This window comes from Paracandidimonas soli (genome assembly GCF_004342005.1).
Taxonomy (GTDB): Bacteria; Pseudomonadota; Gammaproteobacteria; order Burkholderiales; family Burkholderiaceae_B; genus Paracandidimonas; species Paracandidimonas soli.
Genome location: NZ_SMBX01000001.1, coordinates 1 through 57,085, shown reverse-complemented (window position 1 = coordinate 57,085; position 57,085 = coordinate 1). Strand labels below are relative to the sequence as shown.

At 61.2% G+C, this 57,085-nt stretch carries 53 protein-coding genes and 3 tRNA genes (1 of these 56 cut by a window edge); 31 read left to right on the top strand and 25 right to left on the bottom strand.

What is annotated here, in order from left to right:
- On the bottom strand, positions 1-763 hold the 5' portion of the coding sequence (locus EV686_RS00275; RefSeq protein ID WP_132472299.1) for a hypothetical protein. 383 nt of this gene lie to the left of the window's left edge; the window shows 763 of its 1,146 coding nt (coding positions 1-763); it begins with the start codon at positions 761-763; its stop codon lies off the left edge, out of view.
- 42 nt (positions 764-805) lie between these two features.
- Complete coding sequence (locus EV686_RS00270; RefSeq protein WP_132472297.1) at positions 806-1,855, bottom strand: Fic family protein; 1,050 nt, start codon at positions 1,853-1,855, stop codon at positions 806-808.
- 311 nt (positions 1,856-2,166) lie between these two features.
- Between EV686_RS00270 and metC the strand changes: the two genes are divergently transcribed.
- The 5 genes from metC (at position 2,167) to EV686_RS00245 (ending at position 7,651) form a co-directional block, all read left to right on the top strand.
- On the top strand, positions 2,167-3,375 hold the full coding sequence (metC, locus tag EV686_RS00265; RefSeq protein WP_132472295.1) for a cystathionine beta-lyase: 1,209 nt from the start codon (positions 2,167-2,169) through the stop codon (positions 3,373-3,375).
- Between the two features lie 149 nt (positions 3,376-3,524).
- A complete protein-coding gene (locus EV686_RS00260; protein ID WP_132472293.1) occupies positions 3,525-4,307 on the top strand; it encodes an SDR family NAD(P)-dependent oxidoreductase in 783 nt (260 codons plus the stop codon).
- A gap of 80 nt (positions 4,308-4,387) precedes the next feature.
- A complete protein-coding gene (locus EV686_RS00255) occupies positions 4,388-5,350 on the top strand; it encodes a Bug family tripartite tricarboxylate transporter substrate binding protein (RefSeq protein ID WP_165972448.1) in 963 nt (320 codons plus the stop codon).
- A 22-nt stretch (positions 5,351-5,372) separates the two neighbouring features.
- A complete protein-coding gene (locus EV686_RS00250) occupies positions 5,373-6,638 on the top strand; it encodes a D-amino acid dehydrogenase (RefSeq protein ID WP_132472289.1) in 1,266 nt (421 codons plus the stop codon).
- Positions 6,639-6,658: 20 nt separating this feature from the next.
- Positions 6,659-7,651 carry a uroporphyrinogen decarboxylase family protein gene (locus tag EV686_RS00245; protein WP_165972447.1) on the top strand — a complete coding sequence of 331 codons (993 nt, stop codon included), beginning with the start codon at positions 6,659-6,661 and terminating at the stop codon, positions 7,649-7,651.
- A gap of 122 nt (positions 7,652-7,773) precedes the next feature.
- Here the strand turns inward: EV686_RS00245 and EV686_RS00240 are convergent, their stop codons facing one another.
- Both EV686_RS00240 and EV686_RS00235 read right to left on the bottom strand, forming a co-directional pair.
- A complete protein-coding gene (locus EV686_RS00240; RefSeq protein WP_132472285.1) occupies positions 7,774-8,778 on the bottom strand; it encodes a Bug family tripartite tricarboxylate transporter substrate binding protein in 1,005 nt (334 codons plus the stop codon).
- Between the two features lie 71 nt (positions 8,779-8,849).
- Entirely contained in the window at positions 8,850-10,025 is a 1,176-nt protein-coding gene (locus EV686_RS00235; RefSeq protein WP_132472283.1) for a M20 aminoacylase family protein, read from the bottom strand.
- 281 nt (positions 10,026-10,306) lie between these two features.
- Between EV686_RS00235 and EV686_RS00230 the strand changes: the two genes are divergently transcribed.
- The gene (locus tag EV686_RS00230; protein ID WP_132473588.1) at positions 10,307-10,765 is read left to right on the top strand and encodes an Lrp/AsnC family transcriptional regulator; all 459 of its coding nucleotides are present in this window, start codon (positions 10,307-10,309) and stop codon (positions 10,763-10,765) included.
- 70 nt (positions 10,766-10,835) lie between these two features.
- On the top strand, positions 10,836-11,555 hold the full coding sequence (locus EV686_RS00225) for an aspartate/glutamate racemase family protein (RefSeq protein ID WP_132472281.1): 720 nt from the start codon (positions 10,836-10,838) through the stop codon (positions 11,553-11,555).
- A 19-nt stretch (positions 11,556-11,574) separates the two neighbouring features.
- Here the strand turns inward: EV686_RS00225 and EV686_RS00220 are convergent, their stop codons facing one another.
- Both EV686_RS00220 and EV686_RS18495 read right to left on the bottom strand, forming a co-directional pair.
- On the bottom strand, positions 11,575-12,837 hold the full coding sequence (locus EV686_RS00220) for a D-amino acid dehydrogenase (protein ID WP_132472279.1): 1,263 nt from the start codon (positions 12,835-12,837) through the stop codon (positions 11,575-11,577).
- On the bottom strand, positions 12,834-12,971 hold the full coding sequence (locus EV686_RS18495; RefSeq protein ID WP_165972445.1) for a hypothetical protein: 138 nt from the start codon (positions 12,969-12,971) through the stop codon (positions 12,834-12,836). Before EV686_RS18495 ends, EV686_RS00220 begins: the two co-directional genes overlap by 4 nt.
- Before the next feature lie 228 nt (positions 12,972-13,199).
- Here EV686_RS18495 and lldR point away from each other — a divergent pair, with 228 nt between their 5' ends.
- The 4 genes from lldR (at position 13,200) to EV686_RS00200 (ending at position 16,620) form a co-directional block, all read left to right on the top strand.
- Complete coding sequence (gene lldR, locus EV686_RS00215) at positions 13,200-13,973, top strand: transcriptional regulator LldR (RefSeq protein WP_132472277.1); 774 nt, start codon at positions 13,200-13,202, stop codon at positions 13,971-13,973.
- The gene (gene lldD, locus EV686_RS00210; RefSeq protein ID WP_132472275.1) at positions 13,970-15,115 is read left to right on the top strand and encodes an FMN-dependent L-lactate dehydrogenase LldD; all 1,146 of its coding nucleotides are present in this window, start codon (positions 13,970-13,972) and stop codon (positions 15,113-15,115) included. The genes lldR and lldD overlap by 4 nt, the downstream gene beginning before the upstream one ends.
- Positions 15,116-15,153: 38 nt before the next feature.
- Positions 15,154-15,447 (top strand): hypothetical protein, encoded by a 294-nt coding sequence (locus tag EV686_RS00205; protein WP_132472273.1) that lies wholly within the window; start codon positions 15,154-15,156, stop codon positions 15,445-15,447.
- Between the two features lie 156 nt (positions 15,448-15,603).
- Entirely contained in the window at positions 15,604-16,620 is a 1,017-nt protein-coding gene (locus tag EV686_RS00200; protein ID WP_165972444.1) for a Bug family tripartite tricarboxylate transporter substrate binding protein, read from the top strand.
- Positions 16,621-16,785: 165 nt separating this feature from the next.
- Here the strand turns inward: EV686_RS00200 and EV686_RS00195 are convergent, their stop codons facing one another.
- The 10 genes from EV686_RS00195 to EV686_RS00150 all read right to left on the bottom strand — a co-directional run bounded on the left by EV686_RS00195 (position 16,786) and on the right by EV686_RS00150 (position 27,496).
- Positions 16,786-17,778, bottom strand: a complete 993-nt coding sequence (locus EV686_RS00195) for a tripartite tricarboxylate transporter substrate-binding protein (RefSeq protein ID WP_132472269.1) — start codon at positions 17,776-17,778, stop codon at positions 16,786-16,788.
- Between the two features lie 174 nt (positions 17,779-17,952).
- Positions 17,953-18,660, bottom strand: a complete 708-nt coding sequence (locus EV686_RS00190) for a class II aldolase/adducin family protein (protein ID WP_132472267.1) — start codon at positions 18,658-18,660, stop codon at positions 17,953-17,955.
- Between the two features lie 32 nt (positions 18,661-18,692).
- Positions 18,693-19,640, bottom strand: a complete 948-nt coding sequence (locus EV686_RS00185; protein ID WP_132472265.1) for a helix-turn-helix domain-containing protein — start codon at positions 19,638-19,640, stop codon at positions 18,693-18,695.
- Positions 19,641-19,732: 92 nt separating this feature from the next.
- A complete protein-coding gene (locus tag EV686_RS00180; RefSeq protein WP_132472263.1) occupies positions 19,733-20,731 on the bottom strand; it encodes an NADPH:quinone oxidoreductase family protein in 999 nt (332 codons plus the stop codon).
- Complete coding sequence (locus tag EV686_RS00175; protein ID WP_132472261.1) at positions 20,728-21,186, bottom strand: PaaI family thioesterase; 459 nt, start codon at positions 21,184-21,186, stop codon at positions 20,728-20,730. The genes EV686_RS00180 and EV686_RS00175 overlap by 4 nt, the downstream gene beginning before the upstream one ends.
- A complete protein-coding gene (locus EV686_RS00170) occupies positions 21,186-22,868 on the bottom strand; it encodes a class I adenylate-forming enzyme family protein (RefSeq protein WP_243650683.1) in 1,683 nt (560 codons plus the stop codon). The genes EV686_RS00175 and EV686_RS00170 overlap by 1 nt, the downstream gene beginning before the upstream one ends.
- Positions 22,869-22,924: 56 nt before the next feature.
- Positions 22,925-23,713, bottom strand: coding sequence for an SRPBCC family protein (locus EV686_RS00165; protein ID WP_132472259.1), 789 nt, complete (start codon positions 23,711-23,713; stop codon positions 22,925-22,927).
- Positions 23,710-26,124 (bottom strand): xanthine dehydrogenase family protein molybdopterin-binding subunit, encoded by a 2,415-nt coding sequence (locus tag EV686_RS00160; RefSeq protein WP_132472257.1) that lies wholly within the window; start codon positions 26,122-26,124, stop codon positions 23,710-23,712. Before EV686_RS00160 ends, EV686_RS00165 begins: the two co-directional genes overlap by 4 nt.
- A 2-nt stretch (positions 26,125-26,126) precedes the next feature.
- The gene (locus EV686_RS00155; protein ID WP_132472255.1) at positions 26,127-26,606 is read right to left on the bottom strand and encodes a (2Fe-2S)-binding protein; all 480 of its coding nucleotides are present in this window, start codon (positions 26,604-26,606) and stop codon (positions 26,127-26,129) included.
- Positions 26,603-27,496: an FAD binding domain-containing protein gene (locus EV686_RS00150; RefSeq protein WP_132472253.1), complete on the bottom strand. Its 894-nt coding sequence runs from the start codon at positions 27,494-27,496 to the stop codon at positions 26,603-26,605. Before EV686_RS00150 ends, EV686_RS00155 begins: the two co-directional genes overlap by 4 nt.
- 166 nt (positions 27,497-27,662) lie before the next feature.
- On the opposite strand from EV686_RS00150, the gene EV686_RS00145 reads away from it, so the two are divergent.
- Positions 27,663-28,577: a polysaccharide deacetylase family protein gene (locus EV686_RS00145; RefSeq protein WP_132472251.1), complete on the top strand. Its 915-nt coding sequence runs from the start codon at positions 27,663-27,665 to the stop codon at positions 28,575-28,577.
- 75 nt (positions 28,578-28,652) lie between these two features.
- On the opposite strand, the gene EV686_RS00140 is transcribed toward EV686_RS00145, so the two are convergent.
- From EV686_RS00140 to EV686_RS00120, 5 genes are all read right to left on the bottom strand, one after another.
- Positions 28,653-29,402 carry an isochorismatase family protein gene (locus EV686_RS00140; RefSeq protein WP_132472249.1) on the bottom strand — a complete coding sequence of 250 codons (750 nt, stop codon included), beginning with the start codon at positions 29,400-29,402 and terminating at the stop codon, positions 28,653-28,655.
- A 79-nt stretch (positions 29,403-29,481) separates the two neighbouring features.
- Positions 29,482-30,801, bottom strand: a complete 1,320-nt coding sequence (locus tag EV686_RS00135; protein WP_132472247.1) for a TRAP transporter large permease — start codon at positions 30,799-30,801, stop codon at positions 29,482-29,484.
- Positions 30,798-31,331, bottom strand: coding sequence for a TRAP transporter small permease (locus EV686_RS00130; protein WP_132472245.1), 534 nt, complete (start codon positions 31,329-31,331; stop codon positions 30,798-30,800). Before EV686_RS00130 ends, EV686_RS00135 begins: the two co-directional genes overlap by 4 nt.
- Positions 31,328-32,305 (bottom strand): TRAP transporter substrate-binding protein DctP, encoded by a 978-nt coding sequence (dctP, locus tag EV686_RS00125; RefSeq protein ID WP_132472243.1) that lies wholly within the window; start codon positions 32,303-32,305, stop codon positions 31,328-31,330. The genes EV686_RS00130 and dctP overlap by 4 nt, the downstream gene beginning before the upstream one ends.
- A 36-nt stretch (positions 32,306-32,341) precedes the next feature.
- Positions 32,342-33,352, bottom strand: coding sequence for an XdhC family protein (locus EV686_RS00120; RefSeq protein ID WP_243650682.1), 1,011 nt, complete (start codon positions 33,350-33,352; stop codon positions 32,342-32,344).
- A gap of 510 nt (positions 33,353-33,862) precedes the next feature.
- Here EV686_RS00120 and EV686_RS00115 point away from each other — a divergent pair.
- From EV686_RS00115 to EV686_RS00100, 4 genes are read left to right on the top strand one after another with little or no spacing between them, the layout of a single operon-like run.
- Positions 33,863-34,801 carry an FAD binding domain-containing protein gene (locus EV686_RS00115; RefSeq protein ID WP_132472239.1) on the top strand — a complete coding sequence of 313 codons (939 nt, stop codon included), beginning with the start codon at positions 33,863-33,865 and terminating at the stop codon, positions 34,799-34,801.
- On the top strand, positions 34,798-35,307 hold the full coding sequence (locus tag EV686_RS00110) for a (2Fe-2S)-binding protein (RefSeq protein WP_207901652.1): 510 nt from the start codon (positions 34,798-34,800) through the stop codon (positions 35,305-35,307). The genes EV686_RS00115 and EV686_RS00110 overlap by 4 nt, the downstream gene beginning before the upstream one ends.
- On the top strand, positions 35,304-37,700 hold the full coding sequence (locus EV686_RS00105) for a xanthine dehydrogenase family protein molybdopterin-binding subunit (protein WP_132472237.1): 2,397 nt from the start codon (positions 35,304-35,306) through the stop codon (positions 37,698-37,700). The genes EV686_RS00110 and EV686_RS00105 overlap by 4 nt, the downstream gene beginning before the upstream one ends.
- Positions 37,701-37,755: 55 nt before the next feature.
- Positions 37,756-38,382 carry a YitT family protein gene (locus tag EV686_RS00100; RefSeq protein ID WP_132472235.1) on the top strand — a complete coding sequence of 209 codons (627 nt, stop codon included), beginning with the start codon at positions 37,756-37,758 and terminating at the stop codon, positions 38,380-38,382.
- Positions 38,383-38,793: 411 nt separating this feature from the next.
- Here EV686_RS00100 and EV686_RS00095 read toward each other — a convergent pair whose 3' ends face one another.
- Positions 38,794-39,963: a methionine aminotransferase gene (locus EV686_RS00095; RefSeq protein ID WP_132472233.1), complete on the bottom strand. Its 1,170-nt coding sequence runs from the start codon at positions 39,961-39,963 to the stop codon at positions 38,794-38,796.
- Between the two features lie 767 nt (positions 39,964-40,730).
- Here EV686_RS00095 and mnmG point away from each other — a divergent pair.
- From mnmG to EV686_RS00075, 4 genes are read left to right on the top strand one after another with little or no spacing between them, the layout of a single operon-like run.
- On the top strand, positions 40,731-42,665 hold the full coding sequence (gene mnmG, locus EV686_RS00090; protein ID WP_132472231.1) for a tRNA uridine-5-carboxymethylaminomethyl(34) synthesis enzyme MnmG: 1,935 nt from the start codon (positions 40,731-40,733) through the stop codon (positions 42,663-42,665).
- Positions 42,662-43,336, top strand: a complete 675-nt coding sequence (rsmG, locus tag EV686_RS00085; protein ID WP_132472229.1) for a 16S rRNA (guanine(527)-N(7))-methyltransferase RsmG — start codon at positions 42,662-42,664, stop codon at positions 43,334-43,336. Before mnmG ends, rsmG begins: the two co-directional genes overlap by 4 nt.
- A complete protein-coding gene (locus EV686_RS00080; RefSeq protein ID WP_132472227.1) occupies positions 43,333-44,148 on the top strand; it encodes a ParA family protein in 816 nt (271 codons plus the stop codon). The genes rsmG and EV686_RS00080 overlap by 4 nt, the downstream gene beginning before the upstream one ends.
- Before the next feature lie 26 nt (positions 44,149-44,174).
- Complete coding sequence (locus EV686_RS00075; RefSeq protein WP_132472225.1) at positions 44,175-45,089, top strand: ParB/RepB/Spo0J family partition protein; 915 nt, start codon at positions 44,175-44,177, stop codon at positions 45,087-45,089.
- A 224-nt stretch (positions 45,090-45,313) separates the two neighbouring features.
- Here the strand turns inward: EV686_RS00075 and alr are convergent, their stop codons facing one another.
- Positions 45,314-46,435, bottom strand: coding sequence for an alanine racemase (gene alr, locus EV686_RS00070; RefSeq protein WP_132472223.1), 1,122 nt, complete (start codon positions 46,433-46,435; stop codon positions 45,314-45,316).
- Positions 46,436-46,624: 189 nt separating this feature from the next.
- On the bottom strand, positions 46,625-47,569 hold the full coding sequence (locus EV686_RS00065; protein ID WP_132472221.1) for a LysR family transcriptional regulator: 945 nt from the start codon (positions 47,567-47,569) through the stop codon (positions 46,625-46,627).
- Positions 47,570-47,712: 143 nt separating this feature from the next.
- On the opposite strand from EV686_RS00065, the gene EV686_RS00060 reads away from it, so the two are divergent.
- The 7 genes from EV686_RS00060 (at position 47,713) to EV686_RS00030 (ending at position 54,636) form a co-directional block, all read left to right on the top strand.
- On the top strand, positions 47,713-48,168 hold the full coding sequence (locus EV686_RS00060; protein WP_132472219.1) for a MaoC family dehydratase: 456 nt from the start codon (positions 47,713-47,715) through the stop codon (positions 48,166-48,168).
- The gene (locus EV686_RS00055) at positions 48,168-48,560 is read left to right on the top strand and encodes a MaoC family dehydratase (RefSeq protein ID WP_132472217.1); all 393 of its coding nucleotides are present in this window, start codon (positions 48,168-48,170) and stop codon (positions 48,558-48,560) included. The genes EV686_RS00060 and EV686_RS00055 overlap by 1 nt, the downstream gene beginning before the upstream one ends.
- Positions 48,561-48,577: 17 nt before the next feature.
- On the top strand, positions 48,578-48,985 hold the full coding sequence (locus EV686_RS00050; RefSeq protein ID WP_132472215.1) for a Zn-ribbon domain-containing OB-fold protein: 408 nt from the start codon (positions 48,578-48,580) through the stop codon (positions 48,983-48,985).
- Positions 48,986-49,020: 35 nt separating this feature from the next.
- A complete protein-coding gene (locus EV686_RS00045) occupies positions 49,021-50,172 on the top strand; it encodes an acetyl-CoA acetyltransferase (protein ID WP_132473582.1) in 1,152 nt (383 codons plus the stop codon).
- A gap of 24 nt (positions 50,173-50,196) precedes the next feature.
- Complete coding sequence (locus tag EV686_RS00040; protein WP_132472213.1) at positions 50,197-52,293, top strand: 3-hydroxyacyl-CoA dehydrogenase NAD-binding domain-containing protein; 2,097 nt, start codon at positions 50,197-50,199, stop codon at positions 52,291-52,293.
- Positions 52,294-52,357: 64 nt separating this feature from the next.
- Positions 52,358-53,602, top strand: coding sequence for a CaiB/BaiF CoA transferase family protein (locus EV686_RS00035; protein WP_132472211.1), 1,245 nt, complete (start codon positions 52,358-52,360; stop codon positions 53,600-53,602).
- Positions 53,603-53,634: 32 nt separating this feature from the next.
- Positions 53,635-54,636: a Bug family tripartite tricarboxylate transporter substrate binding protein gene (locus EV686_RS00030; RefSeq protein WP_132472209.1), complete on the top strand. Its 1,002-nt coding sequence runs from the start codon at positions 53,635-53,637 to the stop codon at positions 54,634-54,636.
- Between the two features lie 69 nt (positions 54,637-54,705).
- Here EV686_RS00030 and EV686_RS00025 read toward each other — a convergent pair whose 3' ends face one another.
- The gene (locus EV686_RS00025) at positions 54,706-55,656 is read right to left on the bottom strand and encodes an HpcH/HpaI aldolase/citrate lyase family protein (protein WP_132472207.1); all 951 of its coding nucleotides are present in this window, start codon (positions 55,654-55,656) and stop codon (positions 54,706-54,708) included.
- Positions 55,657-55,854: 198 nt separating this feature from the next.
- Between EV686_RS00025 and EV686_RS00020 the strand changes: the two genes are divergently transcribed.
- The 4 genes from EV686_RS00020 to EV686_RS00005 all read left to right on the top strand — a co-directional run.
- Positions 55,855-55,941, top strand: a tRNA-Tyr gene (locus EV686_RS00020).
- Between the two features lie 79 nt (positions 55,942-56,020).
- Positions 56,021-56,094: transfer RNA gene (locus EV686_RS00015), tRNA-Gly, on the top strand.
- A gap of 45 nt (positions 56,095-56,139) precedes the next feature.
- Positions 56,140-56,214, top strand: a tRNA-Thr gene (locus EV686_RS00010).
- 77 nt (positions 56,215-56,291) lie between these two features.
- Positions 56,292-57,085 (top strand): elongation factor Tu (locus tag EV686_RS00005; RefSeq protein WP_132472205.1); only part of this gene is annotated, 794 nt, incomplete at its 3' end.

The following is a 57,085-nucleotide window of genomic DNA, read 5'->3' as shown; positions in this document are numbered from 1 at the left end:
GTTGTGCCTTGAGCCAGGCCGCGTAGCGCGACTTTATCTGGCGTTCCGCCTCCTGGCCCCGGCCCAATGCAATTGTCTTGAGCACGTCCTGCATATCCGCCGTCTGCCAGGTATCCAGCCAGGTGGATATTGACAGCGTTTCGTCGTGCGACGAAGTGGCCGCGGCACTGTTCATGCTGGCGGCTTCAAGCAGATCCGGGTCGATTTCCAGAAACTCGACCAAGGCCTGCTGCGCTGGCGAGAGGTCGGCTAACCCACAAGGCACTTCCGGCTCCAGCACGTCATCGTGCAAGGCATTGCCAGCAGCCAACCAGCCCAGGTACAGAGGCCGCAAATCGCCGCGCATCAACTCATCTCGCAAGGGAATCAACCTGCGCATCCAACCACTGCCGTCGTCTTCGGCAAAGCGGTCATAATCCTCGCTTTCCTCCAGCATCCAACTGACGATCCAGTGCGAATCGCTGAATTCAACTGACAGCGCAGCCGAACGGGTGAAAGCATCCAGCTCGGCGTTACGGAAAACGGCCTTCGGCAGTCGCAGCGACACATGACAACTGCACCAATTGGCCGAATAGACAAAGGCATCGAAATAGCGCCGCATCCATTCGGCAGGATCGGCCTTGAGATCGCCCCATTCATAGTGATTAGTAAAACCGCTGGGGCTAATGACCGCCCGGGTAGAAACAGCGCGCAGCTCGGCCATCTCGGTACGGGTCAACGGTCTGTCGATGGCCGCGAATTCGTAGTATTGGTATTCACTCATGATACTGATGTCCGATGGGCCTTTCTGGATTTGGCAGGCAACTCAGCGCAACTCGTACCACGTCCCACGCCCGCCCCCCTGTTGGACCAAATGCCCCTGTTCCACCAGTGTACGGAAGTGCTGTTTGAGCGTATTGCGGTTGCCGCCGGTCAGGCGAATGGCTTCGGCCATGGTGATCCTGCCGTGCTCGCGCGTGAATTCGACGATCTGCAATGCCAGGTCGGGCAGCTTGGCCAGCACCAGTTTCTCGCGCTCGACCTTGCGTTCCAGGCGACGTGCCTGCTGGGATAGTGCACGCAGGAAAAACACCAGCCAAGGCTGCCAATTCGGCGCGTCGGAGCGGATGCTGCCTTGTGTCTGGCGAAGCGCTAGGTAGTAGGCTTCCTTGTTCTGCTCGATCACGCTTTCCAGTGAGCTGTAGGGCACGTAGGCATAGCCGGCCTGCAGCAGCAGCAACGTGGTCAGCACCCGGCTCAGGCGGCCGTTGCCGTCCTGGAACGGGTGAATCTCCAGAAACACCACGACCCAGATGCCAATCAGCAGCAGCGGGTGCAGGCGACCCGTTTCTCGTTCCTCGCTGAACCAGGCCACCAATTCGGCCATCAGACGTGGCGTATCGAAAGGCGTGGCAGTCTCGAAGACAACGCCCAACTGTTTGCCGTGTTCATCGAAAGCAGCCACGCTGTTACTGGTGGTCTTGTAATTGCCGCGATGCCAGTCATCCTTATCGCTGTAGGTCAGCAGGTCGCGGTGCAATTGCCGGATGTGGTTTTCTGTCAGCGAGATGTCTTGCCAAGACATAAACACCAGTTCCATGACTTGGGCATAACCAGCGACTTCCTGCTCATCGCGCGTCTCGAATGACTTGATCTGCAGATTGGACAACAAATGCTCGACTTCGCGATCCGACAGCTTGCTGCCCTCGATACGAGTCGAGGAGCCGATACTCTCGATGGTAGCCACCCTCCGCAGTGCCGACAGCCGATCCGGTGCCAGCGTGCCCAGCGCACGCCACGCGCCCTTGAATTCGTCTATCCCAGCGATCAGGCTCAGGATGTCGGTGGTGATCTGGAGTGAGTCTGTGCGGATCATGCAACCAATAGTACACCCATTTACACCCAAAAATCCTCGATCTCCATTTAGCAACCCATTTACGCCCATTTCAGTAAACCAGTGGCAAGGAACGATCCACTATGCATCCTAGAGGGCCCCTGTCGGGGAAACGACAGGTCGCATGTGCGCCGCACAAAAAAATATAATCCTTATCCAAGAAAATATATGGAAAAATTTTCCACTAATATCCATAAACCTTGGAAAATTTAGACCATATTTCCCAAGCTTGAAACGTAGAATATTTTCAGCCTTTTTTCTTTTGTCCCGCTGAATTTCCTTCTACGACTGTCATGCTCAAGAAACTACAAACCTGCACGGAACTGCTTCATGGCGGACGCGATCCCGCTCTCCACGGCGGAATGGTCAATGTGCCTATCTATCGCGGTTCCACCGTACTGTCCCACTCCCTGGAGCAGTGGGAGTCGCGCAAACAGCCGGACAATCCCTACGCCTCGTACGGCCGTTTCGGTACGCCCACCACCCGTGCGTTGGAGGAGTTGGTAGCCGACATGGAAGGCGGCTATCGATCATTGGTATTCCCGTCGGGGCTGGCCGCCTGCACGCATGCCATTATGTCCGTGCTGTCCAGCGGCGACCATATTCTGTTGCCCGACAGCGTCTACGGCCCGACACGCGCATTCGCGCAGAATACCCTCGCGCGCTTCAATATCGCCGCGGAGTTCTACGCCCCGGATATCGGGGCGGGCATCGGCGCCTTGCTGCGCCCCAACACTCGCCTGGTCTATGTCGAAGCGCCCGGCTCGGGAACATTCGAAATGCAGGATATCCCCGCAATCGCCGAGCAGGCGCACAAGGCTGGGGCCTATGTGGCGATGGACAACACCTGGGCCACGCCGCTGTACTTCAAGCCGTTCGAGCATGGCGTCGACATCTCGATACAGGCCGCCACCAAGTATCTCATCGGGCATTCGGATGCGCTGCTGGGCGTTGCAACGGCCAACGAGCACGCCTGGCCCCTGCTGCGCAAAGGCGCGCACGACTTCGGGCAGACGATCGGGCCCGACGACATATTCCTGGCGCTGCGCGGCATCCGCACATTGCCGCTGCGACTGCGGCAGCACTGGGATACCGGCGTCAAGCTGGCGCAGATGCTGGCGCAGCATCCCCTGGTAGCGCGCGTGATGCATCCCGCACTGCCCGGCGACCCGGGCCATGCGCTCTGGAAGCGCGACTTCCTGGGAGCCAGCGGATTGTTCGCCATCGAAACGATCCCCATGCCCGCGCCGGCATTCGCCCGCTTCATCGATCAACTGCGCCTGTTCGGCATCGGATTGTCCTGGGGTGGCTATGAAAGCCTGGTGCTGCCGATGGATGCGCCGAAACGCAGCGCCTCGCCCTTTGAAGTCAAAGGAAGGATCGTACGCATTCATGCCGGCCTGGAAGACAGTCAGGATCTGATAGCCGATTTGCAGCAGGCGCTGCAATGCGCTTCGGACTCTCTCGCCGTGTCTGGGCAGGCCGTGGAGGCAGGTATTTAAGATCCGGACACCGCAAATCGCCGACTTAAGCAGTCTGCCAAATAACCAGTGCCAATGAGCACAAGCTTGACGAATTTTGCGAAACAATCGATGCTGCTTGCATCAATCAGAGAATAATCGACTTATCAATACCTTTGGAGGAGGATGCCATGGATCTACAAATTGCCGGCAAGCACGCTCTTGTCTGCGGCGCAAGCCAGGGAATGGGCAAAAGCTGCGCCCAGCTTCTAGCCAAGGAGGGTGTCAACCTGACCTTGGTCGCACGCAATGAAAGCGCGCTCGAGAAAATAGCGCAGAGCCTGCGCAACGACTACGGCATAAAGGTAGACGTCCTGAGCAGCGACCTTTCCAAGCCTGAAGGGCGCAGCAAGGTACTGGCGCACTGCGGCAATCCGGACATCCTCATCCATAACGGCGGATGGCCCGATACCGACGGCGACTACAGTGCATGGACCCGCGAAGACTGGCTGAATGCGATCGATGCCATGTTCCTGTCCCCGGTCGAACTCATTACAGGCGTGGTGGGAGGCATGGTCGAACGAAAGTTCGGCCGCATCGTTGCAATCACCTCGCGCTTCGTCAAAGAACCCAAGCTCGGCCTCTCCCTGTCCGTCAGCCCTCGTCTGGGCCTGTCCGGATTCATGACCGCCCTTGCGCACGAAGTGGCGCCGCACAACGTCACGCTCAATACGGCACTGCCCGGCATCATCGCCACCGAAACGCAATATCAGCATGGCCGCGATCTGGCGGCGCAATCCGGCAAGACTTTCGAGGAAATCTGGAAGGAACGCTCTTCGACCAACTCCGCGGGGCGTTTTGGAGAACCCGACGAGTTTGCTTCGCTGTGCGTGTATCTGTGCTCGGCGCCTGCCGGATTCCTGACGGGTCAGCACATCTTGTGCGACGGGGCTGGCTATCCCGGTATTTTTTGATTCGGTTGTCACCAGGCGCCTGTTGCACGCGGTAGGGCGCCTTTCATCCATGGATGCATCTTAGACACGCAGAGGAAATCATGAAAAAGACAACGTTGCTGAAAATGGCCGCGGTATTTCTGAGCACCACCGCCATTGCCCATGCCCAGTATCCCGACCAGCCCATCAGGATCATCGCTCCCTTCGCCGCGGGCGGCTCCGTCGACATCGTCGCCCGCATGGTGGGAGATCCGCTGGGCAAGGCCCTGGGCACGCCTGTCGTCGTCGAGAACAAGTCCGGCGCATCAGGCATGATCGGCACCCAGCAGGTTGCCAGCGCGAAACCCGACGGCTATACCCTGCTGGCCAACTCATCGATTCATGTGATCGTCCCTAGCCTGTATCCCAAGATCACCTACGATGCGCTCAACGATCTGCAGCCCGTCAGCCAGATCACGCTTGTACCGCTGGTGCTGGTTGCATCTCCATCCGCACCGTTCAAGGATGTGAAGGAAATGATCGCCTGGGGAAAGCAGCAGGCCAGCGGCATGAGCTACGCGTCCGCGGGTAACGGCTCGACGCCGCACCTGGCCGGCGAAATGCTGGGCGAGGCTACCGGCGTCTCGGTGGTGCATGTCCCTTACAAGGGCAGCGGCGCGGCAATGCTGGATGTCATGGGCAATCAGGTGCCGGTCATGTTCGACGCCCTGACCGCGGTCATGAGCCATATCCAGGGCGGCAAGCTGAAAGCCCTGGCCGTCGCTTCGCCGCAGCGCGTCCCCACCCTGCCCGATGTCCCCACATTCGCGGAGCTGGGCTACCCTCAGTTCGACCTGAGCACCTGGCATGGCATCTGGGCTCCCAAGAATACGCCCAAGGAGATCGTCGACAAACTGTCCGGCGAGCTTGCCCGCATCAGCCACGAGCCCGACATGCGCAAGCGCATCGAGGACCTGGGCGGCCAGCCGGTCGGCAACTCGCCGGAAGAGTTCGACGCATTCGCGCGTTCCGAACACAAAAAGTGGGGCGACATGATCAAGCGCTTCAACGTCGTGCTCGAATAATCACCCGGAGGTTTCCACCGCAATGGACGTCATCGTTCTCGGCGCCGGCATCATCGGCGTCACCACCGCCTGGTATCTGAGGCAGAACGGGCACAATGTCCGTGTTCTGGAGCGGCGCGAACAGGCCGGCCTGGAAACCAGCTTTGCCAATGCGGGCCAGGTGTCTGCCCATCTTGCAGACCCCTGGGCCAACCCAAGCACGCTGAGCTCGGTCTTCACATGGCTTTTCCGCGACGATACGCCGCTGGTATTCCGTCCGAAAGCGGACATCCATCAATGGTCGTGGCTGTTCAAGTTCCTGCGCGAATGCCCCGCCAGCCGGTACAACCGCAATCTCGTCCACCTGGCCAACCTGGGCGTCTACAGCCGCACGTCGCTGCAGGAGCTGCGCGCGCGGACCGGCATCGAATACGACGGGCGGCAGCGAGGCATCCTGCTTTTCTTCACCGAAGACGACAAGCTGCAGGGCGCTGCGGCCGCCGCCAGGCGCCTGGCGGCTTCGGGATTGCGCCGCGAAGTACTGAGCGCGGAACAATGTCTGGAGATCGAGCCCTCCCTTCAGTCGATACGCAGCGAATTGAAGGGAGGCATCTACTCCCGTTATGACGAAACGGGCGACGCGTTCAAGTTCACGCAACGCCTGGCGGAGCTTGCCCGCGACGCGGGCGTGCAGTTCGATTACGGCTGCGCCATAAAACGCATCGATGCGGCCGGAAACGGCATACAGGCCATCGAGGTGCAGCAAGCCGATGGCCGTACGGAGCGCTGTACGGCGGACCAGTACGTACTGTGCCTGGGGCCGGCATCCGCGCCCATGGCGCGCAAGATCGGCGTCAACCTGGACATCTATCCGGTCAAGGGATACAGCGTCACCCTGCCGGTGCGCGAGGGCGCCCTGGCCGTCGGCATGGGCCTGACGGACGCCGCCCAGAAGATGGCATTCTCCCGCCTGGGCGATCGGGTGCGCGCCACGGCCATTGCCGAAATCGCCGGCTATGAGCGCTCGATCGACCAGAAGCGCTGCCTGCAGATCGTTGCCAATGCCCAGCGTCTGTTTCCCGATGCGCTCGACGTCGATCAGGCGCAATATTGGGCTGGCCTGCGTCCCATGACTCCCAGCAACCTGCCGATCATCGGGCGCAACGACCGGTACCGCAATCTGCTGATCAACGCCGGGCACGGCACCATCGGCTGGACGCAATCCTGCGGATCGGCGCGTGCCATTTCCGACATCATCGAGGGCCGCCGGCCCGATTGCGACTACCCATTCATCGGCGCGATACGCTGATACCATCCATGGAGAGCAGTATGAACAAACGTGAACGCGTCATGGCGGCGATCAAGGGACAGCCTGTCGATCGCGTCCCTTTCAGCATGTGGCTGCATGACTTTACGCGCGAATATTCGGCGCAGGCCCTGAGCCAGGAAACCCTGCGCCTGTACCGGGCCTACGACTGGGACTTCCTCAAGCCGCAATCACGACCCTATTGCTTCAACGAGCTCTGGGGACAAGAGTTCGTCTCCAATGAGCGCGCGCAGTTTCCCATTGTCACCCGCTACGGCGTGCAGCGCGCGGAAGACATTGCCGATCTTCCCGCGGTCGACGCCAGCGTCGGCGCCCTGGCCGAGCAGCTCGAAGCCTACCAGCAAGTCCGCTCGGCTGTCGGGCCGGACGTTCCCATCGTGGCGACGATTTTCGCGCCCTTGATGGTTGCGGGCTTCATGGCCGAGAACGGTCCCGCCGAAATGCGCCGCCTGATGAGCGAGGCCCCCGAGAAACTCGAACGCGGCCTGCAGACGATCGCCGATGCCCTGGCCCAGCACACGCGCCGCTGTATCGAAGGCGGAATGGACGGGATCTTCTATGCGACCACCGCGGCAACGTGTGCGCAAATGACCCCGGAGCAATTCGAGCGTTTCCAGACACCGTTCGACCTGCAGGTCCTGGAAGCCGCACAAGGCGCACCATTCAATATCGTACATATGTGCGGCGACGGCATTCTGGCGGACCAGTTCGTGAAATACCCGGTCGACGTATTCAGCTGGGCGACGTCTCCCGGCAATCCTTCATTGATGGAAATGCACAACAAGACCGGACGCGCCGTGCTGGGCGGCCTGCCCGGAAAACCCGCCTTCGGCAATATGACCCCGTCCGAAATCCAGGCGCATGCGCGCCGCTCCCTGGACGAAATGGGCGGGCGCTACCATCTGCTGGGGCCCGACTGCTCGGTCAATCCGGGCGTGGATCCCGCCCTGCTTGCGGCAGTCAATGAAGTCGATCTGACGGTGCGCCGGAGCTGACCGCGCTCCGGTTGGCAAAACGCCGGTAGAAAGCAAAGGCGGCACAGGTTGGAACCTGTGCCGCCTTTGGTCTTTCATGCAGCAAGCGGATCACCGCATGCTGCGGAAAGAGTGAGTCCTCTTCAGCGCAGCGGCGTGCGGCCGACGTTGATCAGCAGCTTGCGATGAGTCTCGACGAGTTGAGCGAAATAGGCGGCCACCTGCTCGCGATCGACCATAGGCTCCAGCACCAGACGGCCTTCGGCTTCCAGGCGGTCGCGGATGTTCTGATCGTTCACGGTTGCGGCAATCGCGTCGCGCAGCACCTTCACCACCTCTTCGGGCGTATCGGCGCGCATGTAGTATCCGCCCGGAATGGTATAGACGAAGTCGGACAGCAAGGCGTTCTGGTCGATGGTGGGCAGATTCTTCACAGGGGGCGGAAGACGCTTCGAGAACGTCGTCATGATCTTGAAGCGGCCCTGTTGCACCAATTCCTCCATGCTGCGCTGGTAGGGAAGAATCGCAAAATCCACCTGGCCTCCGGCCAGCGCCTGCAATGCCGGGGCCCCGCCCGGATAAGGCACATGCAGGAACTCGGCCCCGATGCGCTTGCCCATCGCGTCGCCCATCATGTGGTAAAGCGAATCGATGCCGACCGTGGCGAACGACAGGCTTTCCTTCGATGCGCGCGCATATTCGATGAACTCATCCAGATTGCCGACGGGAAGGTCTGTCTTGGTCAGCAGGACCAGATTGGTCTCGTGCACAGGCCCGATCAGTTGGAAGTCTGTCGGCTCAAAGGTGGCTGCAGGATTGAGCAGCGATCCAATGATGATCTCCTGCGAGGTGCCGGTCAGGAATGTGTAGCCGTCGGCCGGGGCCCTGAGCACGCGGGCGGCGCCGATGAGGCCGGTGGCTCCGGCAACGTTCTCGACGATGATCCGCTGGTTCAGGTGCTTGCTCATGGTTTCGGTGAAAAACCGGGTCGCCACGTCCGCCGGCCCACCGGCGGGATATGGAACAACCACCGTCACCGGCCTCGAGGGATAGGATTCGGCAGCCATGGCGGGCATGCCGCCAAGCGTAGCGTACCCGATGGCGGACAGAGCAGCGGCGAGAAGGGTTCGTCGGTTTTGATTCATCATGGCAGGTTTGTCTCCTGGAAATACGGGATGGTTGGTTTTGATTGTCGATAAAGGTTCGTCGGCTGACAGCCTCAGTCTGACAGTACCGTCAGCGCCAGGCTGGACCAGAACGCCGCTCCGATAGGAAGCGCTTCATCGTTGAATTGATAGTTCGGAGTATGCGCGACGCAACCGCCGTTATCGCCCAGGCCGTTGCCCAGTCGCAGGTAAGCGCCTGGAACATGCTGCATCATGTAGGCAAAATCCTCGCTGCCCATCATGGGATTGCGTTCGTGCACGTTTTCCGCACCGAGCAGCGAGACAGCCACCTGGCGCGCCAGCGCGATCTGTTCCGGATCATTGACGAGGACGGGATAGCATTGCCTGTATTCGATCTCGCATCCGAGCCGATAGCTCTTTGCCTGCATCTGGATGAACTCCTGCAGGCGCGAGCCGACGGATTCGCGCACCGCCGGATCTAGCGTCCTGATGCCGATCTTCAGTACGGCGGTTTCGGGTATCGTGTTGAATACGGTGCCGCTGTTCAAGGCGCCGACGGTTATCACCGCCGACTTCAGCGCATCGACTTCGCGCGAGACCAGTGTCTGCAATCCCAGGATGATGCTGGCCGCGCACTGCATCGGGTCGATGCCGAAATGCGGCATGGCTCCGTGCGCCGACTTGCCCGTCAGCGTAACTACCGCCGTATCGAATGCGGCCATGGCGGGACCTGCGCTGAACGCCATTTGCCCCACGGGCAGGCCGGGAGTGTTATGCAGCGCAAAAATACGGTCGCATGGATATTTTTCGAACAGACCGTCCTCGATCATGCGCAGGGCGCCGCCCTGGTTTTCTTCGGCGGGCTGGAAGATAAGATTCAACGTACCGTTGAAGTCTACGCTTTCCGCAAGATAGCGGGCGGCGCAAAGCAGCATGGAAGTATGGCCGTCATGACCGCAGGCATGCATTTTCCCGGGCACCGTGCTGGCATAGGGCAAGCCGGTGCGCTCTTGAATCGGCAAAGCATCCATGTCGGCGCGGATGCCCAGGCGCTTCGATCCATTTCCCTTGCGCAATTGGCCTACCAGGCCGGTGATGCCCAATCCGCGCTCTACAGAGTAGCCCCATCGTTGCAGGCACTCCGCCACCAGATCGCTGGTGCGCTCCTCTTCGTAGGCCAGCTCCGGATAAGCATGGATCTGGCGGCGAATGGCTACCATTTCCGGTGCGATTTTCTCGATTTGCTGAATGATGTCCGGCTTTGACATGCTTTTTTTCAATCCTTGACCTTGACTGCAGGTTGGCGTGATCGGACACCTGGCACCGTTTTTCCGAAAACAGCTGCACTACGGCCTTTCCACGTAAACGGAGATTATAATTTTTAATATCTGAAATAAACTATCAAATAAAATTCAAGGTATCGATAAAAATAGCAAATAAATCCATTTTTAGAGATATCATTAAAAATAATTTTTCTCTCAATTCATCCGAAAGACCAAATGCAGGATGCCGCGGCATGCACCGCGGCGCCAACGGAGACTGATCCATGCTGGATAAGATCGACAAATTGATTCTGCTGCACTTGCAGCGAGATGCATCACTGTCCCTGCAGCAGCTCAGCGAGCTGGTCCACCTGTCGCCCACGCCTTGCTGGCGGCGCGTGCAGAAACTGGAGCAAGATGGCTACATCCGGGCGCGCGTCGCGCTGCTGGAACCCCGCAAGCTGAATGTCGGCGTCACTGTCTTCGTCGCCATCCGCACGACGGAACACAACGATCAGTGGATGCAAAAGCTGTGCGATGTGGTCAAGGATATTCCCGAGATCGTCGAGTTCTACCGCATGAGCGGAGATACCGATTACCTGATGCGTGTCGTGGTGCCCAACGTCGAAGGCTACGACAATATCTACAAACGTCTCGTCAGCAGGCTGGACTTCGCCGGCATATCCTCCAGTTTCGCCATGGAACAGATCAAATATACGACCGCCCTGCCCCTGGACTATGTCTAGCTCCATACGAACAAGCCGCCATCAGCCTGCTGATATACCGCACGAAACACACTCCCCCAGAAACCCGCATATGAACGTTACCGCCCATTTCCGCGCCAGGCCCGTGGCCGGCGCTTCCCTTGGCATTCTCGTCCTAGATACCCGCTTCCCCCGCCTGCCGGGCGATATCGCCCATGCGCGCACCTGGCCGTTTCCCGTCCAGTACAAGGTAGTACGCGGGGCAAGCATCGAGAAGGTCGTGCATCGCGGAGCCGAAGGGCTGCTGCCGCTGTTTCTCGATGCAGCGCGGGAACTGGTGGACATGGGCGTGGACGGCATCGCGACTTCCTGCGGCTTTCTGTCCATTTTCCAGAAGGAACTGGCGGAGCAATGCCCGGTGCCTGTCGCAGCATCGTCGCTGCTGCAGGTGCCGCTGGTCCAGCGCCTGCTGCCGTCGAGCCGGCGCGTGGGCGTCCTGACCTTTGCGGCCGAACGCCTGAGCGCGGCCCATCTGCAGGCCTCCGGCGCACCTCCGGATACGCCCCTGGGCGACGTTCCGGCAGACTCCGAGTTCCGCCGTTCACTGCAGGAAGGGCGGGCTGCCGACCCCTCGGTGCTGCGCGCGGAAGTGATTGCCGCCGCGCAAGACCTCGTGCAGCGGCATCCGGATATTGGCGCTCTGGTCGTGGAATGCACGAACATGCCGGCCTACTCCGCCGATCTGCGCGAACACCTGGGCATGCCGGTCTACGATATCGTCAGCCTGGTCGAATGGTTTCACGCAGGCCTGCAGCCGCGCAGATTCGGCTGAGAAACGCCACGAAAGCACATCAGCCGTAGCGATTCTCCAGCGTCAGGCCCCGCATATCGATCCCGGGCGTGCGACCCGCCACGATATCCGCGACGATCCTGCCTACGCCCGCGGCCTGCGTCCAGCCATTCGAGCCCTGTCCGCACGCCAGGAAGATCCCCTTGTGCGGGGTGGCGCCAAGATATCCGGGGCCGTCCGGCGTCATGGGCCGCAGCCCGCACCAGCCCTCCGCCGTCGAATAATCGCCCGCCCCCGGGAACAGCCGCTGCACCGTATCCCGCACGAACCCCGTCTTTGCGGGATCCGCCCAGGCCTTGTGATCGGAGATCTCGGCAATTCCTGCCGCGCGCAGGCGCGTTCCCAGGCGCGTCACCATGATCTTGCTGTGCTCGTCCATCACGCAGGAGCGCGGCGCCGCCTCATCGTCGGCAATCTCCATCGTGATGGCATAGCCTTTTACCGGATACACCGGCAGACGGATCCCCAAAGGCCGCAGCAGCTGCGGCGCGTCGCTGCCCGTAGCCACCACCACGGCATCCGCCGCCAGGCTGCGGCCATCGGCCAGGCGCACGGCGCAGTCCTGCCCGGGCTTGCCCGGCGCCAGCGCGTCGACACGGGTCCCGAAATGGAATTCGACGCCGCGCTCGCGCAGCCACTGCTCCAGCCCCTGGGCCAGCAAGTGGCTGTCCCCTGTCGCATCCTCCATCAGATGCAGCCCGCCCGTGAACGTGGCCGAAGCCGACCGCAGCGCGGGCTCCAGTTCGAGAACTCGCTGCGCATCCACCAGCGCATGCGCGACGCCGAAGCGCGACAGTACCTGTGAAGATTGCCGCGCCAGAGCCAGTTCCTCTTCCGTCTGGAACACCTGCAGCACTCCGCCCTGATTGAAGTCGTGCACAATGCCCGTATTCTCGCGCAGATCCTTCAGGCAGACGCTGCTGTACTGCGCAATGCGCTGCATGGTGCTTTTGTTTCTGGCGAAGCGCGCTTTCGTGCAATTGCGGGCAAAGCTTGCCAGCCACGTCAGTTGGTCCATGCTGGCGCGAGGCTTCCATTTCAGCGGCGCATGCTCTTCGAACAGCCAGCGCAGCGCCTTGCCCATCATGCCGGGAGCCGCCCACGGCCCTGCGAAGCCGGGACACAGGCCGCCCGCATTGCCGCGGCTGGTTTCGCGCGCAGGCCCATCCTGGCGGTCCACGACGACGACGTCCATTCCCGCCTGCTGCAGCGCATAAGCGGAACACATGCCGACGATGCCGGCTCCCAGGACGATGACCTTCATGCCATGTCTCCGATAGGAGCTGCGCGGCGGTTGGCGGACTTGGGCTGGCTGGCCTTGCCTGCGGCAAGCGGCGAATGAATGGCGACTCCTGCAACGTGCATTGCGTGCGGTGCGATCAAGGAAGGTTCTGACACGGTCAATCCTGAAATGCCTGGTAGGGGAAAGAAAGAAGCAACTTCGCGCCAGTAAACCACCGGACATGGAAAGAATCAACGCGATATCGGACAGGAAGGTGCGCCCGAATGTCGCTCCAAAACGCCTTATTGGTAATACCAGTATTTGAAATTATCAGAAAATACTATTTTTGTTCTTCTTTTTCCTGTATAAATCACGAAATAGACAAGATTTGGTCATACCAAGCTATGCAATCCACCGACACTCGCCTCTCCGACCAGATCGCCCATACCCTCCAGCGCCTCATCCATGACCGGCAACTGAAGCCTGGTGATCGCCTGCCGTCGGAACGCACGCTGGCGGAGCAACTGGGCGTGTCCCGTCCTCCCGTCCGGGAAGCCATACGCACGCTGGCCGGGCAAGGCCTGCTCACCACGCGGCGCGGCGGGGGCACCTATCTGCAGACAGATCTCCTCAACTGGCCGGAAACACGCATACAACCCCTGGCCGGCCTGCTGCAGGACGACATCCAATATCACTACGACGTGCTGGAAGCCCGGCACACGCTGGAAAGCGATACCGCATGGTATGCGGCCATGCGCGCCACGCAGCAGGACAAGGACAGTATCTTGCGCTGCCTGGACGACATGCTGGAACAGCAGGCCGGCGGCAATGCCGTCCTGACCGCCCGCGCCGACGCCCGCCTTCACCTCGCCATCGCCGAGGCCTCGCACAACCTGGTGCTGGTGCAGATCATGCGCGGCCTGTTCGACGTGCTGCTCTCGTCCATAGAAAAAAGCCTGGGCGCCATGTTCCAGCCGGATGCGCACGGCACCATCGACGAACTCACGCTGCAGCACAGAAGCCTGGTGCAGGCCATCCTGGAAGGCGACGCCGAGCGCGCCCGCGACACCATCCGCCATCACCTCGAATTCGTACAGCAAACCATACGCACACGCGAAGACGACGAGGCCCGTCGCCGGCGCGCTCACCGACTTTCCTCTTCACGGACGCTCTCATGATCATTTCAGCCGCAACCGACTATCGCGAAGCCGCCAGGCGCCGCCTGCCGCCGTTCCTGTTCCACTACATCGACGGCGGCGCCTATGCCGAGCACACCCTGCGCCATAACGTCGAGGATCTTTCCGGAGTGGCGCTGCGCCAGCGCGTGCTGAAAGATATGTCGCAGCTCGATCTGAGTACAGAGCTGTTCGGCGAGCAGCTTGCCCTCCCTGTTGCGCTCGCACCCGTAGGGCTGTGCGGCATGTTCGCTCGCCGCGGCGAGACGCAGGCGGCACGCGCCGCCGACAAGCACGGCATCCCGTTTACGCTGTCTACCGTTTCCGTCTGCTCGATCGAAGAGGTCGCTCCCGTCATGAAGCGTCCCATGTGGTTCCAGCTGTATGTGCTGAAAGACCGCGGCTTCATGAAGAATGCGCTGGAGCGCGCCAAGGCGGCGGGGTGCTCGACGCTGATCTTTACGGTGGACATGCCCGTGCCGGGCGCGCGCTACCGCGATGCACATTCGGGCATGAGCGGCCCCAATGCAGCGATGCGCCGCTATCTGCAGGCCGTTACCCGGCCAAACTGGTCATGGGATGTCGGCCTGCATGGCAGGCCGCACGATCTGGGCAATATCTCGGCTTATTTCGGCAAACAGATCGGCCTGGAGGACTACATGGGCTGGCTGGGCGCCAACTTCGATCCATCCATCTCCTGGAAGGACCTGGAATGGATCCGCGACTTCTGGGAAGGCCCGATGGTAATCAAGGGCATCCTCGATCCCGATGACGCGCGCGATGCAGTGCGCTTCGGCGCGGACGGCATCGTGGTTTCCAACCACGGCGGCCGCCAGCTCGACGGCGTGCTGTCGTCCGCGCGAGCATTGCCGGCCATCGCCGATGCGGTGAAAGGGCAGTTGAAGATCCTGGCCGATTCCGGCGTGCGTTCCGGCCTGGATGTCGTGCGCATGCTGGCGCTGGGCGCCGACAGTGTCATGCTCGGCCGCGCCTTCATCTATGCATTGGCCACGGCGGGCGAAGCCGGCGTGGCCAATCTGCTGAACCTGATCGAAAAAGAGATGCGCGTGGCCATGACGCTGACCAGCACGAAGAGCGTCGCCGAAATCAGCCCGGACCTGCTGGCGAAGGCCGTACAGGCATAGGATCAAGCCGGCCGCAAGGGGATGTCGCGGATCTTCTCATGGATCCACGCTTCCCAATGCAGCAGATCCGCGTCGGCCTCATAACCGGCTATCAGCCGCACTCCCTGATTTTCCTCCTGCACCGGCATTTCCCTTGCGTAAGAGATTGGTCCAAAATTGTAATTTATTCAATTAATGGAACATTCTTAGCAAGGGATTTCCCTTACGGAAGCAGACCGACGCAAAAGCTCCCCATCTCCGGCATACTCTCAAAAATCTGGAATCTCATTCATCAACAGCCATATGGCAGGGAAAATCGCCGAAAACACAGCTTCCTGAGCCTCGAACCATGATCGTGCAGCCTGCTTGGATATGGTGCATTCCAGGCAAAAACCGCTTGACCCATTTTTGGTACAAATCTATATTTCAGTACCATACCGTCATCAATCGGCCTGATGCCCGACGCCAGACGCCATCTGCCCTTGCGGCAAACATTTCCGGAGAATCCCATGCTGAATACGATTGGCTGTAGGCTCCATCCCTTCCTCCAGAAAAAGCTGGCGGCAACGGCATTTGCCGCATCCATGATCATTGCCGTCCCTCTGGCGGCCGGGCCCGCCCATGCAGCGGACGACTACCCCTCCCGCCCGGTTTCCCTGGTTCTCGCCTATCCGCCCGGCGGCGCGGTGGACTTCGTCGGGCGCCTGCTGGCGCGCAACCTGGAGTCCGCGCTCGGCCAGACCGTCATCGTGGAAAACCGTCCCGGCGGAGGCAGTGTCATCGGCACCAGCGTGGTCACGCGCGCCCAGCCGGACGGATATACACTGCTGCTGGCGGATCCGGCCCTCATCATCAATCCCAGCTTCATGAAAAGCGTCCCCTACGACGCCAAGAAGGATCTGGTCCCGATCTCCACCGTCACGGTCTCGCCCCTGGTGCTGGTCGTGCCCGGCGAATCCAAGCTGAAAACGCTGGACGACCTGATCAAGGAAGGCAAGAGCAGGAGCAGCGGCCTGAATTTCGCATCGGCAGGCCTGGGCACCACGCCGCACATGGCGGGCGAGCTTCTCAAGGCAAGGACGGAGACCAACCTGGTGCACGTGCCTTACAAGGGCAGCGGCCCCGCCATGACCGATCTGGTCGCGGGCCTGGTGGACTTCGCGTTCGCCACGCAGCCCGCCGCCGTGTCGTACATCGGAGCAAACCGCCTGCGCGGGCTGGCCACGACCGGCGCCGAGCGCAGCAAACGCCTGCCGGACCTGCCGACCATCAGTGAAACCGTCCCCAACTTCAACGTACAGTTCTGGACCGCGCTGTTCGCGCCCGGCGGCACGCCGCAACCCGTCCTGGACAAGCTGAACGCCGCGGTACGAAAGACACTGGAAACGCCGGACGTGCTGGCGGCGCTTGAAAAAGCGGGAGAGAACCCCGTATACATGCCGCTGGACGAGGCCTCTGCCTTCATCGCGAAAGAAGAACAGATGTGGAGCAAGGTCGTCGCCGACGGCAACCTGAAGCAGAACTGATCCTTCCCGCTCCCAAACGAAAAGTCCGGCCGGATGAGCCGGCCCCGAGAAACCGGACATAGATAGCGCCGGTCTTCAGGGACCGGTCCGGAAGCCGGGCTTTTCCATTGCCGCCCCGCCCAGGAAGCGGCAAGGGTGCCGCCTCCTTCCGGCAGGGCGGCATCGCTAGATCTTCACACCGCTTTTGCGGATCACGTCTTCCCACATGGCGGCTTCGCCCTCGATGAACGCCGCGGTTTCCTTCGCCGGCAACGGCATGGCCGCATTTCCCCCTTCCCTGAAGGCGGTCTGGATCTCGGGCTTGCCCAGTGCTTCCCGCGCGGCGGCCTCCAGCGCCGCGACGATGGGAGCGGGTGTTCCTCCGGGAACGAACAGGGACGTCCAGAAATACACCTCGAACTCGCCGAAGAGCTCGTCCAGCGTGGGAAGATCCGGAAACTCTTCGCTGCGCTCCTTGCCTGTGGTGGCGACGCCTACCGCACGGCCCTGCTCAAGATAGGGCCTGGCCGACGCGATGGTCGTGAAGACCAGATCGACCTGGCCTGCGACCAGGTCCGCCATGGCGGGGCTTCCGCTGCGATACGGCACGTGCATCAGCGGCGCCTGCGTTTTCAGCCGGAACAGCTCGCCCGTCATGTGCGCCGCCGTTCCCACGCCCGCCGATGCGAAAGTCAGGCCTTTCTCTTTCGTCTTGGCCTCAGTGACGATGTCCTGTACGGTATCCGCCTTCAGTGCCTGGCTTTTCACCAGGATGTAGGGAGCGCGGCTCACCATCGATACCGGCGCCAGGTCGTTACGGAAGTCATACGGCGCGGGATCCGCCAGCAAGGCATTGATGACGAGCGCGGCATCCGCCAGCAGCAGGGTGTAGCCGTCGGCGGGAGCGCGCATGGCGGCCTTGATGCCGACCAAGGATCCCGCTCCCGACCGGTTCTCGATGATCACGGACTGCCCGAGCGCCCGGTCCAGCGCCTGGGCGAAGTGGCGGCCGATATTATCCACGCCGCCGCCCGGGCCGAACGGCACGATCAGCGTGATGGGACGCTCGGGATAATTCGCAGCCATGGCCGGACGCGCCAGGGACGCGGCAGCCAGGCCGCCCAACGCCGCCTTCATGATGCGGCGGCGGGAAAAACTCACAGCATTGATTCCAGACATGATGCTCCCCTGTTTTCAGGATGAAAGAAATCCGGCATCTGGCGAATGTGGATGTATCGGTGATGCATGCCTGCCGGCCCCTGCTCGACTACCATATTTGATATTTATATTATTTTTGGAACAATCCGGGCGCAATGACCCGTCAATGGCGGCGCCACGCGCCAAAAGCGGAAATCAGTCTTGGGCTACACGCCGGGACCACAGCCCCCAGGCGCGGTCGATGGCTGCTGGCGGCAGCTGGCTGGCGCGCTGGATTTCCCCCGCCGTCAGGCCAGGCGCGTCTCCCAGCGCCAGGGCGCGATACAGCAGCTCGGCATTGCGGCTGGCCGCAACCGCGCGGAACACCATTTCCCTGAGGGAAACGCCGCTGACGGTCGCGCCATGATGCCGCATCAGCACGATCCAGGCATCGCCCATCGCCCGCGCCAGCGAAGCGCCCTGCTGCGCATTGACGACCAGCAGGTTGGTATCCCCGAATTCATCCCGGCTGTCCCACAGCGGAACTTGGCCGCCGATCAGCGCTCCATGCTGGTAGACGGGCACCAGGGGCCGGCCCGTGATGCAAAAAGGCATGACCGCCGGGCTGTGGTGGTGGCAGATGGCCTGCACATCCGGCCGCAGGCGATAGATTTCGCCGTGGATGTAGCGCTCGCTGTACTGCGCCGCCGACAGGGGTTCTACCGGCTCGGAGTCCGGCCCGTATTCGACGATATCGTCCGGCCGCACCAGTTCGGGCGCACAGGAGACCGACAGCAGGAAATTCCCGCTGCGCCCGGGATGCCGCACGCTGACATGGCCGAATGCATCCAGGATGCCTTCATTGGCAAGGATATGGTTTGCCAGCGCCAGCTCCTGGCGGCAATCCTGGTGCGTAGAGTGCATGCGCGGCTCCCTTCGGTATCAACGGAAAATCATCATGGCCTTGCCCGCTTGCGCGGGCGCGCCTTCGCCTCCGGCGGGCTGGCCGGATCGGCCTCCGGCAAGGGCGCGGCGTCCAGCAGATTGTGCAGATGCTCTGCCGCGGCCGGCCCCTTGATCGCGGTCTTCCAGGCATCCTTGACGATCTTGTCGTGCAGCTTGAGCGCCTCCGGCGCCGATGTCAGCATGGCCACGCCGACGCGGATATTGGGCTGTTCCCCCAGCCTGAACGGACTGATCGTCAGGGTGCTGCGGTCCGCCTGCCGGAATATCTGGAATCCGTTGAGCGGCAATGTGTCCGTCACCAGGCCGATCTGCACGCCCAGGTTGTCGTCCTCGATCAGGCCCGCCAGGTGCTCGATCTCCTGCCTGGCCCACAGCCTGCGCTCCGCGCGCACGGACTCGGGAAGCTCCCGCCGGCCCATCAGGCCGCCGTGGAGAAAGCGCGCGATCTGGTCGGCGGAAATCAGGTTCACAATGCTCGGCCTGCGCCGCATGTAAGTACGCTTGCGGTGGTGCAGGATTTCCATCACCTGCGCCACATCGGCCAGCATCTTGCCGCGCTGGGGAATATCGTCCGGCACCGATTCGCGCAGCACCTGCTCCAGCGCCGACTCGAAACGCTCCGAGGCCAGCAGAAACGACACCGGACCGGCCAGCACGATGATCTGGTCCGCCTTTTCCTCCAGCTGCCGGGTGCGCTCGAAATAGCTCACCGCCGAGGCCATGTACTCGATACCCACGCCAAGCAGCGTCGGCATGGATACCTCCAGAAGCTCGGACAGGCACTGCAGGGTGTCGATCTTGGCGATTTCCCCTTTTTCCACCCTGTACAGCGCCGTGCGGGAAATGCCGATCTTCTGCGCCACCTCGTCGGCGCTGTAGCCCGAAGCCATCCGGAACGCCTTGACTCGCTGACCTATTTCTTCGTATCGCCAACGCATACGAACTCTCCTGGAAACATACTATTGTTCGATCATGATCAATAGACCAGATAGTACAATAATGATCCATTTTTGGTACAAATCCTCGATGCTCATTCAGGGGCATTAGGCAGCAGTACCTGGCGCCCCTTTCCGGTACGGTCGCGCAAGGCGGCCAGCGCTTCCTTCACCTTGCGCAGCGGATACGTGGTCACGGGCAGGGAGCCCAGCTTTCCTTCGGAATGCAGCCGGAAGATTTCCTCCATGCAGTGCGCCATTTTCCCGGGCGTGCGCTTGCGGTAGTCGCTGACCTGCAGCCCGCTGACCTCGATATTCTTGACCAGCAGGTAGTTCACCTTGACGCTGGGGATCTTGCCCGCCGCGAATCCAATGACCACCAGCCTTCCGCACCACGCCACGGCGCGGATCGCCGCATCGAAATACTTGTCCCCCAGAGGATCCAGCACCACGTCCGCGCCCTTGCCGTCCGTCAATGCATACACCTGTTCGCGCAGGCCATTGCGCAAGTCCGGAACGGACAGATCGATGCAATCGTGCGCGCCCGCCTCCTTCACCAGATCGGCCTTGCCCGGGTCGGAAATGCCAGCGATCACATGCATGCCGTAGGCTTTCGCCAACTGGATGGCCGCCAGGCCGACGCCTCCGGACGCGCCCAGCACCAGCACCGTCTCTCCGGCAACGGCGCGGCCGCGCTCATGCAGGGCGAACCATGCCGTGTCGTAGGCCAGCGCCATGCCGGCGGCATCGACGAACGGCAGGCCATCGGGCAGGCGGAAGCACTGTGATGCGGCGACTAGAGCCTTCTGTGCATACCCGCCATGCTCGGCCAGCGTCAGGACGCGGTCCCCCACCTTCAGGTTATCGACGCCATCGCCCAGCGCCGAGACGACGCCCGTCGGCAGCTTTCCCGGGACGAATGGACGTTCCGGCAGGAACTGGTACTTGCCGCTGATGACCAGCAGGTCCACGAAATTGGCGGCTGTGGCCTGCACGTCGATCACCACTTCTCCCGCCGCCGGCACCGGATCGGCGATGTCTTCCACGACCAGATCTTCGACGGAACCAAACGAACGTATGACAACGGCCTTCATCCTGCCACCTCCTGGGAATGGGAAACCTGCTGCGTGCTGAACGTCCCGCGCCCCACCGCCAGGCAAGCCCGGGATGCGCCGCGCACCTCCACATCGACCCGCGCGATCGAGCGCCCCACTTTCAGCGTACGCGCTGTGACGTACAACTCGGCGCCAGGCACCGGCCGCAGGTAATCGATGCGCAGATCCACCGTCGGCGCCATGCGGCCCGTCTGCACTGCTACCGCCGCATGCGCGGCAAGATCAATGACGGCGGCCACGACGCCACCGTGGATATCGTCGCTGTCGCTCGCCCTGCGGAACTCCGGACGATAGGGAACACGGATTTCCACTACGCCGGCCTGCGCATCGGCGGCAACCGGCACCGGCCCCAGAAACGCATGGAAAGGCGGATGCGCCAGTTCATGCGCCAGCCGGGCCATGGCATCCGGCACGCCGTCGGACGGGGCCCGCATCACGAAACCTCCGCGCTGGCAGGCCGGAAGCGGACGGGCGCGAGATCGAGCTCGCCGGCGCGAACCGCTTCGACCAGGTCCCGCTTGAAGATCTTTCCGCTGGCGGTCAGCGGAATTTCATCCAGGATCAGGAAGTACTCGGGCATGTCGTAGCGCGACAGGCCCGACGCATCCAGGTGCGCCAGCACCTCGTCCGCTTCCAGCGCTTCCCGACCGGGCTTGAACATGACGGCCAGGCAGACTTTCTCGCCGAGCCGCTCATCGGGGACCGGCAGCACGGCGGCGCGCAGTATGGACGGATGCTGCATGGCCAGGTTCTCGATCTTCGACGGATAGATATTGTGTCCGCCGCGGATGATCAGGTCTTTCTTGCGCCCGGTGATCGTCAGGTAGCCGTCGGCATCCAGGCGGCCCAGGTCTCCCGTCATGAACCAGCCATGGGAGTTGAATGCCTCCTCCGTCGCCTGCTGGTTGTCGAAATATCCCAGCATCAGGCTGGCGCCGCGCCCGCCGATCTGCCCGACTTCCCCGGCGGGCAGCTCCTGGTCGGGGTCCTCGGTCGACCAGATGCGGACCTCGTAGCCCGGGCAGGATTTTCCCGAGGTGCCGATGATGCGTTCCGGCGTATCGTCGGGCAGCGTGTAATGGTGCGAGCAGGCTTCCGTCATGCCATAGCCGCTCTGCGGCATGACGCCGTGCTCGATCAGTCCCGCCACCACTTCCTGCGGCGCCGAGGCGCCCGAAATGCGGAACCCCTGCAGCCGCCCGATCTTGTTCATGCCGCGATGGCGCAGTTCGGACAGGATATCGATGGCATGCGTCGGCACGCCGAACAGGAACGTGGCGTCCGTCTCCACCAGCCTGTCGACCAGGCTGGCGCCCCGCGCGACATCGTGCAGCACGACTTCGGCGCCCGTGGCGAAAGCGCTGATCATCGCGCCCAGGCCCAGATTGTGGCTCAGCGGGCTCATGGTGTAGAGCACCGAAGACGGGCCGAAATGCCAGTCCGAGGCGATGGCACGAGCGTTGGACAGCAAGGTATTGTCGCTGTGCATCACGCCTTTCGGCTCGCCCGTCGTGCCCGACGTGAAGGCCAGGTAGACGACGCGGTCGGGATCCGTCGAGGGTTCGTCATCCAGCGTCCTTCCGGCGTTCACGAGATCCTCCCCGCCGCCTCCCTGCGCGCCATTGGCATCCAGCCGCAGGACCAGGCGCATGGTCTCCATCTTGCCGACCGCCTCGAAGATATCAGCGCGCGCGGCATCCGCCCCCCACCCCGTCTCGCCGATGAATGCCACGGCCCTTACCCGCTCCATCAGCGCATGCACGTCCGCCACCGTGTGGTCGCGATGCAGCGACGGGCAGCAGGTATAGCCATTGCGCGAGCAGGCGAGCCAGACGATCGCGGTTTCGACGCGGCTCGAAGTCCACAAGCCCACGCGCTGTCCCGCGCGCACACCGCTGTCGTGCAGCCGCGCCGCCAGCGCATCCGCGGCCGCCACAAGATCCGCATACGTCAGCCTGCGATGACTGTCGCGTATGGCATGGCTGTCCGGCCTCGCCTGCGCCTGCGCCAGGGCGCAGGCATAGATCGTGTCGCCGCGCCAGTGCCCCGATGCGTAGAACTGTGTTATCTGCTCTTTGCTGAGCATGGTAAGCACGGTATTTTTCTTGATGGACAAAATGCACTCCTGAGTCCTGAATGATTTCGGCATGCCTTTCCCTAGCGGCTCTGCGCTCAGCGGCTGGAAAACCAGCCGCGGATCGTTGCCCATAGCGACGAGAACATCAATGAAATCCCGCCGATCGGCTTGGCTGCCGGATAGGCCGGCGCGGCGCCGGGCGCCGCCGGCGGCATCCGCCCCTTGGCAAGCAGGGCCGCTGCCGCCGCATAGCCTGCGGCATGGCCCGCGGCAAAACCGGTGGAGAACCCTTCCCTATAGCCTTGCGCGTAGTCTCCGGAAGCAGGCGCAGCAGCCCCCGCAATGCCTTGCGATACCGCAGGCACGGCCTTGGGCGATGGCGTCGCAAGCTGTTCGGGCGTGGCCTGCGGGGACTCGCCGTACTCCTTGTCGTGCGCGATGCGCGCCTCCAGGTTCCTGGCGAACTGGCCGATGATCTGGTTCGCCACGTTCTGGATCAGCCCCACGCCGCGGCCGTATTGCGCCACCGCGCCGGACAGTTCCAGGTCCGTCGTGATCAGTATCTTCGAGCCCGCCGCGCAAGGCTGGCAGCGGAAATCGATGCTGGCCATGGCGCTTCCCCTGCCCTTGGCGTCCGCGCCGCTAGCCTTGATCACGGCCGTCCTGGCCTCGTCGTCGACTTCCTCGAACTTCGCGTCGCAGATGAACGCCAGGCCGACGGGGCCCAGCTTGACGGATACCTTGCCCTTGAACGTGCGCTCATCGATCTTTTCGATCAACTCCGCGCCGGGCATGCAGGGCACGATGGCCTCGACATTCATCAGCAGCGGCCAGGCCTGCTCGGGCGGCAGGGATACCTCGAAACTGTTAGAGAATTGCATCATGCTCCTTTGCTGTCGTTCGGGGAGTTTGGGCGCTGAGCCTTGCCGCGCTGCGCGAGCAGTTGCAGCAGTCTCATGGGCATCACGGGAAGCGCGGTGATGGCGCCGGGCATGCCCAGCGCGTCATCGAGGGCCGCGGCGATCGCCGCTCCCGCCGCATTCGTCCCGCCCTCGCCCGCGCCTTTCAGGCCGAGAGGGTTGAGCGGACTGGGCGCATCCTCCGTGATCATCACATCGACCTGCGGCATCTCGTGGGCCGTCACCATGGTGTAGTCGGCGAACGTCGTCGCCAGCGGCTGTCCCGTTTCGTCGTAGGTGAAATGCTCGTACAGCGCGCCGCCCAGCCCCTGCGCGAGACCACCGATGATCTGGCCCTCGATCATCTTCGGATTCACGGCGCGCCCGACGTCATAGGCGACGAGATAGCGCTCGACCTTCACGCCCCCCGTGCCCTCATCGATCCGCACCTGGGCGACATGCACGCCATAGGGATAGTTCATGTGGTCGCTGTAGAACCAGCCTTCCGCCGACAGCCCGGGATCGTGGCCCCTGCTGGTCTTCTGGCTGGGATGCAGGTACTGCGCGACTTGCGCCAGCGTCATGCTTCCGGCATCGTCCCCGCCGGTCCTGGGCATGATGCGTCCGTCGCGTATGGTCAGCTGGTCCTGCGGCAGCCCCAGCACGATGGAACCGATGTCCAGCGCTCTCGCGCGGATCTTGCGCGCGGCGATCTGCGTCGCCGAGCCCGACATCACGGTCACGCGCGACGCATGCGCGCCATTGCCGAACGGGATCTGGTCCGTCCGGCCCTTGATCACGCGCACCTTGCGGTAGTCCACGCCGAGCTCGTGCGCGCATATCTGCGCCAGCGCGGTTTCCATGCCCTGGCCGACGGAACCGGCTCCTGTCACCAGTTCCAGGTTGCCGCTGGTATCCACCGTGAGGCGCACCATGTCCGAAGGCCCCAGGCCGGATTTCTCCACGAACATGGCAAACCCGACGCCGACCAGTTCGCCGGCTGCGCGGCGCGCCTGTATCTCCCCGCGCAGCCTGTCCCACTGAAGCCTGTCCAGGGTCTTGTCGAGCAACCCCGCATAATCGCCGGAATCGAGGACGACGTCGACGCCCAGCGCATCCAGCGGACGCGCATAAGGCATCTCTTCCTTGCCTATCAGGTTGCGGCGGCGCGCTTCCAGCGGATCGATGCCCGCTTCGTGCGCGACGGCATCCATCAGGCGTTCACGCACGAACGTGGTCTCGTACCGGCCCGGCGAGCGAAAGGTGGCGGCCGGTGTCTTGTTGGTCATGCGGTAATGCGCCGCAACCTGATAAGCGGGAACGCGATAGGGCCCCAGCAGCAAACCCGCGGACATGTCGGCCACGCGCGGCCCGTGCGTGCGCACATACCCGCCCTGGCTGTGATAGAAGATATTGCGTATGCCCAGCAGTCTGCCGTCCTCGTCGATGGCGGCCTGGATGTCGTGGTATTGCTCGCGCGAGTGGTTGGTCGCCATCAGGTTCTCCCTGCGGTCCTCCACCCACTTCACCGGACGTCGCAGGCGCAACGCCGCCAGGCATACCAGCACGTCTTCCGGATACATTTCGCCGCGCACGCCGAAGCCGCCGCCGACATGCCCTTCGTACAGGTGCATGGTCGAAGGCGGGCGCCCCAGCATCCTGGACATTTCATCCCGGTTCCAGTGCGACTTCTTGGCCGCGCCATGCATCTCGAGCATGTCGCGCGAGGCGTCATAACGCGCCACGGCGCCCCTGCATTCCAGCGGCACGCCGCTATGCCGCCCGATCGAGAGCTTCAGCGACACCACGCGCCACGCCTGCTCGAAGGCGGCATCGATATCGCCATAGCCCTTGCGTATGACGGTCGGTTCGGTCGTCAGCCCGGGCAGGAATTCGCCGGGCGCGTCCCTCGCGTCCAGTATCGGCGGCAATACCTCCACGTCTACAGCGACCAGTGCGGCGGCGTCTTCCGCCAGATACGGATCTTCGGCGAAGACCGCCGCGACCGGATCGCCGACATAGCGCACGACGCCCTGCGCCAGGATGGGCTGGCAATACGGATCCAGTCCCTTGACGGTCGTGGCGCGGAAAGGAATAGGCGGAATATCGGCCACGTCCTTTCCAGTCCATACAGCCGCCACTCCGGGCGCGCGCAGCGCGGCGTCGATATCGATGTCGCGGATGCGGCCGTGCGCCACTTGCGAGCGCACAATACGCATATGCAATTGACGCGGGAAATTGACATCGCCGGCGAAGCATCCTTCTCCGCGCACCAGCGGAGGATCCTCCAGCCGGGTGACGGAGCGCCCGATGACCGCATCGCGTTCCTCTTCGACAGGAGGAGAGATATCCACCTGCTCCAACTCCTTCAGCGTGAGGCGAACTGGTGCGTCCATGGTCATGCCGCCTTGTTCATCATGGCGCGGGCCTGCCGGACCGCGGCCAATATGTTTGCGTAGCCGGTACAGCGACAGAGATTCGACGACAGCGCGTCCAGTATGCCTTCATCATCGATCCCGGGATTCTTTTCGAGAACCCCGCAAGCCAGCATGAGAAAACCCGGCGTACAGAAGCCGCACTGCAGGGCATGCTGATCGATGAAGGCTTGCTGCAATGGATGCAGGTCGCCGCCCTGCTGCAGGCTTTCCACGGTGCGGATCCGCTTGCCCTGCGCCTGCACGGCGAACATCAGGCATGCGCGCACAGGATCTCCGTCGACCAGCACGGTACAGGCGCCGCAGACGCCATGCTCGCATCCGATATGCGTTCCGGTCAGCCCGCATGCATCGCGCAGAGTATCGGCCAGCGTCCGGCGAGGCTCGACCACCAGGCGGAAGTCCTGTCCATTCACGTTCAGGGTGATTTCAAGTTCCGTCATGACAGCAATCCCTCCTGTGTTGCCGCATGGCGCCGGCCCAGGGCTTTCAGCAATGCGCGCTGCACCACGGTCCGCACGAGCCGGCGGCGGAACTCCTGTTCCTGCGGCGTAATATCCACAGGCGCCACGCATGCCGCTGCGGCATCGGCAGCCTGGTCCAGCAAGGCATCCTCCGCCTGCCTGCCTTCCAGCAGTTGCTCGGCGTCGGACAGCCTGCGGGGAAAACTTTCGACACCGCCCACGCCGATACGCACATTGCGCATCACGCCGCCTTCCAGTGACAACACCGCCAGCCCCATGGCCTGTGCGAAATCGCCCGCCCTCCGGCTGAATTCCTCGAATCCGTGCACGGTTTCCTCCGGCAGCAGCGGCAGGCTCGCCGACACCAGCAACTCATTGCTTTCCAGTGCGGTCGTCATGAAACCGAGGAAGAAATCCTCCGCAGGGATGCTGCGTTCCCCGGCCACGCTGCGCACTGAAAGCGAAGCGCCGAGCGTAGCGGCAACCAGGCACCATTCGGATGCGGGATCGGCATTGGCGAGACTGCCGCAAAAAGTGCCGCGCGTGCGGATGGGCAGATGCGCGATATGCCTCACCACCGTGCTGAGCAGCGCCCCCAGCGGACCGTCGACCACGGGCGCATGGAAAGCCGCATGACGCACGCAGGCGCCGATGACCAGGCGGGATTCCTCCACCTTCAAGACCTGCAGTTCCTCGATGCCGTTGATGTCGACCAGATAGGCCGGTTGCGCGAAACGCAGCGCCATGGCCGGAACCAGGGTCTGCCCGCCGGCGATGACCCGGCCATCCTGCCCGGCCACATCGGCCAGCATGAGCACCGCCTGGTCGATCGAGCTAGGCTCGTAGTACGCGAATTTTCCTGGTTTCATCGACGCTCGGAACCTTGCAAGGAATAATCAAGAGTGTCACTGTATTGGTATTATAACCAATTTTGGTACAATTCTCCATATCGGCTTTTTCTCGCGCGCAATCGCACAGGATTTCCATCCCGCACACCAACCGTCCCAGCCCGGACACGCAAACAGGAGCCTTGCCATGCTGCTTCCGCACCACAACCGCTATGCATACAGCGCCATCACGGAGCGCCCCACCTATCGCTGGCCAGAAGGCAAGCAGCTGGCCTTCTTCATCGGCCTGAACATCGAGCATTTCGCCTTCGGCGCCGGTCTGTCCCATTCGCTTTCCACTCCTCTTCCCCCGCCCGACCAGCGCGCCTTCGCCTGGTGCGACTACGGCAACCGTGTCGGCGTCTGGCGTATTTTCGGCCTGCTCGACGAACTCGGCCTGCCGGCATCCCACCTGATCAACACTACGCTGTTCGACTACGCACCGCAAATACTCGGAGCCATCAAGGCCAGGGGCGACGAAGTCATCGCCCACGGCCGCACCAATGCCGAACGACACGGCGGCATGTGGGAGCGCGATGAAGCGCGCTTCATCGCCGAGGTCCGCGATGCCATCATCGAGCACTGGGGCCAGGCGCCCAAAGGCTGGATGGCCCCCTGGATGTCCGTCAGCGGCGTCACGCCCGATCTGCTGGACGAGGCCGGTTTCAAATTCGTCATGGACTGGCCTGCCGACGACCAGCCCATCTGGATGAAAACCCGCAAGGGAAAAATCATGTCGGTCCCCTATCCGTTCGAGCTGAACGACTCTCCCCAGATGCTGGTGCGCCAGCAAAGTCCCGACGACTTCTCCAACGCCATCATCGACCAGTTCGAGGAAATGCTGGAGCAAAGCGAAAAGCAGCCGCTGGTGTTCAGCCTGGCCCTGCATGCCATGATAGTCGGGCAGCCCTACCGCCTGCGCGCCTTGCGCCGCGCCCTGAAGCACATCTGCAACCATCCTTCCCGCGACAAGATCTGGTTCACTCGCCCCGGCGACATCTACGAATACTGCAACACGCTGCCCGAAGGCGCCCTGCCGCTGCCGTCAGGCAACGCGGGCTGACCGGTTCCTCGGCGGACAAACCAGCCGGGCCCGGCTATGCTCTATTGCGCATGGCCGGGTTGTCCTTCTCTCCCGCTATCCACCCTGCCGCCCCGAACCCGGGAACAGGCGCGAATCCGCGAACAAATCATCTGGCAGTCCGTCGATATAAGCCAGTGCATCCCGCAGGTCCACGACGTCCGCATATTTTTCGTTCATGTCGAACAGGCTGACCAGGTGGCTGGCCTGTCCACGATCGAACGAGCAATCCTCCACCACCGACACGCGGAAGTTGTATGAAAACGCATCCACGACGGTCGCGCGCACGCAGCCGCTGGTGGTCGTGCCGCAGACGATGACGGAGTCCGCCTTCAGGTCCACCAGAAACCCCGCCAGCGCAGTGCCGAAAAAGGCGCTGGGCTTGAGCTTCTCGATCACGATGTCGCAGGGCTGGGGCGCGATCATGTCCGGTATCCGGTTGCCATTGCTCTGGTCGTTGGCCACCTCTTCATCGCTGCGCGCGTTCTTGTCGGCCCAGCGCCCGGCGTCGAATCCGTCGTGCCTGGGCTTCTGTCCTGTGGAATAGATGACGGGAATGCCTTTGCCGCGCGCGGCATCGAGCAGCGTCTTCGTGCATTGCACCGCATCCCAGCCCTCCTGACCGCAGCTGTGGCGCCAGCGTTTGATGGAATCCAGGATGGGTTCCGGCTTGTCGCCGATGAAGTTGATGTTGACGTCCACCACGATGACGACCGGCCGCTTGCCGTAGCCCCCGCGCTTGCCGAAACCCGAAGCCGCGAACACTTCGCGGTCGCGATCGCTCAGCACTGCATCCCACTTTGCCATTGATATCTCCAGAAAAACTTCACGCCGGCGGTGCCGCCGTCCGGACGGGCCCTCCATAGCCTGTCCGGGCCGCGACGCATCACGGATTGATCATCAGTTTCGGCAGGAACGTGATGATGCTCGGGAAAATCGCCATGATCAGCATGCCGAACATGATCAGCCAGACAAAAGGCCAGGACGAGCGGAACAGGTCCTTTGCCGATATGTCGGGCACGGCGCTCTTGAACGCATACAGCGTATAGCCGAACGGAGGCGTGATGCCGCCAACCGTGGCCGTGATCAGTATCAGCGTCCAGAACCAGATCGGATCGAAGCCGTATATGCCGAGAATGGGCTGGTAGATGGGAATAAGCACCATCAGCACCGACACCTGGTCCAGGAACATGAACAACAGGAACGGTACCATCAGCATGATGAACAGCATCAGCGGCCCGGACAGCTCGAGATGGATGATGAACTGGCCAAGTTCGCGAATCGCGCCGGAGAAAGTGAGCAACTGGCTGAACATGGTGGCACACGCCATCACGGCCAGCAGCAGGCCCGCGACGGTCACGCCGGAATAAATGGATTCCGTGATCATCCGCCTGTTCAAGCCGCCGTAGTACCAGGACAGGAGCACGGCGCCGAATACCCCTGTTGCCGCAGCCTCGGTCGGCGTGGCGACGCCCAGGATGATCAGGCCGATGACCAGGAAAAAGATCAGGCCTACCGGTACCATGCGCAGCAAGGCCATCAACACGCTTCCGCGCGTCGCCGGATCCAGCAATTCGCTGGAGATATCCGGCGCTAGCGCGGGATTGAGCCTGACGCGGACCAGGACGTAGATCAGGAACAGTATCGTCAACAACAAGCCGGGCAGGAAGCCGGCGATAAGCATCTGCCCCGTCGATACCTTGGCCAGCGAAGCGATGATGATGGCAAGCACGCTGGGCGGGATGATCGGATCCAGGCTGGCGCCACCCAGTATCGTTCCTGTCGATAGATGCATGTCGTAACCGCGCTTGCGCATGGTCGGGTACAGCGAACGGCCGAGCAATCCGGCCACGGCCATGGCCGCCCCGGAAAGCGCACCGACGACGGCCGACAGCACGACGCAGAGAATGTACTGGCGCCCCCGTATCTGCCCGACGAGCCGGTCCAGGGAATTCAGCAGAACCTCCATCGCTCCCGAACGGAACAGCAGCTCGCCCATCAGGATGAACAGCGGAACAGCGGCAAGCTCCGATGTGGTCGCCGTCGCGTAAATGCTGTTGGCGAACATGCCGAAACCGGCAGGTCCGATAAGATAAAGCACCCCGAATACATTCAGGATCAGGAACGCAACGAAAATGGGAACACCGATGAACAACATCGTCAGCAGAAACACCATGCCGCTGGAAAGGATCAGCCACCAGGTCATGATTCCGCAGCTCCCGAAGCCTCATACAGCTGCTTGTCGGCGGCCTGGCGAAGAAAATGGATACTGGTCGAAAACAGCCCGTAGGGAATGACGATGGACAACATCCATTTCTGGATTCTCCACTCGTTCACCGTTGCGATGCCGTTGTTGAATTGCATCCATGTGGCATCAAAACTGAACGCGGCCGCCAGCAGGCATGCCGCGGCAGCGACGACGCGCGTGCAGCGCTGCACCAGCGTTGCGTGCTCGGGCTTCATGAGATCGAGGACGATGCTGATGTAGATGTGGATGCGCTTGCGCGACAACTCCGGCATGGCCAGGAACACCATGGCGCACAGCATATAGGCGACCATCGAACTGGCCCAGGACGTCGGCGAGGAAAAAAAATAGCGTGCCGCGACTTCGAAGCAGAACGAACAGACAATGACAGCCAGGCACAGACCGGCCAATACATAGCCTGCCCTGGTCACGGTATCGTGCAGCGCCACAAGACGCTGCACGAACGAAGGGGACTGTGCGGCTTGCGTCATTTGGCAAGGCCTTTGCTGCGCGCGAAGTCAAGCAGCTCCTGGGTGGCCTTGGCGTTTTTCTTCATGCCCTCCCCCCACAAGCCTTCGGCCCACGCCTGGCGCAGCATCTCCTGCTGCTTTTCGCCCATCTTCGTGATCTGCATGCCTTTGGCCAGCAATTCCTTCTCCTCCGCCTCCCATACCTTGGGCGCATCCCGGAACCAGGAGTCCTCCACCTTGCGGGCGACCTCCATCAGCAGCTTCTGGTCTTCCCCGCTCAGCTTGTTCCAGGAATTCAGGTTCATGAAGACGGGCTCGTAGTTCACGCCAAACCCGGGGCGCAGCAGATACTTGGCCACTTCGTACCAGCGATACTCCAGGGCGCCAATGATGGGCCAGCCGGCGCCATCGACCACGCCCTTTTCCAACCCGGTGTAGATCTCCGATGCGGGCAGGACCGTCAGCGCTCCCCCCAGCATTTTCACGATGCCGGAATACGTCAGGCTTCCCCGAATCTTCCGCCCCCTGAGATCACCCTCTTGCGTCACGGGCTGGCGTGTGATGATGTGATAGGCCCCCTCCGGCGTGATGGGCAGCATGACCAGCTTCAAGCCGAATTGCTGGTAATGCTTGTCGAACAGATCGAACACGCCGGACTCGCGGACTTTTTCCAGATCCCCTTCCAGGGCTTCGGCCACCGTCATGATGGGCGTCGTTCCGAAGTGATACGCCCCGGCCGTAAACAGGAAATCGAAGACGCCGGAGCCCGCAGGCTCGAGCTGTTCGAACGGCGCGACGGTCTCCGGGCCGTTGACCGCGATCTTCATCCGGCCTTTGCTGGCCTCTTCCACCCCTTTGACGAAGGGATCGAGCAGATATGGGTTATAGGCGTAGTTCTGGTCCCAGCTCGACAGCAGGCGGAACTGTTGCGCCGATGCGGGCAAGGCAGTCGCGGCAAGGACTACCGCGGCGGCAAGGAATTTGAGCAACTTCATGAGCGACCTCCGGAGTTTGGTGATTGACTGCACTATTTACGAGACCAGCAATGCCTTGCCTTCGCTCACACTGGGTTGTGACGACAACAGAACGCCATTCTTGGCGGCGATCATTTCCGCCAGAATGGAAAGCGCGATTTCCGGCGGCGTCTTGCTGCCGATGTAAAGCCCGGCGGGCCCGTGCAGGCGGGAGAGCGCTTCCTGCGGCAAGTCGAAGTAATCGCGCAGACGCTCCACCCGCCTGGTATTGTTGGACCGGGAACCCAGCGCACCGACGTAGAACGCATCGGACTGCAGCGCATGCATCAGCGCCAGGTCGTCCAGCTTTGGATCGTGCGTCAGGGTGACGACTGCCGTGCGGCTGTCGGGGTTGGCCTGCAACACCACGTCGTCGGGCATTTCGCGCGTCACGGGAATATCGGGAAGATCCCAATCGACGAGATAATCCTTGCGCGGATCGCAGACGAGAATATCGAAATTCAGGCCGGAAGCCACCATGCAGAAATACCGGGAAAGCTCGCCTGCTCCGATCACGATCAGCCGATAACGCGGACCGAGCGCATGCCGGAACGACCTGCCCTCGACAAGAACCGGCAAGTCGCCGGATTGCGCCGGACCGAGCGTGGCGATTCCCGTCTCCATATCGAGGCAGCGCAGCACCGCCTTGCGCTGCTCGAGCTGCTCCACCAGTTCGGGAAGCACGCTGTTACCGCATATGGGTTCGAGCACCAGCTCCATGGTGCCGCCGCAAGGCAGGCCGAAACGGTGCGCGTCTTCGGCGCGCACGCCATACTTGCGCAACGCAGGCAAGGCATCGGCGCACAGCGCCCGGACTCCCTCCTCGCGCATCTCGTGGATGAGATCATCCTCGATGCAGCCGCCCGAGACCGAGCCGGAGACTGCGCCATCCTCCCGGAGGGCCATCATTGATCCCGGCGGGCGCGGCGAAGATCCCCAGGTGCGCAATACTGTCACGAGGACAACGGCATAGCCGTCGTCCACCCAGGATTGGCAGCATTTCAATACATTGAGATCGGCAGGTACCATCTCCACGCTCCAGGCTTTACCCGCATCAAATACATAATATGGTAAACATCCCATAATTGGATCATATCAAGTCTACGGGTTTTCCCGTCCGCAATGAAAATTCATGGGCAAGGCTGCCGAAATCCGATTTATATTATTGATTCCAATGATGTTTTCATCCAGCTTTGCTATTTTCGACGGGCTTGCGGATTTGCACCAAAGCAGGCACCGGAATTGTGCGCAGGCACCAGATCGATGCCTGTCCGACGCTTTATCGTTGCGTTTTCGAAAAACCCGTCAACGCGGCTTCCGCACAGCAACGGCAGGGCGCCGATTGCCGGGAAGAGCGGTGCAGCCGAACATCGCAGGCCGGATCCAGCCCAGTCATCCAGGCAGCGGGGCATGTTTCGCATGGATTGAGACTGTACCAAAAAGATTATAGAATCTCATAAACGGTACAAACCAGAGAGGGACACTGATGAAAAGCCAGCCAATGCCGCATGCATCCGATCTCGATTCAGCGTTTTCCTCATGAAACCGTCGCCATTCACCTATCACGATCCGCGCACCATCGGTGATGCGGTATCGCTGATCGGCAGCCTGGAAAACGCGCGCGCGCTGGCAGGAGGCCAGTCCTTGATGGCCATGATCAATATGCGCTTCGTGCAGCCCGACCATCTCATCGATCTCAATCTCATACCCGAACTGGCAGGCCTGGAAACATCGGAAACCGAAATACGCATCGGCGCAATGACGCGCCAGCGCGAACTGGAGTTTTCCTCCGTCATCGCCGATGCCATCCCGCTGATGCGCGAAGCCTTGCTGAACGTCGGCCACAGGCAGACCCGCAACCGGGGCACCCTGGGAGGGTCGCTGTGCCACCTGGATCCTTCCGCGGAGCTGGTCAGCGTATCGGCCGCCTGTGACGCCATCGTGCAGGCGGCCGGCCCGAACGGAACCAGGGAAATTCCATTCGCCGAATTTCCCCAGGGCTTCATGTCGCCCGCGCTGGATCCGGACGAGTTGCTGGTCGGCGTGCGCTATCCCTTGTGGGAAAAAAGCCATGGCGCCTGTTTCACCGAGTTCTCGCGCCGCCATGGAGATTTCGCCATCGTATCGGCAGCGGCCATGATCCAGCTCGACAAGCAGGGATCCATCTGCCGCGCCTCTCTTGTGCTTGGCGGCGTAGACACGGCGCCCGTGCGCATGCACGAAGTCGAGGCCATGCTGATCGGCGAGAAGCCCTGCATGGCGCTGATACGCGAAGCATCGGAACGGTGCCGCTTCATCGATGCCATCGACGACGCCATGGTGACCGCAGCCTACCGCCGCAGCCTGGCGGCCGTCATGAGCCGCAGGGCGGTTTCCACCGCTTGCGCCAGGGCCAGCGGCATCGCCGGAAGTTTTCTGGAACAACTTGCCAGGGCGGAGCACAGGCCCCGGCCGGCATCCATGGGCGGAACACAATGATGCGCATCACCAGCAAAGAACAAACCCGGGACATCACTGTGACGGTCAACGGACATGCCTACGCCTCCACCGTCAAGACCAGACTGACACTGGCCGACTATCTACGCCACGAACTGAGTCTCACCGGTACCCACGTCGGCTGCGAACATGGCGTATGCGGCGCCTGTACGGTTCTGGTCGACGGCATTTCCGCCCGGGCCTGCCTCATGCTGGCTGTGCAGGCCGACGACCATGACATCACGACAGTGGAGGGGATTGCGCTGCAGGACGAACTGCATCCTCTGCAGCAGGCACTGCACGAAATGCACGGGCTGCAATGCGGTTTCTGCACGCCGGGCATGCTGACGACGTTGACCGAACTGCTGGCCTCCAACACGAATCCAAGCGAAGAAGAAGTTCGCATCGCGATTTCCGGCAATCTTTGCCGTTGCACCGGCTACGACGGCATCGTCAAGGCCACGCTGCTTGCGGCGGAGCGCATGCGCGCCGGCGGAGAAATGCCATGAATCTCGCCGACAGCAAAGATCTAGCTCCCGTCGTAGCGGAACTCGCTCCGCCGGAGGAAAAAATTGCCAGCCGGGCCAAGCGTACATTCGGCGTCAGCGTTTCCCGCCTGGAAGACCTGGCCCTGCTGACCGGCACAGCCCGTTTCGTCGATGACATCGATGCCCCCGGAATGCTGCACGCGGCGTTCGTACGCAGCTCGCACGCCCATGCGCGTATACGGGGCATAGATACCTCCGCGGCATCCCTGGCGCCAGGCGTCCGCGTGATACTGACTCTGGACAGTCTGCGTCCTTATCTGAAAACTACGCACCTCGTCACGGCGCTGCCAAGTCCGAGCTTTCGCGAGAACCTGCACCGTCCGGTGCTGGCATGGGAAGAAGCGACCTATGTGGGCGAAGCGATCGCCGCCGTCATTGCCACGGACCGCTATCTGGCGGAAGACGCCGCAGCCATGGTCCGCGTGGACTATGAACCGATGCCGATCGTCGCCGATTGCCGGACCGCGCTGGAGAAGGGCAGTCCCATCGCCAACAGCAGCATAAAGAGCAATCTCATTGCCGAGTTCGACCTGTCATACGGCGATGTGGACGAGGTCTTCCGCAATGCCCCGCACGTATTCAAGGAATCATTGTTCCAGCACCGCGGCGGCAGCCATTCCATCGAAGGCCGGGGCGTCGTGGCCAGGCACGATCCACTGGACAATGTACTGACGGTCTGGTCCTCCACCCAGACGCCGCAGCCGGCCCGGCAGATTCTTTGCGACTTGCTGGGTCTCGAGCCAGGCCAGGTTCGCGTCATCGTTCCTGACGTAGGCGGGGCTTTCGGCCCGAAACTGGTGTTCTATCCCGAGGAGGCCGTCGTCGCCATTGCCGCGCTGATGCTGAAGAAGCCCGTGAAATGGATAGAGGACCGGCGGGAGCATTTCATTTCCACCACCCAGGAACGAGACCAGATATGGGATGTGGAAATCGCGGTGGACGAAAAAGCCAATATTCTCGGCGTGCGCGGACAATTGCTGCATGACCACGGCGCCTACAACGTGCGCGGCACCAATGTGGCCTACGGCTCCGCCGCGGCCATGCCGCTGGCCTATCGTGTTCCGGCCTATCGCCTCGACGTCAAGTGCGTGGCGACCAATCGCGTCCCCGTCACGCCGGTACGCGGCGCGGGCCAGCCCCAGGGAATATTCGCCATGGAGCGCCTGCTGGACCGTGTGGCAAGGGAATTCGGCCTGGACCGCACCGAAGTCCGCCGCCGCAACCTCATCCCGGCGGAGAGCATGCCGTACGCCACGCCGCTCAAGACCAGGGGAGGGATGCAGGTGGTCCTCGATAGCGGAGACTATCCGCGCTGCCAGGCGACCGCGCTGGAGCTGGCCGGCTGGGAAGACTTCCCAGAACGACAGCGCCAGGCCAGAGAACAGGGAAGATACCTGGGCATAGGCATGGCCAACTCTGTCGAAGGCACGGGAAGAGGGCCATACGAAGAAGTGAAGGTGCGGATCGCTTCGTCCGGTTCCGTCCACATCATTTCTTCGGCCGCCGCCATGGGCCAGAGCACGCGCACAATGCTCGCGCAAATCGTCGCGGAACAGCTGGGCGGCGATATGGACAACATCACGTTTACCGTAGGAGACACTTCGACCTCGTTGATGGGCTTCGGCGGATTCAACAGCAGGCAGGCTGTCATCGCGGGAAATTCGGCGCACAAGGCAGCCGTCGCCGTCCGCAAGAAAACACTGGAAGCCGCGGCCAATCTGATGAAGACAGATATCGAGCTCCTGGACATCCAGGGAAAGGAGGTGGTTTCCATACTGTCCCGGGAGCGCATGAACCTCGGGGACATCGCGCGGGCCTGCGCCGGCCTGCCGGGCTTCCTGATGCCCCGCGGCGAGCCCGGCCTGGAAGCCACCGAGCACGTCGTCATCAACGAAATGACTTACGGCAATGCGTCCGCCGTCGTCGAAGTGGAAGTCGACAGCGAGACCGGCATGGTCGCGCTGCGCAAGATCATATTTGTGCACGACTGCGGACGCGTCATCCATCCGAAAATAGTCGAAGGGCAGATCATGGGCGGCGTTGCGCATGGCGTGGGCAATGCCCTGTTCGAACACATGCGGTTCGATGCCAACGCCCAGCCGCTTACGACCAATCTGGCCGAATATCTGCTGGTCACAGCCACGGAAATGCCCAAAATCATCCTTGGCCATCTGGAGTCGCCAACGCCTTCCAATCCGCTTGGCATCAAGGGAGTAGGGGAGGCGGGCGTACTGCCCATGACGGCGGCCATCGCATCTGCAGTCGAAAACGCGCTGGAGGATTTCGGCGTGCATATCGCCAGGGTTCCCATATCGCCAGTGGATTTGCTGGCCGCCATCGAACAGGCAGGGTGAGGCTGCGCTCGCATGATGGCAAAATCCGTTTCGTACCAACCAACGGATCGCTTTCATGCAAGACCCTACTACCTCGCCGCCGGCACGGGAACGCCATCACCTTCTCGAAGACATCCAGGCCATACTGACCGGAACGCTGATGATCGCGTTCGGCCTGAACCTGTACGCCAGTTGCCAGTTCCTGACCGGCGGCGTCGCCGGGCTGGCCCTGCTGGGACATTACCTGACGGGGCTTTCCGTCGGCACCTGCTTCTTCCTGATCAACCTGCCGTTCTACTACCTGGGCTACACCCGCATGGGGAAGGCTTTTATCCTGCGCACGTTCCTGGCTATCACAGCACTGTCAATCTTCAGCGATATGATCCCCAACGTCATTCATTTTCATGACATCAGTCCGCTATTTGCGACCATCTTCGGCGGATGTCTTGTGGGAGTAGGCTTCATTCTCATTTTCCGCCATGGCACCAGCCTGGGCGGCGTCAGCATTCTTGCCCTGTATTTCCAGGAAAAGCACGGCATCAGCGCAGGCAAGGTGCAAATGGGCATCGATGCCGGCATCCTGCTTGCGGCGTTCTTCACTGTCTCCTGGACCTCGGCCGTCTATTCCATCATCGGCGCCGTGCTCATCAATGCCATCATGATCATCAACTTCAAGCGTACACGCTACAACGGCTTCAGCTGAACCTGTTCAAGAGGAAGGAAACAGAATAAAGAGATGGGCCCGAGAAGAGGGCACAAAGGGAAAAACAGCAGGAATCGGCGTTTTTCCCGTGAAGCCGGGCCATTTCCCCCGACAAAATAGTATCAAATTGTAAATACATGCCTGTGGATAACTGCTGGAAGCTCGAATGTGCATAAGTTGTGCACATAGATGGGAAAACCCGGCCATTTCCCCACAGTCCAAAAGATGTCCAGTTTTCATCCAGACGGGATACCGGATTTATCCCTGTCGAAAAAAGCCGGCAAGCTTCTGTCAACAAAGAAGAATTTCAGACTGTTCCAGTTATCCACAAACACCCATTACTACTAATCTTTTAATTTAAAAGATATTAAATAAAAGCTAAACCGTACCAGCCCGCCAAACCTGAAAAACCTAGACCTTGGCCAGTTTCTCCAATGCGGCATTCAACGTATGATCCTGTTTCGCAAAGCAGAAACGGACCAGTTGATGATTCGAATCCGGAGCGGAGGGGTCGCGATAGAACGCGGAAACCGGGATGACGGTCACGCCATGTTCCTGCGTCAGCCATAGGGAGAATTCGATTTCCGGCATGTCCGAGATTCTGCTGTAGTCGGCCAGCAGGAAGAAAGAGCCTTCGCTGGGCAGGGGCCTGAAGCGTGTCTGCTGCAATCCTGCGAGAAGGAGGTCGTGTTTGTCCTGGTAGAAAGCGGACAGGTTTTCGTGATGTTCAGGTTGCTGCATGAATTGGGCAAGCGCGACCTGCATGGGGGAACTGACGGTAAAGACAGCGAATTGATGGACTTTTCGAAGTTCCACGGTCAAGGCTTCGGGAGCGCAGACATAGCCGATTTTCCAGCCGGTGGTGTGGTAGGTCTTGCCAAACGAGGAGATGACCAGGGATCTTTCAGCGAGGGATTTTCGGCTGGCAAGGCTGAGGTGTTTTTTTCCATTGAAGACGATATGTTCGTAGACTTCGTCGCTTAGCAGGATGATGTCAGTACCTGTGGTGATTCTTTCAATGGCGTCCAGGTCCTGTTCACTCAGGATGATTCCGGTCGGGTTGTGAGGGAAGTTGAGGGCAATCAGCCTGGTCTTGGGGGAGATGGCGGCTTCGACTTTGTTCCAGTCGATGGTGTATTTATCGCAGTCGGAGGAGGGAGGCGTCAGGGGAACAGATACGACTTTGCCGCCGGCCAGTGTGATGGCGGGGATATAGGAGTCGTAGAAGGGCTCGATGAGGATGACTTCGTCGCCTGGGTGCACAAATGCCTGGAAGCTGCTCATGAGGGCTTCTGTGGCGCCGCTGGTGACTGTGACTTCAGTGGCTGGATCGTAGTGGCGGCCGTACAGGGACAGGACTTTGTCGGAGATGGCTTGGCGCAGGGCAGGGTAGCCGGCCATGGCGGGATACTGGTTGTAGCCTTCCTGCATGGCTTTGCTGACAAGGGATATCAGATCTGGATGGGTATTGAAGTCAGGGAATCCCTGGCCGAGGTTGGTTGCTCTGTAGTCCAGCGCCATTTGGCTCATGGTGGTGAATATGGTGGTACCAACGTCGGGCAGCTTGGAGGCGATGTTCATGGAAGGTTGTTTTGGGGAAGGTGTGGGGCTTTTGTTGCTGGATGGGTTGATGTCTTGATTGCTACTGTGAGGAGGAGGATCTTACTCACAGGATATTAGCCTATATATTAACAAGGTTATCCACAGGATGCGGGAAGAGTACTTCCGATGTTTCACGTGGAACATTGATGGTAGTTCTTCTTTGAGCTGAGTATTGGCTATCGCAATTGAGGTCCTGGCTTAATGAAAGTTCGGCAAATCAAGCGATCCAGCCGCTTCGCGACTGGATTTCCCTTGAATTTCTTGTCCAGACGGCGGCGGGCGAACTCACTTCGGCTTCGCCTCCGTTCAAACACACCCGCCTTTTACCCGTCTGTCCTGCAAAATTCGCGGCGCTTTCAATCGCCGAACTTTCATTAAGCCAGGACCTCGATTGAAACGTCTCTAGTTTGCAGGTTGCTCAGATGGGAAACTTTCTCGTCAAGTAAGTGTTGAAGTTAATCCTGGAGAGTCAGGGCAAAGCAACTTTGTGCTTCAAATATCTTCTACATAAGTATTCACAAGGGTATGAATCGATATCTGCGACTTTGACTGGCCGAAGGCCAGATCATCCGAGTGGAGCAGATATCGATTCATACCCTTGTGAATACGGCAGAAGAAAGACATCTGTCTCTGCTATCCAGAAATGGGTGAGAGTAAATAGCCACATATAGGGCCTTTTGTTCCACGTGAAACAATCCTGGAAAGTGGCAAAGGTATAATCATGCTCTATATAGACAGGTCCACCCATGATTTATCCAGAGAATTTCGACGTCATTGTTGTCGGCGGCGGTCACGCCGGTACGGAGGCTGCACTGGCTTCCGCTCGTGCGGGAGCGCGCACACTGCTGCTTACGCATAATATGGAAACCTTGGGGCAAATGTCCTGCAACCCTTCCATAGGCGGAATAGGCAAAGGACATCTGGTTAAAGAGGTGGACGCGCTTGGTGGCGCCATGGCCTTGGCGACGGATCAGGCTGGAATTCAGTTTCGGATTCTGAATGGCTCCAAAGGGCCTGCCGTGAGAGCAACCAGGGCCCAGGCGGACAGGTCACTGTACAGGAAGGCTATCCGCCATATTCTTCAGCACCAGCCAAACCTGATGATCTTCCAGCAATCGGTGGATGATCTTATCGTGCGTAATGGTAAAGCCGTGGGCGCCATTACCCAGGCAGGGATCCAGTTCGAAGGCAAAGCCGTCGTACTGACGGCTGGCACATTCCTCAATGGAAAGATCCACGTGGGACTGCAGAACTATTCGGGGGGCAGGGCAGGAGATCCTCCATCCATTTCCCTTGCCCAGCGTCTGAGGGAACTGAAGCTTCCTACGGGACGCCTGAAGACAGGTACCCCTCCCAGGATTGATTCCCGTACTATTGATTTCAGCCAGACGGAAGTGCAGCCCGGGGACCTGGACCCCGTACCTGTATTTTCTTTCCTGGGCAGTGCGGACATGCATCCTGAGCAGTTGCCGTGCTGGATCACCCATACCAATGAGCGTACGCATGAAATCGTCCGGTCCGGGCTGGATCAATCTCCGATGTATAGCGACTACGGTACGATCGAAGGCATAGGTCCGCGATACTGCCCATCCATCGAAGACAAGATCCATCGATTTTCCGACAAATCCAGCCATCAGGTGTTTCTGGAACCTGAGGGCTTGTCCACGACGGAAATCTATCCGAACGGCATATCGACCAGTCTGCCGTTCGATGTCCAGTATGCCTTGGTGCGCAGTATCAGGGGGATGGAGAATGCCGTCATCACCCGGCCCGGTTATGCCATCGAGTATGACTACTTCGATCCGCGTGAACTGAAGAGTACGCTGGAAACCAAGGCTATCGAAGGCTTGTTCTTTGCCGGCCAGATCAATGGCACCACTGGCTATGAAGAGGCTGCCGCGCAAGGCCTGCTTGCGGGAGTCAACGCGGCAAGGCAAGCCATGGACAAGGATGGCTGGTATCCCAAGCGTAATGAGGCCTATCTTGGCGTGCTGGTGGATGATCTCATTACCCGAGGTGTCAGTGAGCCTTACCGCATGTTTACGTCCAGGGCCGAATATCGCCTGAGCCTGAGGGAAGATAACGCAGACTTCCGGCTGACGGAAATTGGACGAACCCTTGGATTGGTCTCTGATGAACGATGGGATTGTTTCAACCGCAAGCGTGACAATGTTTCACGTGAAACAGAGAGGTTGAAATCCACCTGGGTCGATCCCAAGCTGTTCGATATTCCCGGATTGTCGTCGGCCGAATCTTCGGAAGGCCTGCAGCGTGACTATACTTTGTTCGATCTGCTGAAGCGTCCCCAGGTGACTTATGCCAATCTGATGGCTCAACTGGATGCGGATGGAAATCCGGTCGCCGGAACAGGGCTGGATAATCCGGTTGATGCGGAGCAGGTCGAGATCCAGGCAAAGTATGCCGGGTACATTGCGAGACAGAATGACGAAGTCGCCCGATCCGCGGCTCAGGAACAGCATCGTATTCCAGACGATCTGGATTACGATGCCATTACTAGTCTTTCCATCGAAGTCAGGCAAAAGCTCAAGGCTGTCAGGCCAGAAACGATAGGGCAAGCATCACGGATTTCTGGCGTGACTCCAGCGGCCATTTCCTTGTTGCTGGTTCATTTGAAACGCCTGCAGGCATCGCAGAGCTTGAAGGCAGGTAAAGCATCATGAAGGAATTTTCCGGCCGACTGAAGCAGGCCGCCGATACCTTGCAACTGACACTTTCCGATGCGCAGCAAGAAGCTTTACTGGCTTATTTGTCGCAGTTGCAGCGATGGAACCGGACATACAATCTGACGGCGATTCGCGATCCTTCCCAGATGCTTGTCCAGCACGTATTCGACAGTATGTCCATCGTGATGCGGCTGCGCGATGCCACGAAGGATCATGTCGCCAGCGGCAAGCAGGTCAGTGTGCTTGATGTCGGGTCGGGAGCGGGCTTGCCAGGCACTATTATTGCTATCCTCGAACCCGATTGGCGTGTAAGCTGCGTTGATGCTGTAGAGAAGAAAACAGCATTTATTCGACAAATAGCCGGTGTACTGGGGCTGAGCAATTTGCAGGCGCTGCATAATCGTATCGAAATGTTACAAGAAATGAATGCTACGATCGTGACTTCTCGTGCATTTGCCTCCCTTGCCGATTTTGCCGATCTGGCAGGAAAACATGTCGCCCAGGACGGCTGGCTGGTGGCCATGAAAGGGCGCATTCCGGATGATGAAATAAGCGAGCTCCAGAAAAAGGCCGATTGGCGGGTCGAGCGCATCGATCCTGTCGTAGTTCCGGAACTCGACGCGCAACGCTGTCTGATATGGCTGAAGCAGGATCAAGGAACACTATGAACCATACGTATCCCGGCAATGTATTTTGCGTGGCCAACCAGAAAGGCGGGGTAGGCAAGACCACCACCACGATCAACCTGGCGGCAGCGCTGGGCATGCTGAAAAAGCGTGTGTTGCTGGTCGATCTGGATCCCCAGGGCAATGCAACCATGGGCAGCGGCGTCGACAAGAACAACCTGAAAAGCAATGTCTACCAGGTGCTGATCGGCGAAGCGACGGCGGAGCAGTCCATCGTGAAGTCCGCCTGCGGCAATTACGATGTGCTGCCTTCCAACCGCGAGTTGGCTGGAGCCGAAATCGATCTGATCCAGATGGAAGAGCGGGAGCACCAGCTGAAGAAAGCGTTGGATACGGTTGCGGACAATTATGACTTCATCCTTGTCGATTGTCCGCCGACCTTGTCGCTGCTCACGCTCAATGGGCTGGTCGCCGCCTATGGCGTCATCATCCCCATGCAGTGCGAATACTTTGCGCTGGAAGGCCTGTCCGACCTGGTCAATACCGTGAAACGGGTGCACAAGAACCTGAATCCAGGCCTGCAACTCGTGGGACTGCTGCGCGTCATGTTCGACCCTCGCGTGACATTGCAGCAGCAGGTATCGGCCCAGATCGAAACACATTTCGGCGACAGGGTCTTCAAGACGCTCATCCCGCGCAACGTCAGGCTGGCGGAAGCGCCCAGCCATGGATTGCCCGGCATCGTTTACGACAAGAATTCACGCGGCGCAAAAGCTTATCTGGAGTTCGGCGACGAACTCATCAAGCGAATGAAACGAGAATCATTGCGCGCCATGGCCAGGCCTCCCGTCTGAGCCGGAACCATCATAGAGGACACGTTATGGCAACACGCAAACCCAAAGGCCTGGGGCGCGGGCTCGATGCCCTGCTCGGCAATGACAAGAACGCGCTGGACAATCTGGATGGCAGCGCGGCGCAGGTCTCCGGCCAACCTTCCACCCTGTCGGTCAGCCTGATGCAGGCGGGGCGCTACCAGCCTCGCACGCGCATGGACGAGGAGGCCTTGAACGAGCTGGCCGAATCCATCCGCACCCAGGGCATCATGCAGCCCATTCTCGTGCGCCCCCTGCAAGGCAAAGACAAAGGCAAGTACGAAATCATCGCCGGCGAACGCCGCTTCCGCGCCTCGCAACTGGCCGGTCTGAAAGAAGTGCCCGTGCTTGTGCGCGAAGTCGCCGACGAGAATGCGGCCATCATGGCGCTGATCGAAAATATCCAGCGCGAAGACCTCAACCCTCTGGAAGAAGCCCACGGCGTGCGCCGGCTATTGGACGAATTCAGTTTGACTCACGAACAGGCGGCCCAGGCCATCGGCCGTTCGCGATCCGCGACATCCAACCTGCTGCGCCTGCTGAACCTGGCGGAGCCCGTGCAGACCATGCTGCTCGCCGGCGACATCGACATGGGCCACGCCCGCGCCCTGCTGGCTGTCGACGCGGCCACGCAGATACTGCTCGCCAACGAAATCATCGCCAGGCGGCTGTCCGTCCGGGAAGCGGAAAAACTGGTGACCCGCGCCCAGCAGCAGGAACAGGCCAAGCCCGCACGCGCGAAACCCGAAGCATCAGGCGATGCCAAGCGCCTGGAGCAATCCCTGTCGGATTATCTCGGCACGCGGGTGCACCTGAAAGTCGGCGCCAAGAACCGCGGCCAGCTGGTCATCGATTTCCATGGCTGGGAGCATCTGAATTCCTTGCTGGAACGCCAGGGCCTGTCCAAAGTCATGGATAGCTGATCACGCGCCACAACGAAGTTTCGACGCGAGTGAAGAACTCCGGCCGTATCGGCCGGAGCTTCTCCGCCACAATACGGGGGCACCTACGGTGCCGTATTTAAAATTTGCCTCGCTTGACCTCGCCCTGAAAGGCGAGGCTTGCGCATAGGCGCGTGGTCAACGCGCAAGCCCCGGACTGAAGTCCGAGGCCGAGCGAGGCAGTGTCCATACGGCGCCGCAAGCGCTCAATCCACGGAAACCGGCACTCTTCGCGCCAGCGCGCACATCAGCTCATAGCTCACCGTCCCGCAGGGCAGGGCCACGTCATCGATCGGGAGACGGCGCACTTCGCCGTCCGGCGCATGGAAATCCCCCCACAGCGTGACAGTGCTTCCCGGCATCGCTTGCGGAATCCCCGACAGGTCGACCGTCAGCATATCCATCGACACCCTCCCCACCGTTCGTGTACGCACTCCGTCCACCAATATCGGCGTCCCCGTCGGTGCATGGCGCGGATAGCCGTCGGCATAACCGCAGGCAACCACCCCGATCCGCATCGGCCGCTCGGCGACGAACGTCGAGCCATAGCCAACCGTATCGCCGGTCTGGATATCCTGTATCGCAATCAATTGGGATGACAGCGTCATGCCCGGCTGCAGATCCCAGTGTTCCGGCGCATGTTCCGGATAATCGGGCGAGCCGCCGTAGAGCATGATGCCGGCCCGCACCCACTCCGACAGCGGCGCAAGCTCTGCGCCGTGACGCAGGATGGCCGCACTGTTGCTCAGCGTGCCTGCCTTTACTCCCAGTGGTCCAGCCACCTTGGCGAATACCTCCATTTGATAGGCGATGCCCGATTGCCCGAAGCGGCTGCCGTCGGCATCGGAAAAATGCATCATGGGCGTAATGCCGCCGACGTGCGGCAGCGCCTGCAGCCGCTCCCAGGCGGCCGCATAGAGTTCGGGCTTGAATCCCAGCCGGTTCATGCCGCCATTCAGCTTCAGGAATACCTTGTGGAGGTGGCTCGTATGCCGCGACTCCATCCAGCGCAGCTGCGCTTCATTGTGAATGGTGTGCCATATATCGTGAGCTTCGCAAAAAGCGATGTCCGACGGCTCGAATACGCCTTCCAGCAGCAGGATCGGGCCTTTCCAGCCCAGCTCGCGCAGCAGCGCGGCTTCGTCCAGGTCGAGCAGGGCGAAGCCATCGGCGTTGTCCAGCGCGGGATAGACATGCCGGATGCCGTGCCCATAAGCGTTTGCCTTGACTACGGCCCATACTTTCGAGCCCGGGGAATGCGCGCGGGCCCGGGACAGATTGTGCGAAATGGCTTCCAGGTGAATTCTGGCACTGATGGGTCTGGGCATGTCGGGCTGCTGAAAAATGATGCCGGCTTGTGCCGGCTTGCAAGAAAGAAAGGAGTATTTGCCTGGCGCGCATCGGAGAGCGAGGATGGGCCTAGTGTATAGCGGACGGAAGGCAAAGGAAATTGTGCGATGGCGCTTTCGGGCGAGACCTGCTGCAGGCGAGCCGGGTTGATCCGATACGGCCTTGCGTCACATGTCGTCTGCCAGCCATTGGACTCCGGCTCCGGCCTGTTCCAGTTCGGCGACGAACGGCCGCAGACGCGTCACCAGCTCCGCTTGCAAGGCGTTCGCGGTGATTGGATTGCGGTTCAGCACGGGATGGCCGATGACTACCGTGCGATGCAGTTCGGGTGTGATGATGGGAGCTGCGGCCAGCCGGCCGGCGGCAAGCTCTGGGGCAATCGCCATTACGGGAAGGATCGCATAGCCGATACCCCGCTCGACCAGTTCGAGCTGCAGCGAAGTATCGTCCGACTCGGCCACGATATTGAGGTTGACGCCGATGATGGTGCAGGCCCGGTCGATCAGATGGCGCAATCCCTGCGATCCGGTTGGCACCACCAATGGCATGCGCGCCACGCTGGCCAGGGTCAATGGAGTTTTGGTGCGCAGGTCCGAGCATGGCAAACCCACGATGTGCAGCGGCTCGCGCAGCACGGGCGTTGCACTCAGCAATTCCGATGGGCGGTAATCCCCGAGCAGACCTATGTCCAGCTGGCCGCGTTCCAGCCTGTCCTGCAGCGCCGGCGTGAAGCCGGTGATGATTCTCACCTTTAGCTCGGGATACTGGTGGCGCAGCGATATGACGATGGGAGCGGAAAGCGCCGACGCCAGACTGGGCAGCATGCCGATCGATACCGTACCGCTCAGGCTGGAGGCCGACATTGCGATATCCGCCTTGGCCTGATCCAGGGTCTGCAAAGACGTACGGACCTGGTCCAGGAAACGCCGGCCAGGTTCCGTCAGCACCATGCCCAGACGGTTGCGTTCGAACAGCTGCGCACCCAGCTCCTCTTCCAACTGACGCAGTTGCCGCGATAGCGCGGGTTGCACGACATGCAGCAATTCCGCGGCCCGGGTGAGGCTGCCGGTTTCCGCGATCGCCAGGATCGTCCGCAACTGTCTGATATCCACGCCAAGCCCCCCATTCCAGGTATGCCGAATCGCTATGGCACTGCTAGAAACTTGTTAATTGTGTGCTTCAAGGGGCCGAAGATACCATGTCTCGACCGTTGCAGATACGGACACCGCAAGCAATCCGGGCTGCCGGATGATGGGTGACTAAAGAGAAAGGGGATGAAGTGGGTGTGAATCTCTATTACGACGATTTCGAGATCGGGCAGACCTACCCGATGTTCGAGTATTCGATTTCCGCCGAGGACATGGCAGTGCATCGCGCCAGCTATGAATGCTTGTTCGAAGGGATGCCGGATACGGAGCCGGCGGATGATGAAACGATAGTTTCCCCATTTGCCGTCAATAGCTTCCTGGCCATTCGAGCCGCATTCGGCATGCCGGATGGCGTTCTGCATGCGCGCGAAACCCTGCACCTGCACGCACCGGCCCGCGTAACGGATCAGTTAAGGGTGGAGCTGTCCATATTGGACAAGTATGAACGCAACGGCAGGCCTTTCATCGTTTTCCGCCATCGCGTCATTCGCCAGGAAAGTGAACTGGTAATGGACGTCGATCGCACGATCTGCTGGATACGAAAAGAGAGGGAAGAGAAATAATGAAATTCGAAATCGGAGCGCAGTACCGCGCTCGAATCACCGGGGTAAGGCAGAGCCAGGTGAACCAGTTCGGACGCTTGATGGGGACGGCCGGCCGCATTCATACCGATCCTGAATGGGCATCGGCGTCTCCGGCCGGCGGCGTGCTCGTGCAGGGCGGGCTGATCATGGCGCCGCTGCATGATCTGATGAGCCGGCTGCTGGGAATGGATCGCTGGCTGCGTGGTTCCACTGTGGCGATCAAGATCGTCTCGTTCATCCGTCTCGAAGAGCCGATCACGCTGACGGCCCGTGTCGAAGATGTGAACGTCGAGGGCGTCAAGTTCGGCGTGAGCTGGACCAAGGACGATGGCGCCACAGTCATGGTGGCGGATGTGCATGCACGTCACTGAATTATTTCGAGATTGACATGACGAAGAGCATCGAACGCGATTCGCGGCCGGATGACACCGCCGCCGGCCCGGAGCAGTATTTCCAGCAAATGCTGGATCAGGGCAAGTTCATGATCCAGCGCTGTGAGCGGACGGGGCGGGCTGTGTTCTACCCGCGTGCCGTTTCGCCTTTCGGCGGAGGGCCGCTGCGCTGGGAGCCAGCCAGCGGCGGCGGGACCGTGTATTCGGCAACCATAGTGCGCCGCCGCGAGGATCGCGGCGGCGATTACAGCGTGGTGCTGGTGGATCTGGATGAAGGGCCGCGTCTGATGAGCACGGTTGTGGATGCGGAGCCTACCGATGTGCGCATCGGCATGCGTGTCCAGGCTGAAGTGCGACGTACTCCCGAAGGGATATCTCGCGTGGTGTTCATAGCCGCGGACTGAAACCGCCGGATTGGGTGAATGACGGAAGATAAATGATGACAAATACTGTGAGGGGCTCCTCTGCGATCGTAGGCGTGGGAACGACGCCGGGCTGGAACAGTCCGGGTTTTTCCGCGCTCGACCAATTGGGTGTGGCTGTCCAGGCGGCGGCCGACGATGCAGGCATACGCGTTGACGAGATCGACGGCCTGTTCACGTCTACATTGACGCACTTCATGCCGGCCCTGTCCGTGGCGGAATACCTGGGCATACAGCCATCGTACATGGACGGAACCAATATAGGGGGCTCGTCGTTCCTTGCCCATCTGCTGTCGGCCTCCATGGCATTGCAGGCGGGACTGTGCCGTGTGGCCTGCATCTGCTACGGCTCGAATCAATTGTCGGCGGGAGGCAAGCTCAACACGCTGACCGAGCCTTCTCTCTGGGAGCTGCCGTACTCGCCGCGCAATCCCATCAGTGGCTATGCGCTCGCGACGGCCCGGCATATGCACCAGTATGGCACTACCCGCGAACATCTCGCCCATGTGGCGGTTTCGGCGCGTCGCTGGGCGCAGCTCAACCCTGACGCGCATGAGCGAGATTCATTGAGCGTGGATGACGTGCTTGCCTCGCGTCTTGTCTCGGATCCGCTGACATTGCGCGACTGCTGCCTGGTGACGGACGGAGGCGGAGCCTTGATTCTTGTGGCGGCGGAACGCGCGGACGACTATCCGAATCCGCCCGCCTATGTGCTGGGAGTGGGCGAGGCCACCACGCATCGCCAGGTGTCGGCCATGGCCGACCTCACGGTGACGGGCGCGGTGCATTCCGGACGCCGGGCTTTCGAGATGGCGCGAGTGGGGCCGGGTGATATCGATGTCCTGCAGCTGTATGACGCGTTCACGATCAATATCATCCTCTTCCTGGAAGATCTGGGTTACTGCCGTAAAGGCGAAGGCGGGCCATTCGTGGCCTCGGGCGCCATCGCTCCGGGAGGAGAGCTGCCGGTCAATACCAATGGCGGAGGACTATCGTGCAATCACCCCGGCATGTACGGGATTTTCGCGGCGATCGAAGCGGTGCGCCAGTTGCGCGGCACCGCGGGGGAGCGCCAGATAGGCGGCGTGGAATTGGCTCTGGCGCACGGTAATGGCGGACAACTGGCCAGCCAGGTTACGGCCATCCTGGGTTCGCGCAGCACGCTCTAATCATTGAACAAAGCAGGAGCAATCATGAACAAGGCAGTTGGCAACGAGGTTGTCGCTTATCGTGTGCAGGGCCGTATCGCACGCATAGCGATCGACAATCCCCCGGTGAACGCGCTTTCCCAGGCCGTGCGCGCAGGCCTCAAGCATGCTGTCGAAGCGGCTCAGGCAGATTCGTCGGTTGCCGCGATAGTGCTGATCTGCGAAGGCCGCACTTTTTTCGCCGGAGCGGATATCCGCGAATTTGCCAAGCCGCCGCAGGATCCGCGTCTGGTCGACGTAATTCTTTGCATCGAGCAGTGCACCAAGCCCGTCGTGGCCGCCATTCATGGAACCGCCCTGGGAGGCGGTCTCGAGGTCGCCCTGGGATGCCATTTCAGGATTGCCGACGCGGGCGCCAGGCTGGGCCTGCCCGAGGTCAAGCTTGGCCTGTTGCCAGGTGCGGGCGGCACCCAGCGCCTGCCGCGCCTGGTGGGCTTGAAGGCTGCGCTGGATATGGTGATCGAAGGCAATCCGGTGCCGGCGCGCAAGGCACTGGAGATGGGACTGGTCGATGAACTGGCCGAAGGCGATCTCGGCGCCGCTGCGCAGGCGCTGGCCGAGCGGATCGCCGATCAGGGTCTGGACTTGCGGCGGACCAGCCGCCTGCCCGCGCCGCCCATGGACGAGCAATGGTTCGCCGAGGTTGAGCAGCATGTGCGCAAGCGCAAGCGCGGCTACGAAGCGCCGCTGCGTTGCATAGACGCTGTGCGCGCCGCGCTGTCGCTGCCGTTCGAAGAAGGCATGGCGACCGAGCGCGAGCTGTTTGCGGCATTGAAGGCCTCGCCGCAGTCGCGCGCCCTGCGCCATGCATTCTTCGCCGAGCGAGAAGCGGGCAAGCTGCCGTTCTCCGCACCTGCGCGGCGCATCGAGCGTGCGGCGGTGATAGGCGCCGGCACTATGGGGGGCGGCATTGCGATGTGCTTCGCCAACGCCGGTATTGCCGTGCAGTTGCTGGAAAAAGACGAGGAACGCCTGCGGCAGGGCCTTGCCCGGATACAGGCCAATTACGACGGCTCCGCGCGTCGCGGCCGCCTGACCCGGGAGGCGGTGGCCGAACGCATGGCGCTCATTCATGGCACGACGCTGTTCGAGGATCTACACGAAGCCGATATCGTTATCGAAGCCGTCTTCGAGGATATGGCGGTGAAGCATGAAGTGTTCAGGGAGCTGGATCGCATCTGCAAGCCGGGCGCCATCCTGGCCTCCAATACATCGTATCTGGATATCGATGCCATCGCGTCGGCGACGCAGCGGCCGCAGGATGTCGTGGGCATGCACTTCTTCAGCCCCGCCAATGTTATGCGCCTGCTGGAGAACGTGCGCGGTCCCAGGACTTCGGAGTCTGTATGCGCCAGCGTCATGGAGCTGGGGCGTCGTCTGGGCAAAGTGGCGGTGCTGGTCGGATCGTGCGATGGTTTCGTCGGCAACCGCATGCTGAGCAAGCGTACCCGCGAAAGCTACTTCCTGCTGCAAGAGGGGGCTACGCCGTATCAGGTGGATCGTGTACTGCACGGGTTCGGTTTCCCCATGGGGCCATTCGCCATGGCGGACCTTGCGGGCCTGGACGTGGGATGGCGCAATCGGCAGGGCCGCCTGGCTTCGCTGACGCCGCGTGAACGCGACTGCGATATCCTGGACCGCATGGTGGCGGTGAACCGGCTGGGACAGAAAACCGGTGGGGGCTTCTACGAATATGACGCCGATCGCAAAGCGCAGCCATCGGCGCAGGCAGAGGCGATAGTGGCCGAGCATTGCGCGCAGTCAGGCATCCGGCGGCGCGACATTTCCGATCAGGAGATCCTGGAGCGCTGCCTGTACCCCATGATCAACGAAGCCGCCTACATACTCGAAGAGGGCGTGGCTGCCCGTGCCTCCGATATCGATGTGGTGTGGCTGAATGGATACGGATTCCCCGCCTATCGCGGCGGGCCGCTGTGCTATGCCGATCAGATCGGCCTGGATACCGTGCTGGAAGGATTGCGCAAGTACGAGGCGGAGCATGGATCGATCTATTGGAGACCTGCCGATCTGCTCGTCAGGCTGGCGGAAAGCGGCCGGGGTTTTCACGATATGGCCTCTTGAGCGTGGGATCGCCCGGCCGGCGTGATATCGGACACATGGTGAGACGAGAGTGGAAAGCGCAGTCATGACAAAGAATGTGGAAAATGCCGCGGCACTGGCTGGCGTGCGGGTACTGGATCTGTCCCGTGTGCTGGCGGGGCCGTGGTGCACGCAGAATCTTGCCGATCTCGGCGCCGAGGTCATCAAGGTCGAACGGCCGGGAACGGGAGACGATACCAGGGCCTGGGGCCCTCCCTGGCAGCCCGCGTACGCCCGGGACGATCAGCGCGACGCGGCGTACTTCTCGATTGCGAACCGGGGAAAGAAATCGCTGGCGCTGGACATCGCCTCGGCGCAAGGACAGGCAGTGGTGCGGGAGCTGGCCAGGCAGTCGCAGATCTTCGTCGAGAATTTCAAAGTAGGCGACCTGGCGCGCTATGGCCTGGACTATGAGTCGCTCAAGGCCGTCAATCCATCCCTGGTCTATTGCTCGATCACGGGCTATGGGCAAAGCGGGCCCCATGCCGGAAAGCCTGGCTACGACTTCGTTTTCCAGGGCATAGGCGGCGTCATGAGCGTGACCGGACATCGCGACGGCGAGCCTGGCAGCGGGCCCATGCGTTCGGGGCTGTCCATTGTCGACGTGATGACCGGCATGTATGCGACGGTTGCGGTGCTGGGCGCGCTGCGTCATGCGGAGCGCACCGGCGCGGGCCAGCATCTGGACATTTCGCTGCTCGACTGCGTGGTGGCCGCGGGAGCCAATCATGTCACGAACCTGATCGTCACGGGCGAAGTCCCGTATCGCTATGGCAACGCGCATCCGGTCATGGTGCCATACAACGTTTTCGCTACGGCCGACTCGCACATCGTGGTGGCGGCGGGCAACGACCGCCAGTGGAAAGTGTATTGCGATGTGATCGGCCGCCCGGAGCTCGGGTCGGATCCGCGTTTCTGCAAAGGTTCCGGCCGGCTGGAGAACCGCGGGGAGCTGGTGCCCATCCTGGAGAGGCAAATGCGCACGCGCAGTACCGCCGACTGGGTCGAACGCCTCGAACAGGCGGGTATTCCGTGCGGCCCCATCAATGACTACCAGGATGTGCTGAATCATCCGCAAGTGAAGTACCGGCAACTGCAATGGGCAATCGCGCGTGGCGACGGCACCGAATGTCCCACAGTGCGCAGCCCGCTGCGGATGTCGGAAACCCCTGTCGCCTATACCCAGGCTCCGCCGCGGCTGGGCGAGCATACCAGGGAGATTCTGCGCGAGATCCTGGGCTGGCCGGAAAACCGGGTAAATGCGATGGCGGCAGACAACCCGGTCGATTAATCAATCACTCAACAAAACAAGAGGAGACTCTCATGATCCATATGAAATCGCTGCGCCACGGCCTGGCGGGCTTGTCCGCTTCCGTTATCGCTTGCGCCACGCTCGGCGTGGGCGTGTCCACGACTGCGGCGGCCAGCGGCTGGCCTGCGGGGCAGCCCATCAATATCGTCGTTCCGTTTTCGCCGGGCGGATTCACCGATCTGATCGCTCGCCGGTTCGCCCATGACCTGGGAGCGGCCTTGAATGCCAATGTGGTAGTGCAGAACAAGCCCGGCGCCAGCGGCCAGATAGGCACGGCCTTTGTTTCACGGGAGAAGCCGGACGGCTATACCCTGCTGGTCACAGCGACGCAGCATGTCATCTATCCCGGCCTGCAGCCCAATCTGCCTTACGATCCCAGGAAGGACTTCAGCAATATCGCCATCCTGGCCTATGCGCCGAATGTGTTGCTGGTACCGGCCAAGTCGCCTGTATCCAATGCCAAGGAATACACCGCGCATGCGAATGAGAAGGGCGGCTTGGCATTCGGCTCCAGCAGCGTGGGAGGGTCGGCGCACATGTCCGGTGAGCTGTACAAGATGGTTTCGGGGGCGAATCTGCAGCATGTCCCGTACAAAGGCGCGTCGAATGCCATGACCGACCTGATCGGGTCGCAGATTCCGTCGGCCTTCCTGGATGCGACTTCGGCGGCGGCATTCATCCGGTCCGGCGAAGTCAAGGCGCTGGCTGTGACCTCGAAAGAGCGCCTGCCCAGCCTGCCCGACGTGCCGACCGTGGCGGAATCGGGTTATCCGAGCTATGAGTCGCAGGCATGGATCGGTCTGTTCGGACCAGCGGATCTGCCCGGCGAGATCGTTGCCAGGCTGAGCCAGGTCGCCATCCAGAGCAGCAACACCGACGCCAACGTCAAATGGCTGACGGAAAACAATGCCACGCCTTCCAGGCTGACGCCCGATCAGGTCAGCCAGTTCGTTCTCGCCGAGCTCGACAAGTGGAAAGAGGTCATTGCCAAGGCGAAAGTCACCGTCCAGTAGAAAATGGACGGAAGGGCATCCGTATACGGATGCCTCCGGCCCGCCCTGGGTTCTGTGTGCGGCCGGGCGTCAGGGCGCGTTTCGCTCCGCCTGTCCGGCAAGCGCCAGGATCCGCCTGGCCTGCTCGATGTGAAGACGTTCGACCAGCATGCCGTCGACGACTATGACGCCCTGGTCTCCACGGCGCTCCCACGCCTGCAGCCAGTCCCTCGCCTGTTGCAGTTCCTCCTCGCTGGGGCCGAACACGGCGTTGGCGATGGCGATCTGCCGGGGATGGATCAGCGACTTGCCGTCGAATCCCAGGGTGCGGGCCTGCCGGGCCGAGGCGCGCAGCCCCTCCAGGTCGTGAAGATCGAGGTGCACCCCGTCGATGACGTCCAGGCCGAACGCCCTGGCCGCCATGACTGCGACGCTCAGGGCGAAGAGGACTTCGGTCCGCTCCGGCGTATGCCGCGCATGCAGGTCCTTCACCAGGTCCGAGGTGCCGATGACCAGGCATTCCAGCAGCGGATGCCCCCCGGCAATGCGTTCCGCGGCGAGAAACGCTCTGGGCGTCTCCAGCATGGCCCACAGTTTGTGCCCATGGCCGGGCGCGCGGCGTTCCAGCGCGTCCGCCGCCTGCCGCAGCGTATCCTCATGCTCTACCTTGGAAAGCAGGATGGCGCAGCCGCCGGCTCCCGCCAGCGCCGCGATGTCGTCGATGCCCCATGGAGTATCGAGGCCGTTGATGCGCACGGCGCATTCCTGCCGGATCCGGCCTTGGGCAATCGTCTGGACGACATTGGTGCGCGCCTGGGCCTTGGCCTCTGGCGCCACGGCGTCCTCCAGGTCCAGGATAACGACATCGGCGTCCAGGGCCGCCGTTTTCTCGATCGCCCTGGGGTTGGATCCCGGCACGTACAGGACGGATCTGCGCGGCCGGTGCTGCTGTGCGCGATCCAGGGCGTTGTTCCGGGAGTCTGCCCCGGCCGGAGTGCCGGATGCCGCCAGGGTTGCGGGTGTCGTCTGGTGTGCTGTCATGGGGAGGGTAGATAAGGCTGGATTTCAGGGAAAAGCTGGGCCCGGCTACATTATCATGACTGCCCCGGATTTTCCGTATTGCAGGCTGAGGCGGTGTAGAATGCGTGCCGTGGCCGGCAGGATACATATTTATGGACTGCCGGTGTGTTTTGGTTTGACACTGCAAAAAAAAGAGTTCATAATTAGCAGTTCTCTTCTGGTGGGATGCCCGAGTGGTTAAAGGGGGCAGACTGTAAATCTGTTGGCCTTGCGCCTACGTTGGTTCGAATCCAACTCCCACCACCAGAGTCTTTCTTTCCCGATGGCTTTGTATTGAGCGGTCGCCGGGCAAGAAGGCACCAGACAGACGGGTGCGAAGGATCCTGCGGGTGTAGCTCAATGGTAGAGCTCTTGCCTTCCAAGCAAGCTACGTGGGTTCGATTCCCATCACCCGCTCCAGATTACCAAGCAGGGCGCTCTATTCGGGCGAGTTGCAAAGTAGTTGCCCATGTGGCTCAGTGGTAGAGCACTCCCTTGGTAAGGGAGAGGTCACGCGTTCGATCCGCGTCATGGGCACCAGCTACCATTTTTGTATACTACGATTTTTTCGCAGTTTCCAACATTCAGCTCTATTCCATCGTCAGGAGTCCACAGCCATGGCAAAAGAAAAGTTCGAACGGACCAAACCGCACGTGAACGTAGGCACGATTGGTCACGTAGACCACGGCAAGACAACGCTCACGGCAGCAATCACGACCGTTCTGGCGAAGGCCTTCGGTTCGGGCGAGGCCAAGGGATACGACCAGATCGACGCAGCGCCGGAAGAGAAGGCGCGCGGGATCACGATCAACACCTCGCACGTGGAATACGAAACGCAAGCGCGCCACTACGCGCACGTTGACTGCCCGGGCCACGCCGACTATGTGAAGAACATGATCACGGGCGCGGCGCAGATGGACGGCGCGATCCTGGTGGTGTCGGCTGCTGACGGCCCCATGCCGCAGACGCGCGAGCACATTCTGCTGAGCCGCCAGGTAGGCGTGCCGTACATCATCGTGTTCCTGAACAAGGCCGACATGGTGGACGACGCCGAGCTGCTGGAGCTGGTGGAAATGGAAGTGCGCGAGCTGCTGTCCAAGTACGACTTCCCGGGCGACGACACGCCGATCGTGAAGGGTTCGGCCAAGCTGGCGCTCGAAGGCGACGAAGGTCCCCTGGGCAAGCAAGCCATTCTGCAACTGGCCGAGGCGCTGGATTCGTACATTCCGACGCCTGAGCGCGCGGTTGACGGTACGTTCCTGATGCCTGTGGAAGACGTGTTCTCGATCTCGGGCCGCGGTACCGTGGTGACGGGCCGTATCGAGCGCGGCATCGTGAAGGTTGGCGAGGAAATCGAGATCGTCGGTATCAAGGACACGGTCAAGACGACGTGCACGGGCGTGGAGATGTT

Bases quoted from the DNA above. Each gene is read 5' to 3' on its own strand.
- EV686_RS00270 (WP_132472297.1), bottom strand. From the start codon at position 1,855: ATGATCCGCACAGACTCACTCCAGATCACCACCGACATCCTGAGCCTG.
- metC (WP_132472295.1), top strand. From the start codon at position 2,167: ATGCTCAAGAAACTACAAACCTGCACGGAACTGCTTCATGGCGGACGC.
- EV686_RS00260 (WP_132472293.1), top strand. From the start codon at position 3,525: ATGGATCTACAAATTGCCGGCAAGCACGCTCTTGTCTGCGGCGCAAGC.
- EV686_RS00255 (WP_165972448.1), top strand. From the start codon at position 4,388: ATGAAAAAGACAACGTTGCTGAAAATGGCCGCGGTATTTCTGAGCACC.
- EV686_RS00250 (WP_132472289.1), top strand. From the start codon at position 5,373: ATGGACGTCATCGTTCTCGGCGCCGGCATCATCGGCGTCACCACCGCC.
- EV686_RS00245 (WP_165972447.1), top strand. From the start codon at position 6,659: ATGAACAAACGTGAACGCGTCATGGCGGCGATCAAGGGACAGCCTGTC.
- EV686_RS00240 (WP_132472285.1), bottom strand. From the start codon at position 8,778: ATGATGAATCAAAACCGACGAACCCTTCTCGCCGCTGCTCTGTCCGCC.
- EV686_RS00235 (WP_132472283.1), bottom strand. From the start codon at position 10,025: ATGTCAAAGCCGGACATCATTCAGCAAATCGAGAAAATCGCACCGGAA.
- EV686_RS00225 (WP_132472281.1), top strand. From the start codon at position 10,836: ATGAACGTTACCGCCCATTTCCGCGCCAGGCCCGTGGCCGGCGCTTCC.
- EV686_RS00220 (WP_132472279.1), bottom strand. From the start codon at position 12,837: ATGAAGGTCATCGTCCTGGGAGCCGGCATCGTCGGCATGTGTTCCGCT.
- lldR (WP_132472277.1), top strand. From the start codon at position 13,200: ATGCAATCCACCGACACTCGCCTCTCCGACCAGATCGCCCATACCCTC.
- lldD (WP_132472275.1), top strand. From the start codon at position 13,970: ATGATCATTTCAGCCGCAACCGACTATCGCGAAGCCGCCAGGCGCCGC.
- EV686_RS00205 (WP_132472273.1), top strand. From the start codon at position 15,154: ATGGATCCACGCTTCCCAATGCAGCAGATCCGCGTCGGCCTCATAACC.
- EV686_RS00200 (WP_165972444.1), top strand. From the start codon at position 15,604: ATGCTGAATACGATTGGCTGTAGGCTCCATCCCTTCCTCCAGAAAAAG.
- EV686_RS00195 (WP_132472269.1), bottom strand. From the start codon at position 17,778: ATGTCTGGAATCAATGCTGTGAGTTTTTCCCGCCGCCGCATCATGAAG.
- EV686_RS00190 (WP_132472267.1), bottom strand. From the start codon at position 18,660: ATGCACTCTACGCACCAGGATTGCCGCCAGGAGCTGGCGCTGGCAAAC.
- EV686_RS00185 (WP_132472265.1), bottom strand. From the start codon at position 19,640: ATGCGTTGGCGATACGAAGAAATAGGTCAGCGAGTCAAGGCGTTCCGG.
- EV686_RS00180 (WP_132472263.1), bottom strand. From the start codon at position 20,731: ATGAAGGCCGTTGTCATACGTTCGTTTGGTTCCGTCGAAGATCTGGTC.
- EV686_RS00175 (WP_132472261.1), bottom strand. From the start codon at position 21,186: ATGCGGGCCCCGTCCGACGGCGTGCCGGATGCCATGGCCCGGCTGGCG.
- EV686_RS00165 (WP_132472259.1), bottom strand. From the start codon at position 23,713: ATGATGCAATTCTCTAACAGTTTCGAGGTATCCCTGCCGCCCGAGCAG.
- EV686_RS00160 (WP_132472257.1), bottom strand. From the start codon at position 26,124: ATGGACGCACCAGTTCGCCTCACGCTGAAGGAGTTGGAGCAGGTGGAT.
- EV686_RS00155 (WP_132472255.1), bottom strand. From the start codon at position 26,606: ATGACGGAACTTGAAATCACCCTGAACGTGAATGGACAGGACTTCCGC.
- EV686_RS00150 (WP_132472253.1), bottom strand. From the start codon at position 27,496: ATGAAACCAGGAAAATTCGCGTACTACGAGCCTAGCTCGATCGACCAG.
- EV686_RS00145 (WP_132472251.1), top strand. From the start codon at position 27,663: ATGCTGCTTCCGCACCACAACCGCTATGCATACAGCGCCATCACGGAG.
- EV686_RS00140 (WP_132472249.1), bottom strand. From the start codon at position 29,402: ATGGCAAAGTGGGATGCAGTGCTGAGCGATCGCGACCGCGAAGTGTTC.
- EV686_RS00135 (WP_132472247.1), bottom strand. From the start codon at position 30,801: ATGACCTGGTGGCTGATCCTTTCCAGCGGCATGGTGTTTCTGCTGACG.
- EV686_RS00130 (WP_132472245.1), bottom strand. From the start codon at position 31,331: ATGACGCAAGCCGCACAGTCCCCTTCGTTCGTGCAGCGTCTTGTGGCG.
- dctP (WP_132472243.1), bottom strand. From the start codon at position 32,305: ATGAAGTTGCTCAAATTCCTTGCCGCCGCGGTAGTCCTTGCCGCGACT.
- EV686_RS00120 (WP_243650682.1), bottom strand. From the start codon at position 33,352: ATGGTACCTGCCGATCTCAATGTATTGAAATGCTGCCAATCCTGGGTG.
- EV686_RS00115 (WP_132472239.1), top strand. From the start codon at position 33,863: ATGAAACCGTCGCCATTCACCTATCACGATCCGCGCACCATCGGTGAT.
- EV686_RS00110 (WP_207901652.1), top strand. From the start codon at position 34,798: ATGATGCGCATCACCAGCAAAGAACAAACCCGGGACATCACTGTGACG.
- EV686_RS00105 (WP_132472237.1), top strand. From the start codon at position 35,304: ATGAATCTCGCCGACAGCAAAGATCTAGCTCCCGTCGTAGCGGAACTC.
- EV686_RS00100 (WP_132472235.1), top strand. From the start codon at position 37,756: ATGCAAGACCCTACTACCTCGCCGCCGGCACGGGAACGCCATCACCTT.
- EV686_RS00095 (WP_132472233.1), bottom strand. From the start codon at position 39,963: ATGAACATCGCCTCCAAGCTGCCCGACGTTGGTACCACCATATTCACC.
- mnmG (WP_132472231.1), top strand. From the start codon at position 40,731: ATGATTTATCCAGAGAATTTCGACGTCATTGTTGTCGGCGGCGGTCAC.
- rsmG (WP_132472229.1), top strand. From the start codon at position 42,662: ATGAAGGAATTTTCCGGCCGACTGAAGCAGGCCGCCGATACCTTGCAA.
- EV686_RS00080 (WP_132472227.1), top strand. From the start codon at position 43,333: ATGAACCATACGTATCCCGGCAATGTATTTTGCGTGGCCAACCAGAAA.
- EV686_RS00075 (WP_132472225.1), top strand. From the start codon at position 44,175: ATGGCAACACGCAAACCCAAAGGCCTGGGGCGCGGGCTCGATGCCCTG.
- alr (WP_132472223.1), bottom strand. From the start codon at position 46,435: ATGCCCAGACCCATCAGTGCCAGAATTCACCTGGAAGCCATTTCGCAC.
- EV686_RS00055 (WP_132472217.1), top strand. From the start codon at position 48,168: ATGAAATTCGAAATCGGAGCGCAGTACCGCGCTCGAATCACCGGGGTA.
- EV686_RS00050 (WP_132472215.1), top strand. From the start codon at position 48,578: ATGACGAAGAGCATCGAACGCGATTCGCGGCCGGATGACACCGCCGCC.
- EV686_RS00045 (WP_132473582.1), top strand. From the start codon at position 49,021: ATGACAAATACTGTGAGGGGCTCCTCTGCGATCGTAGGCGTGGGAACG.
- EV686_RS00040 (WP_132472213.1), top strand. From the start codon at position 50,197: ATGAACAAGGCAGTTGGCAACGAGGTTGTCGCTTATCGTGTGCAGGGC.
- EV686_RS00035 (WP_132472211.1), top strand. From the start codon at position 52,358: ATGACAAAGAATGTGGAAAATGCCGCGGCACTGGCTGGCGTGCGGGTA.
- EV686_RS00030 (WP_132472209.1), top strand. From the start codon at position 53,635: ATGATCCATATGAAATCGCTGCGCCACGGCCTGGCGGGCTTGTCCGCT.
- EV686_RS00025 (WP_132472207.1), bottom strand. From the start codon at position 55,656: ATGACAGCACACCAGACGACACCCGCAACCCTGGCGGCATCCGGCACT.